Raw genomic sequence first — 54,856 nt, forward strand, 5'->3', positions numbered from 1 at the left:
GGAGGGCAGCCTGCCGCGGACCTCGCCCTCCGGGTCGCCGACCTTGACCTCCGCGTAGACCTTCGGGTCGACCAGGGTCTTGTCGGCCACGTCAAGGACCTTGGAGACGCCGAGGAACAGCGCGACGGCGAGTCCGATCCCCACCACCAGCGCCACGCCGCAGCCGATCAGACATCCCTTGCGCTGAGCCATCGCCCGTTTCCTCCGTGCCGTCGCGTTCCGGCGCGTTCCCGCCGTCGTGACGACCTTCGCAGCGGGCGGGCCGTCTCCGCTGTCCCCCAAAGTCTTCGGCCGCCGCGACGATCGTCGTTCGAGGCGGGATCCGCCCGTCCGTGTATACAGGGAGGGAAGGACGATCCGGACGAACCGAGAGGAACCCACTGTGAGTGAGACCATCGAGCCCCTGATCGTCGTCGGCGTGGACGGTTCGGCCCATTCGAAGGAGGCCCTCCGCTGGGCGGTGGGCCAGGCGAGGGCCACCGGGAGCCGGGTGCACGCCGTCATGAGCTGGCAGTGGAACACCAACCCGTTCGCGGTGGGCATCGCGGAGCAGGCGGAACTGGTGTCCGCCGAGGAGGGGGCGCGGCAGCGGCTGGCGGACACCGTCGCCGAGGCGGTCGGCGCCTCGCCCGGCGTCCCGGTCTTCCGCCGGGTCGAACAGGGCCCGCCGGCCCAGGTCCTGGTGGAGGCCTCCCGGGAGGCGGAGCTGACGGTGGTCGGCACGCGCGGGTACGGCGGGATCAAGGGCGCCCTGCTGGGCTCGGTGAGCCAGCAGGTCGTCCAGTACGCCGCGAGCACGGTGGTCGTCGTCCGCGACGGACAGGAGGCCCCGTAGGTCCGGTCGCCGGAGCGGTGCGTCGCCGGCCCGCGGGGATCGGGCTCCCGTACCGGTCAGAGGTCGGCGGGGTCGGTGTTGGCACCGCACAGGACGACGGCGACGCGTTCGCCCAGGGGCTTTTCCGCGGTGCGCAGGGCCGCGAGGGCGGTGGCGGCGCCGGCCTCGACCACGAGGCGGTGCTCCTCCCACAGGGCCCGGCGGGCGGCGGTGATGGCCTCGTCCGGGACCAGGACCGAGGTGGCGTTCCCGGCGCGGGCGGCGGCCAGGGCGTCGGCGGAGACCCGGGTGGCGCCGAGGGAGTCGGCGGCCACGGAGGCCACGGGGACGCCGACGGGGCGGCCCGCCTCCAGGGCGGCGTTCAGGGCGCGGCAGTGCTCCGGTTCGGCCGCGACCACCCGTACGCCGTGGGCGCGGGCGGCGGTGGCGACGCCCGCGAACAGACCGCCGCCGCCGACCGCGACGACGACGGTGTCCAGGCCGGGCAGGGCGGTCCGGATCTCCTCCAGCAGGGTGCCGGCGCCGGCGGCCACCAGGGGATGGTCGTAGGCGTGGCTGCTCAGGGCTCCGCTGTCGGCGGCGAACTCCCGGCAGGCGGCCAGCGCTTCGGCGTAGCGGTCCCCCACGAGCCGTACGTCGGCGCCGTAGCCGCGCAGGCGTTCCACCTTGACGCGGGGCGCGTTGGCGGGGAGGAAGACGGTGGCGGGGACGCCGTGCGCGCGGGCCGCCCAGGCACAGGCGAGGCCGGCGTTGCCGCCGGAGGCGATGGTGACGCCGGCGGCGGGCAGGGCGCCGGCCTCACCGTGGGCCGCGAGAAAGTTGTGGGCGCCGCGGGCCTTGAAGGAGCCGGTGTGCTGGAGGTGCTCCAGGGCGTACCAGACCCCTTCGGCGGCGGGCACGACGGCGGCGGGGCGGATCGTCCCCGCCACCCGGCGGGCGGCGGCGCGGACGGCGGCGTGGTCGAGCTGCTGTTCCATGGTCGGACTGCCTTTCAGACGGCGGGCCGGGCGGCCTCGATGAGCTGGCGCAGGGCGCCGTAGTACACCTCGTGGTCGGTCAGCGGGGGCAGTACGTCGGCCAGCCCGCCGGCCAGCACCGGGAACTCGGCCGGATCCAGCGCGGCGAGCGCGGCGCGGGAGGCGGCGGTGACGGCGCCCGGGTCCCGGTGGTCGACGAAGGCGGCGCTGCCCAGGGTGAGCAGGTACATGCGGCGGTAGACGGTCATGGCCTCGGCGGCGCTCATCCCGGCGGCGACGCTGTCGGCGAGGGCCGGTTCGACGAGGCGGGCCAGCAGCTGGCGGCCGAGCCAGGGCCGGCCGCCGCGCAGCACGAGGAGTCCGGGGTGGGCGGTGAGCAGCCGGTAGAGCGCGCCGAACCGCCGCTCGGTGGCCTCGGCCCAGTCCGTGCCGGCGGGGATCTCGGGGAGCTGGGCGGCGAGGTGTTCGGTGCACAGGTCGAGCAGACCGGCGAGATCGACGCAGCGGCGCTGGACGGTGGCGTGGGAGACGCCGAGCCGGTCGGCGAGGGCGCGGAAGCTCAGGGCTCCGGGACCTTCCTCGTCGAGGACGCGCAGGGCGGTGAGGGCGATGGCCTCCGGTGTCGCCCGGTCCAGGGCGGTGGATCTCCTCGGCATGAGATACAGCGTATCAGCCAGTGGCACATACGCCGTATCTCCCGGCCGGCGTGCCTCGGCCGCACTCTCGACTACACCCATATTGCTGGTCATTGACGCGGAAACATCGACTTATGTTGACAGCGGGTAGTCGCACCGCTGCACTAGGCGCACGAACGCCCCCGCCGGTACGCCACCACGTCAAGGAGACCCCGTGCCGCCTCGCCTGCGCGCCTCGCTCCCCTGCCTGACCGCGGCCGCCCTGCTCGCCCTCGCGCTCTGCCCCGCCCCGGCGGCGGCCGAGCCGACGGCGACCCGGGACACCCCGCTCGCCCTCACCCCGCCCATGGGGTGGAACAACTGGGCGCACTACATGTGCGACGTCGACGAGGCCACGGTGGTCGCCAACGCGGACGCGCTGGTCTCCAGCGGACTCGCCGCCAAGGGCTACGACACGGTGACCGTCGACGACTGCTGGATGGAGAAGAGCCGCGACGCGCAGGGGAACCTGGTCGCCGACACCGCGAAGTTCCCGCACGGCATGGCCTGGCTCGGCGGGCACCTGCACGGCAAGGGGCTGAAGTTCGGCATCTACGAGGACGCCGGATCACTCACCTGCGAGCGCTACCCCGGCAGCGGCGCCCCCGAGGGCGGCGGCGCGGACCACTACGCCCGCGACGCCCTGCTGTTCGCGTCGTGGGACGTGGACTACGTGAAGATGGACGGCTGCAACCTGTGGGTGCCGCCCGGCAGGACCAAGGAGGAGGCCTACCGCGACGCATACAACTCCGTGGCCCGCGCGCTGCGCGACAGCGGCCGCCCGATGGTGCTCTCGGCCTCCGCGCCCGCCTACTTCCAGCAGGGCGAATGGGGCGGCTCGGACTGGCACAAGGTGCTCGACTGGGTCGGCGAGACCGGCCAGCTGTGGCGCGAGGGCCGCGACATCAAGGTCTACAAGCCGTCCGCCCCCGACACCTCGCGGTGGAGCTCCGTACTCGGCAACTACGGCTACAACCGGTGGCTCGGCCGGTACGCGGGCCCCGGCAACTGGAACGACCCCGACTTCCTGATCGCCGGCGCCCCGGGGCTGACCGACGCGGAGAGCCGCAGCCAGGTCGGGCTGTGGGCGATGATGGCGGCCCCCTTCATCCTCTCCTCCGAGGTCTCCGGACTGACCCCGGGCGGCCTGGCGGCCCTCGGCAACACCCGCCTGATCGCCCTCGACCAGGACCCGATGGGCCGGCAGGGCTCGGTCGTCTCCTCGAACGCCACCTTCGACGTCCTGGTCCGGCCGCTGGCGAACGGCGACCGCGCCGTGGCCGTGCTCAACCGCTCCGGCGCCGCCCGGGACGTCTCGGTACCGCTGGCCGACGTCGGGCTGCGGGCCTGCACGGTGGACGCCGAGGACCTGTGGAGCGGGCGGACCGCCGCGGTCTCCGACGCGCTGACCGGGCGGCTCGCCGCACACGACACGGCGGTCTGGCGGCTCACCCCGCACGGCTGCGCCGAGCCCGTGCCCACCGGTCAGCTCAACGGCCTCGGGGCCGCGTGCGCCGACGGGGCCAACACCAGCGGCGTCGGCGCCGTCGTGCTGGCCGGCTGCACCGCCGGAGGCGACCAGCGCTGGACCCTGGGCGGCGGCGGACGGGTGCGGCTGGACGGGAAGTGCCTGGCGGCGGGCGGGAGCGCGGCCGTGGAGCTGACCGACTGCGCCCCGGGACGCCAGGCAGGGCAGAGCTGGCGCCACCGGCGCGACGGGGCCCTGGTCGAGGAGACGAGCGGTCAGTGCCTGACCGCCCCGGCCGCGCCCTCGACCCCGGACGCCCCGGCCGAGCGGCTGCGGCTGGCCCCCTGCGGTGACCACCGGGCCGACCAGGCCTGGTCGCTGCCGGTCTGACGGGGCCCCGATGACGAAGCCGCCGCCCCGCGCCCGGCGCGGTGTACGCCCGGCGCTGCCGGTGCTGGCCCTCGTACTGCTGGCCCTCGCCGGCACGGGAGCCGCACCCGGGGCGGCGGTGCGCGGGGCGGCGGTACCGAGGGCCGCCCGGCCGGGGGCCGCCCTGCCGGGGGCGGCGGTGCCCGGGGCGGTGACGCCCGCGGAGGTGACGCCCGCGGAGGTGACGCCCGCGGAGGTGACGCCCGGAGCCGCCGGGCGCGGAGCCGCCGTGACGGGCGGGGTCGCGGTGCGGCGGGCGGTCGGCGGCGGCCCGGATGCCCGGACCTCGGCGCCAGGCCCCGGCGCGACTCCCCGGACCTTCGACGCCGCGCCCGCGCGGGCCGCCCTGGCGCGGCTCCTGCCGCGCCACGCGGGGCAGTTCACGCTCGTGCCCGACCCCGCGGCCGGCGCCGACACCTTCACCGTCTCCGGCCGCGCGGGCGCCGTCACCGTGCGCGGTTCCACCGGCGCGACGCTGCTCACCGGTGTCGGCTGGTACCTGCGGCACGTCGCCGGGGTGGACATCGGCCTGCCGGGCGACAGCCTCGGGATGCTGCCGGCGACGCTGCCCGCGGTGCCCGAGCCGGTCACCCGCAGCGCGCTCGTCCCGCACCGGTACGCGCTCAACGACACCGACGACGGGTACGCGGGCGCGTACCGCTCCTTCGAGGAGCGCCGGCGGCAGATCGACGTGCTCGCCCTGCACGGGGTCAACGAGGTGTTCGTGCAGGTCGGCGCCGAGTACCCGTACTACAAGGCGCTCCAGGGCTTCGGGTACCCGGCGCGGGAGCTGCGCGAGTGGATCCCCGGCCCCGCGCACCAGAGCTGGTGGCTGCTGCAGAACCTGAGCGGCTTCGGCGGGCCGGTCACCGAACGCCTGATGCGCGAGCGGGCCGCGCTGGGCGGGCGCGTCGCCGAGCAGCTGCGCGGACTCGGCATGACCCCGGTGCTGCCGGGCTGGTTCGGCACGGTGCCGCCGGAGTTCGCCGCCCGCAATCCGGGGGCGGTCACCGTGGCACAGGGCGACTGGGCGGGGTTCGCCCGGCCCGACTGGCTGGACCCGGCCTCACCGGTGTCCGGGCGGCTCGCGGCCGCGTACTACGCGGAGCAGCGGGCCGTCTTCGGGGACAGCACGATGTACCGGATGAGCCCGCTGCACGAGGGCGGACGGACGGGCCGGGTGGACGTGAAGGCCGCCGCGCGGGCCGTCCAGGGCGCCCTGCACGCCGCGCACCCGGGGGCCCTGTGGGCGGTGCTGGGCTGGCAGGACGACCCCACGCCGGAGCTGCTCGCCGGGGTGGACACCTCGAAGCTGCTGATCCTCGACGGACTGTCCGACCGGTACAACCGCCTGGACCGGGAGACCCGTTGGGGCGGTGTCCCGTACGCGATGGGCAGCATCCACAACTTCGGCGGGCACACGACGGTGGGCGCCAACACCTCGGTGTGGATCGACCGGTTCGCGGCCTGGCGCGCCAAGGGGAACAGCGCGCTGGCGGGGACCGCGTACCTGCCCGAGGCGGCCGGGACCGATCCGGCGGCCTTCGGCCTGTTCACCGACCTCGCCTGGGAGCCGGGGCCGATCGACCAGCGGGCCTGGTTCGGCGCCTTCGCCGCACGCCGCTACGGAGCGCCCGATCCGGAGGCCGCGGCAGCCTGGGATGAGCTGCGCCGGGGCCCGTACAGCACCTCCTCGGGGCTGTGGTCGGAGTCCCAGGACAGCCTGTTCACCGCGCGGCCGGGGCTGACGGCGGCCGGCGCCGGGCACTGGAGCCCCAGGTCCATGCGCTACCCGGCGGGTTCGGTGCGCCGCGCCCTGGACCACCTGCTGCGGGTTGCCCCGCGGCTGCGCTCCTCCAGCGCGTACCGGTTCGACCTGGTGGACACCGCCCGGCAGGCCCTGGCCGACCACTCGCGGGTGCTGCTGCCGCGGATCAGGGCGGCCTACGGGGCGGGGAACGCCGCGCTGCTGCGCACGCTCGCCACCCAATGGGCCTGGAGGGAGGCGCAGTTGGACGCGCTCACCGGATCCGACCCGAACTTCCTGCTGGGCCGCTGGCTGGACGCGGCCCGCTCCTGGGGCACGACGGAGGCCGAGAAGGACCACTACGAGTACGACGCGCGCTCGATCCTGACCGTGTGGGGGCGCCGCGGCACCAGCGAGGGGGGCTTCCTGCACGACTACGCGAACCGCGAATGGAGCGGTCTGGTCGGGGAGTTCTACGCCGGGCGGTGGGAGCTGTACTTCGGCACGCTGGAGAAGGCGCTGGCCCGGCGGACCGCACCCCCGGAGATCGACTGGCACGCGTACGAGGAGGAGTGGGCGCGGCGCACCACCCGTCCGCCGGCCACGCCCCGCGGCGATCCGTACGCCCTGGCCGCCGCGGTGGCCGCCACCCTCCCGGCGGCGACCGCGGGCTGACCTACCGCGCGGGACTTACCGCACAGGATCCGGATGCGCTCGCGACACGCCGTAGCACTCACCCTCCCGGGGGATTCGCCTTACCCGGACGGGGGAGATCGGATCCGAGGACTCCCTCCCCGCGGAGGCGCTGGGTTGACTGGCCCGGACGTGCCGAGGGGCGGCCGCCGCGGTGCTGCGGCGGCCGCCCCTTTCCGACGCCCACGGGCCAGAGGCCGACAGGAGTGCAGCGAGATGTCCGAGACCGAGCGGGAGCGGCCCCCCGGGCCCCCGGCCACCGCACCGGGTGCGGCGGATGATGCGGGCACCGCGGACGCGTCGGACGCATCCGGTACGGCGGGTGCGTCCGGTACGGCGGGCGCGGCCACCGCGTCCGGTACGGCGACGGACCCGTCCGGCCGGGCGGCGGCGCCGGTGGCGTCGGCCCTGGAGCTGCTGACCTTCCTGGTGCGCGGGACCGACGCCCCCACGGACGCCCGGTTACCCGGGCCCGCCGCCCCCACCGACCCGGACCGGCTCACCGACGGCGTGGTGGAGCTGCGCAAACGCGGCGAACTGGCCACCCGGCCGACCGGGTCGGACGCCGGGGACCGTCTGGCGGAGATGGCCCGCCGGGCCGCGGAACGGGCCGGCCGGCCCCGTGCCTGAGCGCCCCGCCGGACCCGCCCCCGTACGGGACCGAGCCGACGGCCCGGTGGCTCCGAATCGTCCACGCGGCGGGCGGGGGTCGCCACGGCCCCTCCTCTCACGGAGGATCGGTGCGTGAACGACATGACACGGTCCCGGACCGAGGAGGATCTGGCCGTCGCCCTCGGCCGGGTCGCCGGGGGCGACGAGGCGGCCTTCGTCGCGGTGTACGAGGCGGTGAGCCCGGCCGTGCTCGGCGTGACGAGCGCCGTGCTGCGCGACCGGGCACAGGCGGAGGAGGTGACCCAGGAGGTGTTCGTCGAGGTGTGGCGCACCGCCGGGCGGTACCGCCGCGAGCGGGGCGGCGTACGGACCTGGGTGCTGACGATGGCGCACCGGCGGGCGGTGGACCGGGTGCGCTCCGCGCAGGCCTCGGCCGACCGGGAACGGCGGGCGGCGCGGCTGGAGGCGGCGCTGCCGGAGTTCGACGAGGTGACCGAGGCCGCGCTGGAGCACGAGGAACGCGCGCGGGTGCGGCGCTGTCTGGAGGGGCTGACCGCCCTCCAGCGGCAGTCGGTGGTCCTGGCCTACTACGGGGGGCGGACCTGCCGCGAGCTGTCCGAGACCCTGTCGGTACCGCTGGGTACCGTGAAGACGCGGCTGCGGGACGGTCTCCTGCGGCTGCGCGACTGTCTCGGGGTGAGCGGCTGATGAGCACGGAGAACCCGCACGGGGCGACGGCGGCCTACGCGCTGGACGCACTGCCGGAGCCGGAGCGCGCCGCCTTCGAGGCCCATCTGGAGACCTGCCCGGACTGCGCCCGGGAGGTACGGGAGTTCGCGGCGACGGCCGCCCTGCTGGGCGCGGCGGCCGCGGTGGAGCCGCCGCCCGCGCTCCGCGAGGCCGTGTTGCGGCGGATCCGGGAGCTCCCCGCCGGCGCGGAACCGGAGCCCGGGGCGGCCCGGCACCGGGCTCCGCGGCGCCGGGGGTGGGCCAGGTGGGCCCTGGCCGCCTGCGTGGCGGTGGCGGCCGGGCTGGGCGGGGTCGCGGCCTGGCAGTACCAACGGGCGGACGCCGCGCGGCAGCAGGCACGGGCGGCCGAGGCCCGGGAGGCCGCGCTGGCCGGGGTGCTGTCCGCCCCCGACGCCCGGCTGGCGTCCGGCCGGATCGCGGACGGCGGCACGGGGACGGTGGTGCTCTCCCGCGAGCGGGACCGGGCGGTGTTCGTGCCCTCCGGGATGGCGGCGCCCCCGGCGGGGCGTGTCTACCAGCTGTGGTTCGCCGGTCCGGACGGCGGCATGCGCCCGGCGGGCCTGATGGATCCCGGGCGGCCCGACGCCCCGGCCCTCCTGGCCGGCCCGGTGCACGGAGCCACCGGGATCGGCGTCACCGTGGAGCCCGAGGGCGGTTCCGCCGCCCCGACGACGAACCCCCTGGTCCTGCTGGCCCTGCCCGGCACCCGGACCGTGTAGGCCGTCTCCACCGGATCTTGCCGGCGGCGCGGGCCGGGCAAGGTCCGGACGAGACGGCATGGCCGGCTCCGGCCGCTCCGACGTCCGGTGCGCAACCGTGGAAGGGTGGAGGGGTACCGGATCCGCGCGGCGGCACGTGCTCGCCGGGAGCGTGCGGACCGGACCATGCGCGGGGCGATGTGCGCACGGGCGGAGGTGAACGCCGATGGCACCCGTGGAGCGGACGCGCGGCGCCCGCCGGCTGTGGCCGGCCGGGGCCGTCGCCGGGCTGGTGTCGGCGTTCGCCGGGCTGACGGTCGCGGGGCTCGCGGCGGTGGCCGTCCGGCCCGAGGCGGCCCCGCTCACCGCGGTCGGCGGGGCCGTGGTGGACCGTACGCCCGCGGCGGTCAAGGAATGGGCGATCCGTACCTTCGGCACCGCCGACAAACCGGTGCTGACGCTCGGGATCACGTTGGTGCTGGCGGTCCTCGCCGCCGCGACGGGCGTCCTCGCCGTACACCGGCTCCGGACGGGCCTGGTGCTCGCCGGTGCGGTGGGCGTGCTCGGGGCGGTGGCGGCGCTCGGCCGGCCCGAGGCCACCTGGCGGGACGCCCTGCCGTCGCTGGCGGGCGGGGCGGTCGCGGCCGGAGCGCTGTACCTGCTGGTCACCACCCTGCGACGGCCCCGCCCCGCGCCGGGGCGGCCCGGTGGCACCTGGCCCATGGACCGGCGGGGCTTCGGCCGGATCGTGGCGGCCACGGTCACGGCCTCCGCGGTGGCCGGACTCGCCGGGCGCCGTCTCGGGGCCCACGGCTCGGCACGGGCCACCGCCTCCCGGGCGGATCTCGCCCTGCCGCCGCCGGCCGTCCCCGCGCCGCCCGTACCCGCCGGGGCGGACCTGCGGATCCCCGGTCTCTCCCCCTTCCTCACCCCCGCCGGGGACTTCTACCGCGTGGACACCGCCCTGGTCGTCCCGCGCGTGGACGCCGCCGGCTGGCGGCTCACGCTGCGCGGGGACGGGGTCGCCAAGCCGCTGAGCCTGGACCTGCCGGCCCTGCTCGCCCGGCCGCTCGTCGAACACGACGTGACCCTGACCTGCGTCTCGAACGAGGTCGGCGGCCCGTACGCGGGCAACGCCCGATGGCTGGGCGTCCGCCTGGCCGACCTGCTGCGCGAGGCGGGGGTCCGCCCGCCCTCCGAGGGCGGCCCCGCCGACCAGCTGGTGGCCCGCTCGGTCGACGGGATGACCATCGGAACGCCCGTGGAGACCGTCATGGACGGCCGGGACGCGCTGCTCGCCGTCGGGATGAACGGCGCGCCGCTCCCCTTCGCGCACGGTTTCCCGGTCCGGATGGTCGTACCGGGCCTGTACGGGTACGTGTCGGCCTGCAAGTGGCTGACCGAGCTGCGCCTGACCACCTTCGCCGCCTTCGACGCGTACTGGGTCCGGCGTTCCTGGGCGCAGCGGGCCGCCGTCAAGACGCAGTCGCGGATCGACACCCCGCGTCCCTTCGGCCGGGTGTCACCCGGGCGGGTGATGGTGGCCGGGGTGGCGTGGGCGCAGCACCGGGGCATCTCCCGGGTGGAGGTGCGGGTCGACGACGGCCCGTGGCTCCCGGCCCGGCTGGCGGCGGCCGACGGCGTCGACACCTGGCGGCAGTGGGTGTGGCCCTGGGACGCCGTTCCCGGCGGGCACACGCTCCAGGTCCGGGCCACGGACGGCTCGGGACGGACCCAGACGGGCACGCGCTCCGGGACCCTCCCGGACGGGGCGACGGGCTGGCACACGGTCACCGTGGACGTCCGCTCGCTGTGATCGGGGGCGGGCCGGGGACGGTGGCGGGTCCGCTCCGGCGCCCGTGCCGACACGACGCGGACCCGCGCCCGCGGGCCCGCGGGCGCCGTACATTGAGGGCCCCGTCAGGACGTCACCCGCCTGCCGTCCCGCCCTCCCGCACGTCAGGAGCCGACGCCGTGGAGCTGACCAGTACCGCGTTCCTCGTCACGCTGATCGCGGTCACGGCGCTGGCCGTGCTCCTGGCGCTGCTGCTGTGGAACCGGGTCCCGGGGCCCGCTCCGGTGCGGTGGACGGCACGGGTGCTGATGATCGGGCTGTGCCAGCTGACGGCGATCTGCGTGGTCGCCGCGTGGATCAACGGCAGCTTCGGGCTGTACGCCTCCTGGGACGACCTGCTGGGCACCGGGAACGGTGAGGACGCCTCCGCGATGACGGGGCCGCCGGTCGGCCGGGCCAAGTTCACGCAGGGCGGCGACGGCACGCTCAGCACGTACGTCCGGGGCAGTCACTCGAAGCTCGCCGGGCAGGTGATCGTGTGGACTCCCCCGGCGTACGACGCCCCGGGGGCGGACCGGACCCGGTTCCCGGTGGTGATGCTGCTGCACGGCTACCCGGGTACGCCGCGTTCCTGGATGGACCTGGGGTCCATGCCCGGGGCGCTGGAGCGGCTGGTCCGGCTCGGCGAGGCGCGCCCGTTCATCCTGGTGATGCCGGAGATCTATCCGGGCGGGGTGAACACCGACTGCAGCGACACCCCGCAGCGCAAGATCGCGACCTGGCTCGCCCGGGACGTGCCGGACCTGGTCGCGAAGAACTTCCGTACGCTGCCCGAGCCGAAGGGGTGGGGGCTGATGGGCGTCTCGACCGGGGCGTTCTGCGCGGCGAAGCTGCCGTTGCAGTACCCGAAGGTGTTCCGGGCGGGCGCGGCCCTGGACCCCGATCCGCTGACCGGGGACGCGGGGGTGCTGGCCGATCCCGGGCTGCGCGAACGCAACAGCCCGGCGTGGCTGCTGGCGCACACGAAGGGGGCGGACGTCGGGCTGTTCCTGGCCACCTCCGCCCAGGACAAGGAGAGCCCGCCGCGGCAGCTGGCGGAGTTCGCCCGCGCGGCGCGGGGCACCGGGGTGCGGGTGAAGACGCTGGTCCGCCCGGCCGGCGGGCACAACTTCCAGACGTGGAGCGGGATGTACCCCGACGCGCTGGGGTGGCTCAGCACCGAACTCTCCGCGCCCGCGCCCGTCTCGTAGGGCGGCACGGGACCCCGCCCGCCCGGGTCAGGCCAGGCGGACCGGGAGCGCCTCGACGCTGTTGCCGATGAAGCTGCGCTGGCGCGGAAGCCCGGCCTCGGGCACCGCCAGGTCGAGGCCGGGGAAGCGGGTGAAGAGGCGTTCCAGGGCGATGGTCGCCTCCAGCCGGGCGAGGGGCGCGCCGACGCAGTAGTGCGCGCCGTGGCCGAAGGAGAGGTTGCGGGCGGCGGTGGGCCGGGTCAGGTCGAAGCGGTCGGCGTCCGGGCCGTGGAAGGCCCGGTCGCGGCCGGCCGCCGTGTAGCCGGCGAGTACGGGGGTGCCTTGCGCGATGACGGTGCCGGCGACGGTGAGGTCGCGGGTGGGGTACCGGAAGGGGAACCAGCTGACCGGCCCGTCCCAGCGCAGGGTTTCGTCCACCACGTCCGACCAGCTCGCCTTGCCGTCCATGACCAGGGCCAGCTGGTCGCGGTGGGTGCACAGGGCGCGGACGGCGTTGCTGATGAGGTTGAGGGCGGTCTCGTGGCCCGCGACGAGCATCAGCCGCATGGTGCCGATGAGTTCGGCCTCGCTGAGCCGGTCTCCGTCCTCGTCGCGCGCGGCGATCAGGGCGCTGGTGAGGTCCTCGCCGGGGGCGGCGCGGCGGGCGGCGGCGATGGTGGCGATCAGCTCCACCAGCTCGCGCACGGCGGCCATCACCTCGGCCGGGGCGATGTCGGTGGAGATGATGACGGTGTTCGAGAGGTGGTGCAGGCGGCCCCGGTGCTCGGGGTCCACGCCGAGCAGTTCGCATATGACGCTCATCGGCAGCGGCAGCGCGAAGTGCGTGCGCAGGTCGGCGACCCCGTCGGCGGATCCGGCGGCGGCCGCGGCGAGGTCGTCGAGGAGGCCGTCGGCCAGTTCCTCGACGCGCGGGCGCAGCCGCTCCACCTGACGGGCCGTGAAGGCGTTGCCGACGAGGGAGCGCAGGCGCCGGTGGTCGGCGTCGTCGGCGGTGTGCATGCCCTGGGCGTTGGCGAAGACCCGCAGGGGCCAGTCGGCGGGGATGCTGCCGTCGTGGAGGGCGGGGAAGTGGCGTGCGTCCTTGGCCACGTCGGGGTGGGCGAGGAACTCCTTGAGCGCCTCGTGTCCCAGGACGACGGCGCCGGGCACCCCGCCCGGGAGGACGACCTCCGCCACGGCGCCCTCGGCGCGCAGCCGGGCGTTGAGCGCGTGCGGGCAGCCGCCGGCGGGGTCGATGACGTGCCGGGGGGAGGTGTGCGACGACAAGGCGGTCTCCTGGTCAGATGGGCGACTACCGGCCAACAGTGCGGCCTGAAGGGCCCGTTGTTCAAGCGGTGTGCCTGGTTCGTCCGGGATGGGAACCGGCGCGACGCGCCGACGGGGTCCCGCACTCCGCGATCTCCGGGACGCCGTCCCGCGCGGGCCGCGCGTGGCGGCGCCGGCCGGCGACCCGCCCCGGGAATTCCGCTGTACGCATGCCGCGTACAGCGTCCGCAGGCGGCTAGGGTGGGGGCATGTCCCCATCAGAGCAGCAGTCCCCCGCCCCCGTCCCCTCCGTCTGGGCCCGGCCGCGGCGCCAGAAGGAGCAGGCCTCCCTCAGCCAGGAGCAGATCGTCGCGGCGGCGGTGCGGCTGCTCGACGCCGAGGGCATCGAGGCGCTGAGCATGCGCAAGCTCGGCGCCGAGATGGGCACGGCCGCCACGTCCCTCTACCGGCACGTGGCCAACAAGGACGAGCTGATCGAGCTGGTCGTGGACGAGGTCTACGGCGAGCTGGAGCTCCCCGAGGCCGGCGGCCCGGACGGGTGGCGCGCCTCCCTCTCGCACAGCGGGCACAGCCTGCGCGACATGGTCCTGCGCCACCCCTGGGTGGCCTCGGTCCTCGGCCAGGTGGGACTGGCCCACCTGGGACCGAACCTGATGCGGATGTCCGAGGGGATGCTGCGGCTGGCCCGGACGGCCGGTTTCCCGCCCGGCGAGGCCGACCTCGCCATGAAGGCGGTCATCTCCTACGTCATCGGCGCCACGACCAGCGAGGCCTCCTACCTCTCGCTGCTCGCCCGCAGCGGCATGAGCGAGGCCGACTGGCTGCGGTCCCTGGCCCCGGCGGGCCGCCAGGCCCTCGACGAGCACCCGCTGACGCAGGACCACTACGCCACCCAGCGGGAACAGGACCCGGCGCGGCTGCGCGAGGAGAACTTCGACTACGGGCTCCAGCGGGTCCTCGACGGCCTGGCGACCCGGATCGACCGCGGCTGACCGGGCGCCGCGGACGACCGGGCGCCGGATCCGCGGCCGGTCCGCGCCCGACCCGGCCCTACGGGAAGGTCAGTTCGCGGCCCTCGCCGAGCGGGGCGAAGAACCGCTCCACCGAGGCCGGCCGCACCTGGACCAGGGCCGCAGGAGACCAGCGGGGACGGCGGTCCTTGTCGATCACCTGCGCGCGGATGCCCTCCACCAGGTCCGGCACGGACAGGGCGGCACTGGAAACCCGGTACTCCTGCTCCAGGACCCGCTCCAGGGAGTCCAGCGCCCGGGCCCGGCGCAGCGCGGCGAGGGTGGCCTTGAGGGCGGTGGGGGACTTGGCGTGCAGGGTCTGGGAGGCCTCACGGGCCGCCGGCAGGCCGGTGCCGAGCAGCCGGGAGTGGATCTCCTCGACGGTGTCGGCCGCGTAGCACCGGTCGATCCACTCCCGGTCGGCGGCGAGTCCGCCCGAGCAGGGGGCGGGGAGCGCGTAGCGGGCCACCACCTTGTCGGCGGGGGCGCCGTCGGTGCCCTCCGTGAGGTCCCGGACGAGCTCCGGCAGGAAGTCCGAGGGCACGTAGTGGTCGGCGAGCCCGCACAGCAGGGCGTCGGCCGCGCCGACCGCGGCGCCGGTCAGGGCGAGGTGGGTGCCGAGTTCGCCTGGGGCCCGCGAGAGCAGGTAGGTCCCGCCGACGTCGGGGACGAAGCCGATGCCGGTCTCGGGCATGGCCACGCGGGAGCGTTCGGTGACGAGGCGGACGCTGCCGTGGGCCGAGAGCCCGACGCCACCGCCCATCACGATGCCGTCCATGAAGGCGACGTAGGGCTTGGGGTAACGGGCGATGCGGGCGTTGAGCCGGTACTCGTCGCGCCAGAAGTCGAGGGAGCCCGTGGTCCCCGCCTTGGCGTCCGCGTGGATGGCCCGGATGTCACCGCCCGCGCACAGGCCGCGCTCCCCGGCGCCGCGGATCATGACGTGGTCCACTGCGGGGTCCTGCTCCCAGGCCGTGAGGGCCTCCGCGATCCTCAGCACCATGGGGTGGGTGAGGGCGTTGAGGGCCTTGGGGCGGTTGAGGGTGACCACCCCCGCGCGGCCCTGGGTCTCGATGACAACGGTGTCGTCTTGGATCATCACACCGGTCAGTATGTCGTCTCGACGGCACAGAGAAGATCATTTCCGATGATCTCGATGATCTTTCGGGATGTGCGGCGATCTGGGGGGTGTGCGGCCGGTTCGGGCCACCCCGCCCATGACGGGTGGGCTGCGGGCGCGTACCCGGAAGCGCGCCCGAGGGCGTCGGTGAAGGCGCTCGCCGAGCACCGGCCGGGGCGGGTGCGCGACCGCCGTCGGGGGCGCGCCGTCGGCCGGCGGCCGCAGCGTCCGGTGCGGTCCCGGCTGGGTGCGCCACTGCGGGAGGGTCACACCCGGCCCGGCGCGGAACATCCGGCCCGGGGTCGGCTCCCCCGCCACGCTCCCGCCCGGTGGCACGCCGGACGTGCCGGGCACGCCGGACGCACCGGGCCGCGCACCGGCTGTTTTCGGCCCGGCGCCTCTTCCGCGTCACCCGGCGGTCCAACGGAAGCGGGGCCCCTCCGCCGGGGGTGATCCCCGGTCGGTGACGTCCCTCGATCCAGTGAATACGGACCGGTCTTCCCCCGTTCCTCCGTCCGGCGTGGAGTCCGTGACCGCCGGACGACCGCCGTCGCGCTCCCCGGGCCCGCGGCCGCCGGCCGCCACCCGGTCAGATCATCAGTCTTCCTTGCAAGTTTGCCTGTCGTTCCCTACGGTCGGGGTATGACATCGGGACGGGAGCCGCGCGACGGGGTGCACGACATCGCCGAGGAGCTCCAGCTGGCCGTGGGCATGCTGGTGCGCCAGGTGCGGGCGACGACGGGAGGGGGCATCAGCCTGTCGCAGATGTCCGTCCTCAAACGGCTCGACCGGCTCGGCGCGGCCACCGCGGCCGATCTCGCGCGGGCCGAGAAGATCCGCCCGCAGTCCGTCATCGCCACCGTGAACTCCCTGCGGGCCGAGGGGTACGTCACCCGGACCCCGCACCCCACCGACGGGCGCCGGCTGCTCGTCTCGCTGACCGACCGGGGACGCGCCCTGGTGCGCGAGCGCCGCGAGGCCGGGCACGACCGGATCGCCGAGCTGGTGGCGGGGCGGCTGACCGCCGATGAGCGGCGGCTGCTGGCCGAGGCCGTGCCGCTGCTGCGCCGCCTGGCGGAGGACTGATCGCCCCTCCCCCCGACGGAGCTCCGCCGACCACCCCTGCCCGTACCCCTGCCCGTACCCCTGCGAACAGCGACCGAGGAGTCCGAACATGACCGCCTCCCCCACCCCCTCCACCCTGACCCTGGACTCCGGCACCGCGCTGGTGCTGATCGACCTCCAGCGGGGCATCCTGGGCATGCCGACCGTCCGCCCCGGCGCCGAGATCCTCAAGAACGGCATCGCGCTCGCCGAGGCCTTCCGCGCCCGCCGGCTGCCGGTGGTCCTGGTCAACGTCGCCTGGTCGCCCGACGGCGGCGACCTGCCCACCACCGACGTCGACACCCCCGGCCCGGCCACCGCCCCGCCGCCGGCGTTCTCCGAGATCCCGGACGAGCTGGCCGCGCTGGGCGACGTACGGGTCACCAAGCGCCACTGGGGCGCCTTCACCGGGACCGAGCTCGACCTCCAGCTGCGCCGCCGAGGGATCCACCGGATCGTGCTGGCGGGCATCTCCACCAGCATCGGCGTCGAGTCCACCGCCCGTACCGCCTGGGAGCACAGCTACGGGCTGGTCTTCGCGGAGGACGCCACCACCGACCTGGACGCGGCGTCGCACGCCCACTCCTTCGGCAAGATCTTCCCCCGCCTGGGCCGGGTCAGCTCCACCGGCGAGATCTTCACGGCACTGGACGCTCTGGGCTGAGCCCGGCCGCCGGCCAGGGCACCTCCAGCCAGACGCACTTGCCGAGCGCTCCGGGCCGCGAACCCCAGGCCCGGGCCAGACGTTCCACGATCAGCAGCCCGTGGCCGCCCGGCCGGGCCGGGTCCGACGGGACCCCGTGCCCACCGGGCTCCGGCGGTGCCGGATTGGTGTCGGTCACCTCGATGCGCAGCCGCTCGTCCGTACGGTCCAGCACGAGCGCACCTGGCCCTCCGCCGTGCAGGCAGGCGTTGGCCACCACCTCCGAGACCAGCAGGAGGACGTCCTCCGCCGCCTCCCGTACGGCCTCGCCCTCGGCCGGCAGCCACTGCCAGGCGGTCAGCGCCCGGCGGGTGAACTCGCGGCTGCGGCTCACGGGGTCCGGGAGCCCGTCGAGGACCAGGAGCCAGTTCCGGTCCGCCGACCCGCGCTGCCCCATGGCCCCTCGCTCCCTCTCGCTAGGAATGGTCCGGCCGCAACGCCCGCGCCACGTCCGCGTGGACCGGGAAGACGCCGTCGGCGCCGGTGATGCGGAACATCCGGGCGACCGGCCCGCTCAGCCCGGCCAGTTCCAGCCTGCCCCCGGCCTCCTGGACCGAGAGCCGGGCGTGCAGCAGGGCGTTCAGTCCGGTGGAGTCGCAGAAGTCCAGCCGTGCCATGTCGACGACCAGCCGGCCGCCCGGCGCGACCGCCGCCTCCAGGGCCTCGCGCAGGGGCGCGGCCGTGTCGTGGTCGAGCTCACCGGTGAGCGTGAGGACCGTCACCCCGTCCACCGCGCTCACCGCGACGGCGAACCGCCCGTCCTCCGTTTCCGGCACCATCCGGCATCACCTTCCGTCCTGCTGGACCTGCGCCTGCCCGGGTCCGGCCGATCCATGCACGGCTGCGGACGACCGCTGCCCCGGCGCCCCCGGGCGGATACCCGGGCAAGGGCATCGTGACACGGCCGGCGTCGACCGCGGACACCATTCGACCGGGAATGCGCCCGCACGGCGCCGGGTTTCGCTCACCGGCCTTTCCGCCCTCTCCCCCGCGGGTCGAACCAGGGTCCGAGGTCCCGCATATCTCGGGCCTTCCACCACCTTTGACCAGGTACTTGGCCTCTTCCATTCCACCGTTCGGCCTGATATCCGGCGCGCCGCGAAAAAGGGGTAGGCCGACCGTACGCCTTTATCCGCGCACGGGCGGCGGGGTTTTCCCGACGGGGGAACTCGGGCCGTGCCTGCCCAGAGAAAGCGAAGCTCGGATTGCAGATACCAGGGGATCATCGAGGGAAGCCCCTGTCCGCCGATCGCGGTGTTCGACGGACAGGGGGCTTCCGGACCGGCTCACACCAGTTCGGGCTGCGCCTCGCGCCGCGGCTGCGGAAGGTGCACCGAGGCGGCCTCGCGCTCCCAGAGCCTGGTGGTCCGTACGTAGCCGTAGATCACCGAGGCCATCGACAGGATGATCAGCGGCCCGAAGAGCCAGGGAAGCCCGGCCATCTCCACCGGCAGGTAGCGGTACGAAGCCAGGAGCGCGGCGAAGACCGCGGCGCCGTAGACCACCAGCCGGGTCGCCGACCGGTCCCAGCCGTGGTCGATCGCGCGCAGCGCCGCCTCGATGGTGAGCGTGAAGACCACGCCGGCCACGATGTCCGCACCGTAGTGGTAGCCGAAGCCCAGGGTCGCGCCGAGAGTGGCGATCAGCCAGAACGTGCCGGCCCAGCGCAGCGCCCGGGGGCCCCTGCGGGAGTGGATGAAGATCGCGGTGGCCCACGCCGTGTGCAGACTGGGCATGCAGTTGCGCGGGGTGATCTCGTCGAAGGGCATCGGGACCGGGGTGCCGAGCGGCGGCGGCGTGTTCGGCCACAGGTCGGCGAGCGCCCAGTGCCCCCCGTCGGCGCCGTAGGCGAGGATCGGTCCGACCACCGGGAAGATCATGTAGATGCCCGGGCCGAGCAGGCCTATGACCAGGAACGTGCGCACCAGGTGGTGGCCGGGGAAGCGGCGCTCGGCGGCCACGTTGCGCAGCTGGTACAGCGCGACGCCGACCGCGGCCACCGCGAGCTGGATGTAGACCCATTCGAGGACGTGGTGGCCCACCGAGCCGGTGGCCTCCACGATCCGGCCCGCCAGCCACGACGGGTTGCCCAGTGCGTGATCGGCGGTCGCCACGTACTGGTCGAGCACCATCGGGCGGGTCTTGGACGTGATCAGCAGCCAGGTGTAGCCGGTCTTGCGGCCGGCCACCAGCAGCAGGGCCAGTCCGACGCCCTTCAGCAGCAGGGCCCGCTCCCGGCCGGTGCGGCGCGTGACGGCGATGACGGCGCAGCCCAGGGTCACCCACAAGGCGCCGTTGCCGACCATCATCTGGGCGCCGACCATGCTGCGCACGATCCAGAAGACGAGGTCGATGCCGACCGCGGCGCCGAGCGCGATGAACCGCTGCCGCCAGGTGAGCACCACCATCATCAACGCCATGCTGACGTAGAGGACCGTCCCCGATCTGGGGGCGAAGATCACCTCTTGCGCCTGGCTGGTGATCGGTCCCGGCTCGCCGTAGTGGCGCGCGGCGATCTCCAGGGCGATGAGGAATCCCAGGGCCACCACACCGACCGCGGCCCACAGCATGACGCGCGGTCGACGCCATGCGGCGACCCTGGGGCCGCCGCCCGTTCGCGAAAATGCTCGCGCAATCCTAGATATCAATTTTCAACCGATTTATATGTTTTCCAACGCCGTCGTTGTGAGCTCGAACATGTTAACGGAAAGGGTGGCTTTCACTGATGCCGTGCTGGACGTCAAGTGAACGCTGCGGGGCCACCCAGCTCGGCACCCAGGTCCCGGCGGCGTCGAGGGCGGGGCGCGTGGCGGCGAGGTGGGCGCGGAGGGCGGCCAGCGCCGGGTGGGGGTTGTCGCGGTGCCAGAGGAGCGAGTGCGGGTAGACGGGTGTCGGGTCGGTCACCGGGACGCGGCGCAGGCCGTGGCCGGCGGGCCAGACGACGCGCGTGTGCTCGCCCATGAAGGTGGCCAGGGCCGGGGTGTCGGCGACCGTGTCGAGGAGTGCGTCGGAGCCGAAGTTGGGGCCGGTCGCCTCGATGGTGAGGCCGAACCCGGCGGCGAGGTCGTCGTAATAGGCGCCCCACTCGGTACCGGGGACGATTCCGGGCATCCAGATCCGGTGCCCGGCGAGCTCCGCGAGGGCCACCGACCGGGCGCCCGCCAGGGCGTGGGCCGGGCCGGTGAGCAGCTGGAGCGGCTCGTCGAGCACCCGTACGGACTCGACGTCCTCGGGGAGGGGCCGGCCGGGCACCCCGACGGCGCGGAAGGAGGCGTCGATGACACCCGAGCGGAGGGCGGCGACGGCCGTCTCGATGTCGAACAGCATCACCACGTCGAGCTCGACGTCGGGGTGCGCGCGGTGGAAGTCGCGCATCATGCCCGATGGCGCGACCCGCGAGGCGATCACGTCGACGCGCAGCGGACGCCGGCCGGGGCGCACGGACGCGACCGCGCGCTCGGCGACGCGCAGCAGCTCGCGCGCGTGGGGCAGGAACGCCTGCCCGTCGATGGTGAGCTCCGCACCGCGCGCGGTGCGGGTGAACAGTCGTACGCCGAGGTCGCGCTCCAGCGCGGCGATGCGCTTGGAGACCGCCTGCTGCGTGACCGCCAGCCCGGCGGCGGCCTCCTGGAACCGCCCCGCCTCGGCGGCGGCGACGAAGGTCCGGATGGTGTCGAGGTCCATGCAGAGACCCTAAGCCCACAACCAATGGTTGTGGGGAGGTGGCCCTGTGGTTGTTTGACCCCGTGTGCAGCCCTGGCCTTTGATGCTTCCGATCGCGGATCGGTTGTACGGGTGGAGCGGGGGAGGAGTCGGGCATGGGCGGCGGGCACCGGCTGGGACGGCGGTTCGGTTGGCTCTGGGGGGCGTACGGAACGAGCGCGCTCGGCACCTGGCTCGCCTTCGGCGCGTTCCCGCTGATCGCGGTCCGGGAGCTGCACGCCGGTCCGGCGGAGGTCGCCGCGCTCTCCTCGGTGGGGGCCGCGGTGGGCGCGGCGGTGGCGGTGCCGCTCGGCCCGTGGGTGGAGTTCCGCCGCAAGCGGCCGGTGCTGATCGCGATGGACCTGGCGCGGTGCGCGGCGCTGCTCACGATCCCCGCCGCCTTCGCGCTCGGCGTGCTCACCCTCCTTCAGCTCCTGCTGGTCTCGGCCGTCGTCGCGGCGGCCGACATCGGCTTCCGCGCCGCCTCCGGCGCGTACCTGAAGACACTGCTGCCGGCCGAGGACCTGCTCGTCGCCAACGCCCGGTTCGAGTCCACGGCCTGGACGACCACGATCATCGGACCGCCGCTGGGCGGCGCGGCGATCGGGCTCCTCGGACCGGTGGCGACGGTGGTGGCCGACGCGGTCAGCTACCTGCTCTCGGCCCTGGGCATCCGCGCGATGGGCGGGCACGAGCCCCGGCCGGGGCTCCGGGGGGAGGCCGGGCGCATGCGGGCCGGGGACCTGCTCGACGGCTGGCGGTTCATCCTCTCCGACGCGACGCTCCGGCCGCTGTTCTACAACACCGCCCTGTTCAACGGCCTCGTGATGGCCACCCAGCCGCTCCTGGCCGTCCTGATGCTCGGCCCGCTCGGGTTCGCACCGTGGCAGTACGGCCTCGCCTTCGCGGCGCCCTCGATCGGCGGCCTGCTCGGTTCGCGGCTGGCCCGACCGCTCGTCACCCGGTTCGGGCAGCGCCGGGTCCTGGCGGTGTCCGGGACCCTGCGCGCGCTCTGGCCCGTGGGGCTGGCCTTCGTGGGGCCGGGCACCGCGGGGCTGCTGCTGGTGATCGGCGTCGAACTCGGTCTCATCTTCTGCTGCGGGGTCTTCAACCCCGTCCAGGCCACCTGCCGCCTCCAGCGCACCGCGCCCGACCGGGTCGCCCGCACGCTGTCCGCCTGGGCGGTGACGACCAAGGCCTCGACCGCGCTCCTGACGGCCGTCTGGGGCGTACTGGGCACCCTGCTCGGGCCGCGCACCGCCATCGGCCTGGCCGGGGCGGTCCTGCTGGCGACCCCCCTGCTGCTCCCCCGCCGCACGACGGGCCTTCCCCCCGAGCCGGAGCCGGCACCGCGACGGATGCTCTCGTAGGGCCGACCAGCGCCGGTGTCCCGTACCGGTCGAGCGCTGGATGATCGTCCGGTGATGCCGCGCCCGTGGACGCTGTTGGCTTCGGCCGGCCGGCCAAAGGCGCCCTCGCGCACCGGTTGACCGCCGCCCCGTTCACGGCCGGCCGGGGCGGCACGTACGACGACTGACGGCAAGGACGCACCATGGCGACGCTGGACCGGATGGACCTGCGGCTGCGATAGACGGGCTTCGCCCGGACCGTGGCCATCGGGGACGGTCCGGAGCGCCGTCGTCTCGGGAACGACCTGGCCGTGGTGGCCGGCGCCGCACGGGAGGCCTTCCGCTCGGACGAGACCATCACCGGGCGGCAACTGCACGCGCGGACCTGAGCCCGAGCCCGCCGTCACGGCGTCCGGACCAGCATGGCGGCGAGCACCAGGCACAGGAGGGCGACGTACCCCGAGGCGTGGAGACGGTCCGCGATCCGCGGGGGCCTGCGGCGAAGGAGGACGACGACCGGGAGGGCCCCGAGGAGGAGCAGGGCGGCGGCTCCGAAATCGACGGAACCGACGGCCGACACCGGCGCCGCGCCGTCCGTCCCGTGGGCGACCGCGAGGAAGACCGCGCACGCCGGGGCACTGATACAGGCGGTGAGGGGGTTGGCCAGCGCCGCGGCGGTGCCCATCGGGAGTCCCGAACGCCGCAGCAGCGGTACGGTCATGACGCTCCCTCCGACACCGAGGAAGGAGGCGGCGGCGCCGATGGGGACCCCGAGCGCGGCCGGGACCGCGAACGCCCCGGACCCGCGGGCGGCACCAACAGCGGCACCGGCACCGGAGGCGGGTCGCAGGAACCCCGGGCGCGCGAGCACGTCGGCGACGGTCATCGCCAGATAGGCCACGAACCCCCAGTGGATCAGCCAGCCCGGCGCGGAGCCCGCGACGACCGCACCGCCGGTCCCCCCGACGCCGAGCAGGACCATCAGGGGGCCGGTACCCCGCAGACGGCGCAGAACCGGCCGGGGCGTGGCCGCGCTGGCCACCACCGCGTTGACGACCATGACCAGCGACGAGGTCGCCACCGCGACGGCCGCCGCGGCCGGTCCCGCGGCGGCGTCCGCCCAGACGATGACGGGGACCGTGACGAAGCCTCCCCCGAAGCCGAACACCACGGTGGTCAGACCGGTCAGGATCCCGACGACGACAAGAACGACAGCACTCATGGACCCCAGTCCAGTCGAGAAGCCGCCCGCCGACGATCGACCGCCGATCAAATTCTTTCGAGTTTCGGCCATACCCTTCCCGTCATGCGCAACGTGTCCCTCGCGCGACTCGACCACCTCCCCGCCGAGGTGCTGCCGATCGCGACCGACTACCCGGCGGACTCCCTCCTCACCTGGCACGAACACCGCCGGGCGCAGCTCCTGTACGCCGCGACCGGCACGATGCTCGTGGAGACCGACGACGGGGCGTGGACCGTTCCGGGCGAACGGGCGGTGCTCATCCCGCCCCGGATCCGCCACCGGGTGCGGATGCTGGACGTGCGGACCTCAAGCCTCTACATCGAGCCGTCGGCCGTTCCGTGGTGGCCCACCGCCTGCCGGGTCGTGGAGGTCCCGCCGCTGCTGCGGGAACTGCTGCTCGCCGCCGCCGACCTGGACGCGGACTACGCCACGGACGACCGCGACAGCGCGGTGATCGCTTTGATCCTCCTGGAGACGGCCGCGCTCTCCGAGGTCCCGCTGCATGTCGCCCTCCCGCACGAGGCGCCGTTCTCCCGGCTCTGCCGCGACTATCTCGCCGGCCCCGACCTGGCGGTGAGCAACACCGACTGGGCGCGCGCCGCGGCCATGAGCGAACGCGTGTTCACCCGACGCTTCCGGCACCTGACGGGGACGAGCCCCGCGGCCTGGAGGTCCCGGGCCCGGCTGCTGGCCTCGATCCCCCTCCTGCGCCACAAGACCGTCACCGAAGTCGCGACCCTGCTCGGATACGCCTCCCCCGCGGCCTTCTCCTACGCGTTCATGCGCGCTTTCGGCATACCGCCGTCGTCCATGAGCCGCCGCTGACCCGGCACCGTCGCCGCTCGGTGCGGCGACGGGGGGAGGGTCAGACGCGGTCGAGGAGGGAGTCGAAGACGGCGGGCAGGCGCTTCCAGCCGTCCCGGCCCGCCGCGTACTCCGCGTCCGTGAGCAGGCAGGACTCCAGGAGCCGTTCCAGTCCGTCGCGGTCCAGGCCGGGCGAGGTGAAGACGAGGTGCTGGCAGCAGTCGCCGTGCTCGGGGTGCCAGTCCAGGGCCGCGGCGGCCCGGCGCATCGGCGGGACCATCTCCCAGGCCGCGTCGGGCAGTGACGCCAGCCAGGGGCCCGCGTTCTCCACGCACAGCGCGCCGCCCGCGGCGTCCCACGCGAGGAGGGTGTCGGGGCGGTCGGCGAGCCAGACCTTGCCACGGCTGCGCACGGCCGCACCGCACAGCTCTTCCAGCGCTTCGTACAGGCGCTCGGGATGGAAGGGCCTGCGGCGGTGCCAGACGAGCGTGGTGACACCGGCGTCGTCGGCGTCCTGGGGCAGCAGCGCGCACGCGGGGTGCTGCGCCGCCGCTGCGGCCTCGACGTCGAAGCCCGCGAGGGCCGCTGCGGCGAGCCCGCCCGAATCGGCCGCCACCCGGCGGGCGGTGGGGTGCAACTGGGCGAGGAGCGCGCGGTCCTCGTCGTCGGCTTCCTCGCCGCCGACGACGGCGAGGACGGGCGCGTACTCCAACTGGCGGGCCCAGGTGTCCCCGACGGTCCGCCGGTCGGCCGGCGCCGCCCCCAGGCCGGCTTCGGCGAGATCGTCGCCGTTGGCGAGGCACGGCAGCACGAGCGCGGGGTCCACGGCGGTGATCACACCGGTGAGCACCAGGTCCTCTCCACCGTGCGCGGCGACGACCTCGGCCATCGCCTTCGGCTCGACCGAGTCCCACGGCTCGACCACGGCGAGCCGGGCCGTGCCCGCGCGGGCCAGTCGCGCGAGTTCGGGTACGAGGTCCTCGCGCAGCGCGCAGCAAGCGCAGTCGTTGACCAGCGGCGTCCCGTCCTCGGAGAGGAGTCCGGTGGCGTCGCGGACCGATCGGCGCACCGGTCAGGTCGTGGTGAAGGGCGACACTGCCGGGGACGGCCCGCAGGAGTCGGCCCACGACCTCCCTGCGGGCGTCGGCGTGGATCCCGGCGACGATCACGACGGGCAGTGCGGAGCCCTGCGCCATCAGCGGGCCCCGTAGCGGCGCTCGAAGCGTTCGACGCGGCCGGCGGTGTCCATGACGCGGGCGGTGCCGGTGTAGAAGGGGTGGCTCGCGGAGGAGATCTCCACGTCGACCACGGGGTAGGTCCGACCGTCCTCCCATTCGACCGTCTTCCGGCTGGTCATGGTGGAGCGGGTGAGGAACGAGGTGCCGCTGGCGCTGTCCGGAAGACGACGGGGCCGTAGGCGGGGGTGGATGCCGGGCTTCTCCGGCGGTGCCGGTCGGCGGGTCACCGTCGACGTACGGTGACCCGCCGGTCCCCCGCGTGCCCCCGGGTCCGGGTCCGGGTCCGGGTCAGCTGATGCTGAGCGCCGTGTCGTCGATCACGAACGAGGTCCGCAGGCTGGGGTCCTCGGTACCGCTGAACCTGACCGTGACCGTCTGGCCCGCGAAGGAGGACAGGTCGAAGGTCTTCAGCGCGTAGCCGGTGTTCTTGTCGAGGTTGGAGTACCCGGCCAGGGTGGTGGAGTTGGCCGTCACCGTCAGCTTGTCGTAGGCCGTGGCGGTGGTCGTCTCCGCGGTGTCGACGTGCAGGTAGAAGCTGAGGGTGGCGTGGCAGCGGACCGGGATGGTCACCGACTGCGAGAGCGAGTCGGTGTGGGTGGAGCCGTAGCCGTCCAGCCAGGCCTTCCAGGAGCCGGAGTGCGCCGCCTCACCGCTGCCGTTGTCGACCACGCCGGTGCTGGCGGTCCAGGGGGCGGTGCCGGACTCGAAGCCCTGGTTGCCGAGGAGCTGGGTCACGGCGCAGCCGCCGTCGACCGTGGCGACGGTCCAGGTGAAAGAGGTACTGCCGCTCGCGTTGGTGGTGTCCTTGGCCGTGACCGTGACGCCGTAGGCGCCCGCGGTGGTCGGCGTACCGCTGATCAGGCCGGTGGAGGCGTTGACGGACAGGCCGGGCGGGAGCCCGGTGGCGCTGTAGGTGAGGGTCTGCCCGCCGGCCGAGTCGGTGGCCTGGATCTGCAGCGAGGTGGCCGTGTCGACGACACTGGTGCGGCTGCCGGGGTTGGCCACGGTGACGGTGTTGCCGCCGGTGGAGCCGCCGGCGAAGGCGGCGGTGCCCTTGGGCGTGCCGAGTCCGGTCGGGCCGTCGTAGCCGGCCTTGGCGGTGCAGAGGTAGCCGCCGGAGCAGGAGCCGTTGGCGCCGCTGGTCACGTCGTTGAGCGACGCGGTGTGGGCGTACGGGTACGACGACGGGTAGGTGCCGGCGGCCGGGGTGCCCGCCAGGGCGTAGACGGAGGCGATGATCGGCGCCGAGGCGCTGGTGCCGCCGTACACGTTCCAGCCGCCGGCCTGGTAGCTGTCGTACACCGCGAGCCCGGTGGCGGGGTCTGCGACGGCGGAGACGTCGGCGACGGTGCGCTTGGCGCAGCCGCCGTCGGTCTGCCAGGACGGCTTGGCGGTGAAGCCGGAGCAGCCCGAACCGGCGCCGTCGCCGCCGGAGCTCGTGCCCCAGACGCTCTCGGACCAGCCTCGGGGGGTACCGCTCGCGCGGCTGAGGGAGGTGCCGCCGACGGCGGTGACGTACTGGGAGGCCGCCGGGTACTCGACTCCGTAGCCGCTGTCGCCGGAGCTGACGGTGATGGCGACGCCCGGGTGGTTGAAGTACGAGGCGTCGGAGGCGGGGTCGGTGGAGTCCTCGCCACCGCCGTAGCTGTTGGACACGTACTTGGCGCCCATGGTCACGGCGCGGTTCACGGCGGCGCCGAGGTCCTCCATGGAGGGCTGGTTCGCCTCGACGAGCAGGATGTGGCACTGCGGGCAGACGGCGCTGACCATGTCCACGTCGAGGGAGATCTCACCGGCCCAGCCGGCGTCGGCGGTGGGGTAGCTGGTGCCGCCGTTCTGGTCGGCCTTGCGGAAGCAGCCGTTGGCCGTGGTGCAGGGGGGCAGTCCGTACTGGGAGCGGTAGGCCGCCAGGTCCGACTCGGCGTTCGGGTCGTCGTACGCGTCGATGATGGCGACCGTCGCGCCGGCTCCGGCCGAGGCCGACAGGGCGTACGCGCCCTGCAGGTCGGTGGGACCGTAGCCGGACGGCAGGATGCCGGGTGCGAGGCCGATGCGCTGCTGCACGTCGGTGCGCGCCAGCGCGTGGCAGGCCATCCAGCCGGCCCGGGCGGGCTCCGAGCAGAGCCGCTGGGCGTGCGCGGCGGCGGTGCCGGCCGAGGGGCCGGCGGCGGCCGAGGCCACGGACGGGGCGGCGAAGGCGAGCATTCCGCCGGAGATCAGGGCAACCGTCGAGAGTAAGGCGGTCGTGCCGCGCCGGCTCAGCCGTGCGGCGCGCCGGGACAGGGCGTTGCGCAATGAACTGCCCTCCATGGGGGGGTTGATGTGCCGCGCCGGGGGATCTCTGCATTGACAGGTCCATGACATCCATGCGCACGTCAGGGCATGCCGGAGCGGAGGGTCGACGCGGGATGCGGGTGGCACGTGTTCAACGGTGCGGACTGTCACCACGTGCAGTGGTGGCCACCGCTGAAGGTATTGAAGTGCCGGGCCAAGGGACTACCCGCCGAATGCAAAGGCTTGCTTTCGGTCAGTGATGGTCGCGTATACCGTGTCCTGCCATGGAGTTGGACGACGGCGCCGTCAACGACCTGGTGTCCCTGGGACTCTCCCGGTACGAGGCCCGGGTGTATCTCGCCCTGGTCAGGCGGGAGTCGTACACCGCCGCGGAGGCGGCCCGCGCCGCGGACGTCCCCCGCCAGCGCGTCTACGACGTACTCGACGCCCTCGTCCGCCGGCGCCTCGCCGTCCTGCGCCCCGGCCGGGTCGCGGCCTTCTCCGCGGTGGCCCCCGAACTGGCGCTGGCCCGGCTGATGGCCCTCCAGCGGGAGTCCCTGGAACGGCTGAACGAGGTGTCGGCCGCGCTCACCACGGCGCTGCTCCCGGTCTGGGCCGACGGCCGGACGCACACCGATCCGCTCGACTACATCGAGGTGCTGCGCGACCCCCGGGCGATCGCCGAGCGGTTCGACAGCATCCAGGAGCAGGCCTCCCGGGAGCTCCTCAGCTTCTGCAAGCCGCCGTTCGTCGCCCCCGCGGCCAACAACGAGGGCATCAGGGCCGTCCGCCGACTGCGTCAGGCCGGGGGCTCGGCCCGCGCGATCTACACCCACGACGCCCTCGGCGACGCGGAAGTGCTGGAAAACGTACGCCGGTTCGCCGCGGCGGGCGAGGAGTCCCGCTTCGCCCCGGGCCTCCCGCTCAAGCTCGTCGTCGCCGATGCCTCGCTGGTGCTGTGCGACATGCCCGATCCGGTGGCCGGCAGCCGCGCCACGACAGCCCTGTACATCGAGCACCCCGCACTGGCCGCGTGCCTGAGGCTGGCCTTCCTGGCGGTATGGGACCAGGCCCGGAGCGCCCCCGGGGCGGACAGCGGCTGACCATCAGGGCTGGAGTGCGAAGGGCTGGAGCGCGACGCCCGTGTAGTTCTCCGCGAGTTCGGCGGCGGCATGGTGAGACCGGGCGATGCGTTCCAGTTGGGCGATCTGGAGGCGCGTGTCGAAGGACGAGTGCTCGGTCGGGGTGTGCAGGGTACTGGTCATGAAGTACGAGAACTGCTCGGCCCGCCAGACGCGGCGCAGACAGGTGTCCGAGTAGGAGTCGAGGAGCGAGGCGTCTCCGTCTCCGTAGTGCGCGGCGAGGGCGGCGGCCAGGACGGTGACGTCGGAGGCGGCGAGGTTGAGGCCCTTGGCGCCGGTCGGGGGGACGATGTGTGCCGCGTCACCGGCGAGCAGGACACGGCCCCAGCGCATCGGCTCCGTGACGGAACTCCGCATCGGGAGGACCGACTTCGCGGTGACGGGGCCGCGGGTGAGGCGCCATCCGGCATCGGCGCCGAGCCTCAGATCGAGTTCGTCCCAGATCTTCTCCTCCGGCCAGGCGGCTGGATCCTCGCCGTTGGGGACCTGCAGGTAGAGCCGGCTGACGTGCGGGGACCGCATGCTCGCTAGGGCGAAGCCGCGCTCGGAGTGGGCGTAGATCAGCTCGTCGTAGACGGGCGGGGCGTCGGCGAGGATGCCCAGCCACGAGTACGGGTAGGTCCGCTCGTGGACGCGCATGACGCCGGCGGGAACGGCTCGGCGGACCACGCCGTGGTAGCCGTCACAGCCGATGACGTAGTCGCAGTCGAGGAGGCGTTCCTCGCCCTGGTGCCCGTACCGGACGACGGGACGGTCGGTGTCGGCTCCCTCGACCGCGTGGACCGGCGCGTCGAAGTGGAGCGGCGGTCCGTCCTCCAGCTGGAGCGCCACGAGGTCCTTGACGACCTCGGTCTGCGCGTAGACCCACACGCGGCGGCCGCCGGTCAGGGACGGGAAGTCGATGCGGTGGCGACGGCCGTCGAAGCGGAGTTCGATGCCGTCGTGCGGGATGCCCTCGCGGTCGAGCCGGTCGGCGGCGCCGGCTTCCCGGAGGGTGTCGACGGTGCTCTGTTCCAGGATGCCGGCGCGCTGGCGCTGTTCGACGTAGGCGCGGTCGCGGCTCTCCAGGACCACGCAGTCGACTCCGGCCCGGTGCAGCAGGCGGGCGAGGAGGAGGCCGGAGGGGCCGGCACCGACGATGGCGACCTGGGTGTGGCGGGGGTGGGTCATCTGGGGTCACTCCTCGGTGTGGGCGTCGTCGAGGACGCGCCGGGCTGTGGCGAAGGCGGAGTTGGCGGCGGGGACGCCGCAGTAGACGGCCGTCTGCAGCAGCACTTCGCCGATCTCGTCGGCGGTCAGTCCGTTGGTGAGGGCGGCCCGGACGTGCAGGGCCAGCTCCTCGTGGTGGCCGCGGGCGACGAGGGCGGTGAGGGTGACGCAGCTGCGGGTGCGGCGGTCTAGCCCCGGGCGGGTCCAGATCTCGCCCCACGCGTAGCGGGTGATGAGGTCCTGGAACGGGTCGGTGAAGGGGGTGCTGAGGGCGGTGGCCCGATCGACGTGGGCATCGCCGAGCACGGCCCGCCGGACCCGCTCCCCCGCCGTCCGGGCGGACGTGTGACCGAGGTGGGCGAGCAGCGCCACGGTCACGGCGTCGGGCCGGTCGATGCCGGCGAGGTGGGCGGCGCCGGCGATCTCGGTGAGCCCCGCTCCGGGGATGCCGTCGGCGAGTTCGCGTGCGTGGGCGGGCGGGGTGGCGAGGTCGGCACGGCCGGCGACGACCAGGGTGGGTGCGGTGATCCCGGGCAGGTCGGCGCGCAGGTCGTGGACGGCGAGCGCATCGCAGCAGGAGGCGTAGGCCTCGGGGTCGGCGGAGGCGAGGTCGGCGAGGAGCGCCTTGCCGGCGAGGGTTCCGGTGGTGTGCGCCGGGTCGGCGAACCAGCGGGCCGCGGATGCCTCTGCGAGGGGTCCGGTGCCCTCCGCGCGGACCCGGGCGGCGCGCTGCCGCCATGCCTCCGGGTCGCCGAAGCGGGCGGAGGAGCAGACCACGGCCAGTGACGAGACGCGCTCGGGCCGGTGTACGGCGATATGGGTGCCGATCGCGCCGCCGAGCGAGATGCCCGCGTAGTGGAAGCGCTGCCAGCCGTGGTGGTCGGCGAGGCCGAGCACGAGGTCGGCCAGGTCGGCGACGGTGGCGGCGCCGATGGCCGGCGAGGAGCCGTGGCCGGGCAGGTCGAAGCGCAGGACGCGGTGGTGGCGGGCGAGGGCGGCCAGCTGCGGTTCCCAGACGGCCAGCGAGGTGCCGAGCGACGGGCCGAGGATCAGCGGGGCCCCGTGGACCGGTCCGTCGAGCCTGTGGTGGAGCAGGGTCATGGGTGTTCCCGGACGGGGTCGGAGAGCGCGCGGTCGACGAGTTGCGGGGCGCAGCCCAGATAGCGGGTGGGGTCGGCGAGGTCGCGCCAGTACGGTTCGGGGAGGTCGGCCAGCTCCGGCAGGTCGCGCAGCCGGCCGATGAGCGAGGTGTCGTGGCGGGCCCGGGCCGAGGCCCGGGTGACGAGCGACCGGGCCCGTGAGCTGCCGAGGTGGGGTGCGAGGGCGAGGGCGAGGCGTTCGGAGACGATCAGGTCGCCGGTGCGCGCGAGGTTGGCACGCATCCGTGCGGGGTGGGGGCGCAGGCCGGCCGCCAGGTCGGCGGCGCACCGTGCGGCGCCGCCGGTGATGCGCAGGGCTTCGCGGAGGGGCTGCCACTCGGCGTGCCAGGCGCCTGCGGGGCGTTCGTCCTCGGCTGCGAGCGATCCGAACAGTACGGAGGCGAGGGCGGGGACCTGGCGGGCCGCCGCGGCGATGAGGGTCGCGGAGACGGGATTGTCCTTGTGGGGCATGGCGGACGATCCGCCACCGGCCGCCTCGCTCACCTCACCGGTCTCCGTGCGCGCCATGGCGAGCACGTCGGCGGCGAGTTTGCCGAGGGCCCCGGTGGTGAAGGCGAGGGCTCCGGCGAGGTCGGCGACCGGGGTACGGGCGGTGTGCCAGGGCAGGACCGGCTCGGCGAGTCCGGTCTCCTCGGCGTAGCCGGCGAGGAGTGCCAGTGCGGTGACGGGGGTGGTTTCCTCGGCGATCACGGCGAGGGTGCCGGCCGCGCCGCCGAGCTGGGCCGGCAGGCCGGCCCGTACGGCGGTGAGCCGGTCCACGGCGTCCCGGACGAGGCGGTACCAGACCGCTGCCTTGAGCCCGAACGTGGTGGGCACCGCGTGCTGGGTGAGGGTACGGCCCGCCATCGGCGTGTCGCGGTGCGTCCCGGCCAGGGCGGCGAGCCGCCCGGCGGTGCGGTCCAGGTCGGTCAAGGTGTGGCCGAGGGTCCGGCGAGCGACCAGCATGGCGGCGGTGTCGAGGATGTCCTGGCTGGTGGCGCCCCGGTGCACGTACGCGGCGGCCGAGGGGCCGACCGCGGCGCGCAGTACGCCGACCAGCGGGATGACCGGGTTTCCACCCGAGCGGGCCCTCGCGGCAAGGTCCCTGAGGTCGTACCGGGAGGCGTCGGCCGCCGCGTCGACCGCCGCGGCGGCGGACGCCGGAGCGAGGCCGAGACGGGCCCGGGCCCTGGTGAGCGCGGCCTCGGCGTCCAGCATCGCCTGGAGGAAGGCGAGGTCGCCGGTGGCCCGTTCCGCCGCGGAGGCCGCTCGTACGGGGGCGAGCAGCCCCATGTCGGCGCCCTCGTACGGGACGGCGATGCCTGCGTCGTGCGGCCCGGCCGAGGCCGGTCCGGCGGGAGCCTGCCCGGTGGAGGACGGTCCGGGCGGAGCCTGCCCGGCGGGCGACGGTTCAGAGGAGCTCAAGGAACACCGTCTCTTCCCCGCCCTGGAGCCGGATGTCGAACCGGTGGATCCCGTCGGCCTCCCGCGTGGCGAGCAGCGTGGCACGGCGCTCGGCCGGCAGGGAGCCGAGCACCGGGTCGGCCGCGAGACCTCCGGCCTGCTCGGGCAGGTAGATCCGGGTGTGGAGGTGGTGCAGCAGGCCGCGGGCGAACACCACGACCGCCAGGTACGGGACGGCGCCCGGCGCGTGTGCCCCGGGGGCCAGGGTGCGGGCGGTCCAGTGGCCGTCCGCGTCGGTGGCGATGCGGCCGTATCCGGTGAAGCGGACTCCGTCGCGGCCGACGACCCTGCCGGTGGCCGGGTCGTGCCGGAGCGATCCGGGTGCTCCGGCGGTCGAGCCCGCAGGGTCGGCCTGCCAGATCTCGACGATCGCGTCGGGCACGGGCTCCCCGGCGCCGTCGCGTACGTACCCGTGGAGGGTGATGGCATCGGGGTGTCCTGCCGGGGCGATGTCGCCACCGCCCGCGAACGGCAGGGCGTAGCCGTAGAAGGGGCCGACCGTCTGGGAGGGGGTGGGTGGGAGCAGGGGGTTCATCAGTCGCGTCCTTCCTCGAACCAGGTGGACGCCGGACCGTCGAGGACGATGTCCCAGCGGTAGCCGAGCGATCGTTGCGGGACGGACAGGTCGTGGTCGTAGGTGGCGACGAGCCGGTCACGCGCCGACTGTTCGGTGACGGCCTGCAGGATCGGGTCGTGGGCGAAGAGCGGGTCGCCCGGGAAGTACATCTGGGTGACCAGCCGTTGTGTGAAGGCCTCGCCGAACAGGGAGAAGTGGATGTGGGCGGGGCGCCAGGCGTTGGTGTGGTTGCGCCAGGGGTAGGCGCCGGGCTTGATGGTGGTGAAGGAGTACGCGCCGTCCTGGTCGGTGAGGCAGCGGCCGACGCCGGTGAAGTGGGGGTCGAGCGGCGCCGGGTGCTGGTCCAGCCGGTGTGCGTACCTGCCGGAGGCGTTGGCCTGCCACAGCTCCACCAGCTGGCCGCGGACCGGGCGGCCCCGGCGGTCCAGCACCCGCCCGGTGACGGTGATCCGCTCGCCGAGCGGCTCGCCCCGGTGCCGGCGCGTGAGGTCGCGGTCCAGGTCGGTGACGTCGGTGACTCCGAAGACGGGACCGGTCAGTTCCACGGCCTCCGGGTCCTTCAGCGGGAGCGGGGGCTGCACGGGGTGCCGAAGGGCGCTGCTGCGGTACGGGGGGAAGTCGCGGGGCGGATGATCGGGGGACGTGCCGGCGGCCCGTGCGTGGGCGCGTGCGGTCTCGGCATCGATGTCCCGCTGGCTGAGGCCCTCCGGGAGGGGTGTGGTCATGGGGTGGCGGCTTTCGTCGGTCGGGAGCGTTCGGGGATGAGGGGCCGGCGTTCGGGGACGAGAGGTCAGCGTTCGAGGACGAGGGCCAGGCCTTGGCCGACGCCGATGCACAGGGCGGCGATTCCGGTGCCCGAGCCCCGGCGGGCGAGCTGGTGGGCGACGGTGCCCGCGAGGCGGGCGCCGGAGGCCCCGAGGGGATGGCCGAGGGCGATGGCGCCGCCGAACGGGTTCAGTACGCCGGGGTCGAGCTCCGGCCATTCGGCGACGCAGCCGAGGGCCTGGGCGGCGAACGCCTCGTTGAGTTCCATGACGGTCAGGTCGCCGAAGGTGCGGCCGGCCTTGTCCAGGGCCCGCCGTACGGCCTCGACCGGGCCGAGGCCGAACCACTGCGGTTCGATCGCGGTGACGGCGGACGCGCTGATGCGGGCGAGGGGTTCGCGGCCGCACTCCGCCAGTCCCCGCTCGTCGGTGAGCAGCAGGGCGGCGGCGCCGTCGTTGAGGGGTGAGGCGTTCCCCGCGGTGACGGTGCCGCCTTCGGGCCGGAACGCCGGTGCGAGCTTGGCCAGGGCCGTGTCGGAGGCGTCCTCACGGACGCACTCGTCGGCGGTGACGCGGGTGCTCCCGCCCTTGCGGCCGGGCACGGCCAGGGGGACGATCTCGTCGTCGAACAGGCCTGCGGCGCGGGCGGCGCTCGCCTTGCGGTGCGAGGAGAGCGCGAAGGCGTCCTGCCGTTCCCGGGTGATGCCGTGCTTGTCCGCGACGAGTTCGGCGCACTCGCCGAGGTCGACGGTCCAGCGTGGCTCCATCGCGCGGTTGACCATGCGCCAGCCGATGGTGGTGGAGTACATCCCGGTGTGTCCCGCGGGGTGGGCGCGGTCGGGCTTCGGCAGGACCCAGGGGGCGCGGGTCATGGACTCCACGCCGCCGGCGACGGCGATGGACACGTCGCCGACGGCGATCGCCCTGGCCGCCTGGATCACCGCTTCGAGGCCGCCCGCGCACAGCCGGTTCACGGTGACACCGGGGACCGTCACCGGCAGGCCGGCGAGGAGCGCGGCCATGCGGGCGACGTTGCGGTTCTCCTCGCCGGCGCCGTTGGCGTTCCCGAGGAACACGTCTCCGATGCGGGAGGGGTCCAGCCGCGGCGTCCGGGCCAGCAGTTCGCGCAGGGCGTGGGCTGCCAGGTCGTCGGGGCGGACGGAGGCGAGGGCGCCCCCGTACCGGCCGAAGGGGGTCCGGACGGCGTCGACGACGTAGACGGTGCGTGCCTTCATCGCAGTTCCTCGGGGACGTGGACGTCGGCGGCGGTCGCGGCGAGGATCCGTTCGACGGACACGTCCGGAGCGCGTTCGACGAGGACCAGGCCGCCGGCCGTGACGTCCAGGACGCCGAGGTCGGTGATGACGCGCTGGACGCACGCCCGGCCGGTGAGGGGGAGGTCGCACGTGGCCACGATCTTGGGGCTGCCGTCCCTGGTGGTGTGGGTCATCGTGACGATGACCCGGCGGGCTCCGTGGACGAGGTCCATGGCCCCGCCGATACCGGTGATCATCTTCCCGGGGACGGCCCAGTTGGCGAGGTCGCCGCGGGCGGAGACCTGCATGGCGCCGAGGACGGCGGTGTCGATGTGGCTGCCGCGGATCATGCCGAAGGACAGCGCCGAATCGAAGTACGACGCCCCGGGCAGGACGGTGACCGTCTCCTTGCCGGCGTTGATCAGGTCGGGGTCGACGTCCTCCTCGTAGGGATAGGGGCCGGTGCCCAGGATCCCGTTCTCGGAGTGCAGCACCACCTCGACCCCGGCGGGCATGTGGTCGGGGATCAGGGTCGGCAGGCCGATGCCGAGGTTGACGTACTCTCCGTCGCGAAGCTCGCGGGCGGCCCGCGCGGCCATTTCCTCTCGTGTCCACGCCATCAGCGGTGTGCCCCTCGTGTGGTGCGCTTCTCGATGCCCTTGGCGGCGGCCTCGTCCGGGCCGAGCGCGACGACGCGCTGGACGAAGACACCGGGGAGGTGCACGGCGTCCGGGTCGATCTCGCCCGGCTCGACGAGGCGCTCGACCTCGGCGATCGTCACCCTGCCCGCCTGTGCGGCGAGGGGGTTGAAGTTGCGGGCGGACTTGGCGAAGACGAGGTTGCCGTGCCGGTCGCCGACGGCGGCGCGTACCAGGGCCACGTCGGTGCGGATCGCGTGTTCGAGTACGTACTCGACTCCGTCGAAGACCCGTACCTCCTTGGCGGGCGAGGCCACCGCGACCCCGCCCCCACCGTCGTAGCGCCAGGGCAGTCCGCCGTCGGCGACCAGGGTGCCGACACCGGCGGGGGTGTAGAAGGCGGGGATTCCGGCACCGCCCGACCGCAGGCGTTCGGCGAGCGTGCCCTGGGGGATCATCTCCAGCTCCAGCTCGCCGGCGAGGTACTGGCGGGCGAACTCCTTGTTCGCGCCGACGTACGACCCCGTGACCCGGGCGATCCGGCCGGCCGACAGCAGCAGGGCGAGGCCTTCGCCGTTCGCACCGCAGTTGTTGGAGACGATGCGCAGCCCGCTCGTCCCCTGCTCGTACAGCGCCTGGATGAGGGCCTTCGGCACTCCGCTGAGCCCGAAACCGCCCACCGCGACGGACGCGCCGTCGGGTATGTCCGCCACCGCCTGGGCGGCGCCGGCCACGACCTTGTTCATGGTGTCCCCTCAGGCGCAGTGGCGGTGGACGGCCCGGACCACGCAGGCCAATGCCTTGTTCATGGTGTCCCCTCAGGCGTAGTGGCGGTAGACGGCCTGGGCCACGCAGGCCGGCTTGGCGCTGCCCTCGACCTCGATGGTGAACGTGAGGGGCATCTGCACGCCGTTGCCCTTGATCTCCTCCACGGGGCCGACGGCCCCGTGGAGCCGGACCCTCGCGCCGACGGGGACGGGGCTGGGGAAACGGACCTTGTCCAGGCCGTAGTTGACGCTCATGGAGATGCCGGTGATGTCCAGGAGCTCGCCGAACATCGGGATGACGAGGGAGAGGGTGAGGTAGCCGTGGGCGATCGGGCCGCCGAACGGGCCGGTCTTGGCCTTCTCCGGGTCGGTGTGGATCCACTGGTGGTCGTCGGTCGCGTCGGCGAAGGTGTTCACCCGTACCTGGGTGATCTCCCGCCATGCGGTGTGGCCGAGGTCGGCTCCGCTGAGGGCGGTGAGGGCGTCGAGGCCGTGGGCGGTGGTGGGCATCGTGAATCGGTCCGTTCGGCAGAGGGTGAGGAGAGGGTGAAAGGGGTGGGAACGGGCCCGGCCCGGGGCCTGCTCCCGGCGGGACACGGGCGACGCGCGAGGAGCCGGCGGGTCAGTCCGCGTAGCGGTCGCGCACGGCGGGTTTGAGGATCTTTCCGGAGGCCGTGCGGGGCAGGACGTCCGTGAGGACCACCGATTTGGGAATCTTGTACTTGGCGAGCCGGCCCTGGAGGTGGCCGAGCAGATCGTGCTCGTCCGCGCGGCTTCCGGGCCTGAGGACGACGACGGCGCGGCCGACCTCGCCCCAGACCGGGTCCGGCACGCCTACGACGGCACACTCCTCGACGGCGGGGTGGGTGAGGAGGACGCCTTCGACCTCGGCCGGGTAGACGTTCTCGCCGCCGGAGACGAACATGTCCTTCACCCGGTCCACGACGTAGGCGTAGCCGTCGGCATCGAGCCGGGCGACATCGCCCGTACGCAGCCAGTCGCCGTCGGTGAAGGCGGCCTCGGTGTCCTCGGGCCGGTCCCAGTAGCCGCTCATCACGTTCGGGCCTTGGACGAGCACCTCGCCCCGCTCCCCGGGAGCGGCGTCGGTCCCGTCGGGCAGGACGAGGCGCGTGTCGGTGAAGAAGTGGGGTACGCCGGCGGAACCGGCCTTGGCCGAGGTCTGCTCCCGGCCCAGGAACAGGACGCCCGGGGACGCCTCGGTCATGCCGTAGCCCTGACTGAAGGCCAGGTCGCGGTCGAGGTACGCGGCGATGGTGCGGGCCGGGACCGGCGCGCCGCCGCAGTTGAGGGTGCGCAGGCTGGACAGGTCGGTGGTCGCCCAGTGGGGCCGGGCGGCCATCGCGTCGTACATCGCGGGGACGCCGAACATGTAGGTGACACGTCGGCGTTCGACGGTTTCCAGGACCCGCTCGGCGTCGAAGGCGTCGAGCAGCACCACCTGGCCGCCCTTCAGGATGGTGGGCAGGCAGGTCATGTTGAGGCCGGCGGTGTGGAACAGCGGTGCCACGACCAGGGTGACCTCGTCGCCGGCGAGGTCGGTGTCGACGATCACGTTGACGCTGTTCCAGATGATGTTGCCGTGGGTGAGCACGGCACCCTTGGGCCGGCCCGTGGTCCCGGAGGTGTACATGATCATGCACGGGTCGCCGGGGGCGACGGCCTCGTCCAGGGGCTCGGGTCCGTTCGCGGCGAGCAGTTCCTCGTAGACGAGGCCCGCGGGGCCGGGCGCCGCGAGAGTGATCCGGTGCCGCACCACGTCGGCCTCGTCGGCGGCTGCCCGGGCGGCCTCGGTCTGCTCGGGCGCGTGGATGAGGACCGTGCTGCCGGAATCGGTCAGGTTGTACGCCAGTTCCGGCGCGGCGAACCGGGTGTTGAGCGGGACGAAGACCGCCCCGAGCACACCCGCGGCGAACAGTGTCTCCAGGAACGCCGGGTGGTTCGGGCCCAGGTAGGCGATCCGGTCGCCGCGCCGGACGCCGAGCGCGCGCAGGGCATGGGCGCACCGCAGGACGCGGTGGTGCAGTTCGCGGTAGGTCCGGGTGCGGTCCTGGTGGACGAGGGCGATCCGGTCGGGGGTCCTGCGGGCCCGGCGTGCCGGCCAGGAGCCGATGCCTTGGTTCAACACGGCGATCCCTTCAGTCGGTGAGCAGGCCGAGCAGGCGGGCGGCGTTCTCCTTGAGGATCTTCGGCCGGACCTCGGGCTTGATGTCGAGCGTTTTGAAGTCGGCGAGCCAGCGGTCGGGGGTGATGACCGGGTAGTCGGAGCCGAAGAGGACCTTGTCCTTGAGGAGGGTGTTGGCGTACCGCACGAGCTGGGGCGGGAAGTACTTCGGGGACCAGCCGGACAGGTCGATGTGGACGTGCGGCTTGTGGGTGGCCACCGCCAGGGCCTCGTCCTGCCAGGGGAACGAGGGGTGGGCGAGGATGATCCGCAGGTGCGGGAAGTCGACGGCGACGTCGTCGACGAGCATCGGATCGGAGTACTTCAGCCGGATGCCGCCGCCGCCCGGGACCCCGGCGCCGATGCCCGTCTGGCCGGTGTGGAACAGGGCCGGGACGCCGAGCTCCTCGATGGCCTCGTACAGGGGGTAGGCGAGGCGGTCGTTCGGGGCGAACGCCTGGAGGCTGGGGTGGAACTTGAACCCCCGCACGCCGTGCTCCTCCACCAGGCGCCGCGCCTCCAGCACTCCGGCGCGGCCCTTGTGCGGGTCGATGCCGGCGAACGGGATCAGCACGTCGGCGTGGGCGGCGCAGCTCTCCGCGATCTCTTCGTTGGAGATCCGCGGGTGCCCGGTGGCGTGTTCGGCGTCGACGGTGAACACGACCGCCGCCATGCTCCGTTCGCGGTAGTGGTCGGCCATCTCCTCGATGGTGGGCTGCCGGTGTCCGTGGGCCTTGAAGTATTTCTCGGAGGCGCCGAGGAGTTCGGGGCCGAGCGCGGTGCGGCCGTCCTTGGCGACCTCGGCGTGCGTGTGCATGTCGATGGCGGTCAGGCGGTCGAGGTCGAGCGCGGGTTCGTAGGCACGGTCTCCCATGTCATGCCTCCGGGGCCTGGGGCGCGGGGATGCCGTACGTCTCGGGTTCGGCTCCGACGCCACCGGGCCATTGCGCCGCGATCGCCTCGGCGCTCCAGCCTCCGTCGGCGAAGGCGGTCGCCTTCTCCTTGGGGTGCGCCCACAGGGCGAGCCGGTCGCCGCCTATGCCGATGGCCTGTCCGGTCACGTCCTTCGCGGCGTCGGAGGCGAGGAAGGTGATCAGCCCGGCGACGTCCTCGACGGTGCCGAGGCCCTCGTCCTTGCGCAGCCAATCCGGCAGCGGACCGCCGGTGCGCTCGGACTCCTCGATGACGGGGGCGAAGGCCGGGATGGTCCTGGTCATCTCGGTGGCGGCGACCGGGACGACCGCGTTGACGGTGATGCCGGAGCGGCCCAGCTCCATGGCCCAGGTGCGCGCCATGGCCACGATGCCGGCCTTGGCGGCGGCGTAGTTGGTCTGACCGAAGTTGCCACGCTGTCCGGCGGGCGAGGAGATCAGGACGAGACTGCCACCGGTGCCCTGCTCCCGCATCCGGACGGCGGCCGCCCGGGCACAGGTGAAGGTGCCGCGCAGGTGGACGCGGACGACGTCGTCGAAGTCGGCGTCGGTCATCTTCCACAGCACGCGGTCGCGCAGGATGCCGGCGTTGGTGACGAGCACGTCCAGGCGGCCGAATTCCCCTACCGCGGTGTCCACGAGCGCCTGGGCCGCCGCGCCGTCTCCGACGGCCGCGACGACTCCGGCCGCCGTGCCGCCCTCGGACCGGATCGTGGCGACGGCGGCGTCGACCGCGTCCCGGTCGACGTCGTTGACGATGACCGCGGCGCCGGCGGCGGCGAGGGCTCGGGCGTATCCGAGGCCGAGGCCGCGTCCGCTGCCGGTGACGACGGCGACCTTCCCGTGCAGATCCATGAGGGGTACCTCTCGTGAGGGGTGGGTGGGATGCCGGGAGCACCGGCGGACGGCCGGGCTCAACCGACAGGAATCCTGTCGAATGACAGTCTCGCCAACCAACAGGATTCCTGTCAATGCCTTAGGGTGTACCCGCCATCCACCCGGCACCACCACAGGAGGACGAACGTGAGCACCTCGCTGCTCTACCTGGTCAAACGAACGGAACTGGCGGTGCGGGCCCGTCTCGAAGAGCTGGTCAGGCCTGCGGGCATCACCGCCCTGCAGTACACCGCCCTCACCGTCCTGGACCGGCACGACGGGATCTCCGCCGCCCAGCTCGCCCGCGACTCGTTCGTCACCGCCCAGACCATGGCCGACATGGTCCGCGCCCTGGAGAGCCGCGGCCTGATCCGCCGCGAGCCGAACCCGGACAACCGCCGGGAGCGCCTCGTCCTGCTGACCGAGGCGGGCAAGGGGCTCCTGGACGAGTACGCCGGACCGGCCCGCGCGCTGGAGGAGCGCATGGTCGCCGACCTGACGCCGGAGGAGGTCGACGGGTTCCGGCAGGCACTGCAGCGCACGTGGCGCTCCCTGGCCTGACCGCGCGGGACGCCCGCCCGACGGGACGCCCGCCCGACGGGACGCCCGCCCGTCGGGCGGCCCTCAGCCGCCTCCGCCGGTCAGACTGCCGCGCCGCGGCACCGAGCTGAGCAGCAGCCGGGTGTACGGGTGCTCCGGCGCGTCGAGCACCCGGTCCGCGGGGCCCGACTCCATCACCCTGCCCGACTTCAGGACGAGCACCTCGTCCGCGATGTGGCGTACGACGGCCAGGTCGTGGGTCACGAACAGGAAGCCGATCCCCGCCTCGCGGCGGATCTCACGCAGCAGTTCGAGGATCTGGGCCTGGATGGACACGTCCAGCGCGGCGACCGCCTCGTCCAGCACCAGCACCCGGGGCTCCACCGCGAGGGCGCGCGCGATCGCCACGCGCTGGCGCTGCCCGCCGGACAGGTCGCGCGGCAAGGCCGCCGCCTCCCGGGTCCCGAGGCCGACCTGATCCAGGTGTCCGGCGACACGGACCCGGCGCGCGGCGGCGTCCAGGTCGGTGTGCAGCCGCAGCACCTCGTCCAGGCAGCCGCTCACCGTCACCCTCGGATCGAGCGACAGGTAGGGATCCTGGAAGACCATCTGGATCTCCCGCGCCCGGGCGATCCGTTCGGCGCGGCCGCGGGCGCGGGCGGAACGGTCCCGGCCGTCGAGCCGGACCGTACCGCCGTCCGCGCGCTCCAGGCCCACGAGCATCCGGACCGTCGTCGTCTTGCCGCTGCCGGACTCGCCGACGATCGCGAGCGAACCGCCGGGCGGCAGCGAGAACGACACCCCGTCGACCGCCGTGTGCTCCCCGTACCGCTTGTGCAGCCCCTCGACCACCAGTCCCTCCGTCACAGCGTGATTCCTTCCTCGGCGCGCAGGCACGCGGCCAGGCCCTCGCCGTGCGGTGCGAGTACGGGCGTCTCCTCGGCGCAGCGCGGCACCGCGTGCGGGCAGCGGGCTGCGAACGCGCAGCCGGGCGGGGCCTCGGACAGCGATACCGGCCGGCCCCGGATGGGCCGGGGCGGGGGCGAGCCCGCTTCGATGCGCGGAGTGGAGGCGAGGAGCCCCGCCGTGTACGGGTGGCGCGGCCGGTCGAAGAGCTCGTCGGTGGATCGGGTCTCGACGATCCGGCCGGCGTACATCACGTACACCCGGTCGCAGATCGCCGAGGCCAGCTCCAAGTCGTGCGTGACGAAGAGCATCCCGGTGCCGCGCTCGGCCCGCAGCCCGGCCAGGAGCGCGATCACCTCGGCCTGGGTGGTGACGTCCAGCGCGGTGGTCGGTTCGTCGGCGAGGAGCAGGGCCGGCTCGGCGGCGAGGGCAGCGGCGATGACGACCCGCTGGAGCATTCCGCCGGAGAACTGGTGCGGGAAGCGGCGCAGGGCGCCGCGCGGATCGCGGATACCGACGGCGTCGAGGAGTTCCTCGGCCCGCGCGGCGGTCCGGTCGGCGGGGGTGCCGCAGGCCTGCAGCCCTTCGGCGAGGAAGTCGCCCACTCTGCGCAGCGGGTTGACGGAGGCACGCGGGTCCTGGAAGACCATGGCGACCTCGCGGGTCCGCAGCCCGGCCAGCTCCCGCGGGCGCATGCTCAGCACGTCCCGCCCGGAGACCCGGACCCGACCGCCGACCCGGGCGCCCCGGGGCAGCAGTCCCAGGACGCTGCGGCAGGCGACCGACTTGCCCGAGCCGGACTCGCCGACCAGGCCGACGGTCTCCCCGGGCCGCACGGTCAGGCTCACCCCGTCCAGGATGGGCCGGGCGGCCCGGTCGTCCGGGAGCCGTACTCCGAGCCCGTCGATCTCCAGGACGGGCGTGGTCGATGGCGTGGTCATGGCGTTCACCTCTCCCGCCTCGCGATCCGGTCGGCGAGCCCCTCGCCGACGATTCCGAACGCCACGACCGCGAGCACGACGCACGCGGACGGCGCGAGCGCCGGGAGCATCGCCCCCTGCATGACGGCCCCCTGGCCATCGTTGATCATGGCGCCCCAGTCGGCGGCCGGCGGCTGGACTCCGAAGCCGAGGAAGGACAGGGCCGCGAGGTCCATCAGCGCGTACCCGAAGTTCATCGCGGACTGGGCGAGAACGGTGGGCGCGATGTTCGGCAGCAGGTGACGGACGCAGACCGTCCAGTCGGACCAGCCCTGCACCACGTACGCCTCGATGTACGGCCGTTGTTTCTCCTGCCGGGCGATGCCTCGCACGAGCCGGCCCACGTACGGGGTGTAGGCGACGGACATGGCGATGACGGGTGCGGTCATGCCGGAACCGAGGACGGAGACGAGCAGGATCGCGAGCAGCAGTCCCGGGATCGCGAAGACGAGGTCCATCGAGCGGGACAGGAGGGTGTCCGCCCAGCCGCCCCGCCAGGCCGCCACCACACCGAGCAGCAGACCGAGCAGGGTGGAGACGCCGACGACGAGCAGCGGCCCCAGGAGCCCGGTGCGGGCGCCGTGGATCAGCCGGGACAGGATGTCCCGCCCCGACTGGTCGGTGCCGAGCAGGTGGTCGCCGGTGGTGCCGGCGAGGGTCGCGGTGAGGTCGAGCGCCTCGGGGTCGTACGGAGCGAGGACGGGTGCGAGCACGGCGACCAGGACGAGCGCGGCGAGCACCGCGACCGAGACCGCGAACAGTGGCCCCTGGCCGAAGATGCGCAGTCCGCGCAGGCCCGGCCTGCGGTACGGCGCCGTGGTGAGGGTGGAGGTCATGGAGAGCCTTCCCCGGAGGAGAGACGGGGGTCGATGAGCGGGGAGACCAGGTCGACCGCGAGGTTGACGAGGACGAAGGCCGCCACGCTGAGCAGGGTGACGGCCTGGACCACGGCGAAGTCCTGCGCGGTGACCGACTGCACGAGCAGCGAGCCGAGCCCCGGCACGTCGAAGGCGGTCTCCACGATCGAGGTGCTGATGAGCAGGCCGGCGAGCATGGTGCCGCCGACGGTGACGATGGGTCCCAGCGCGTTGCGCAGCACGTGCCGGCGCACCACGGTCCGCCCCGGGACGCCCCGGGCGCGCGCCACCTCGACGTGCTCGCGGCCGAGTTCGTCGAGCATCGCGGAGCGCGTGACCCGGGCCAGCAGGCCCGCGAACGTCAGGGCGAGGGCGAAGGCCGGCAGGGTGAGCTGGTGGAGCCGGGCGCCGAAGCCCTCCGCGGCGCCGCCACCGGGGCCGGGGAACCAGCCGAGCCGGACCGAGAAGACCGAGACGAGCACGATCGCGCTGACGAAGGACGGGGTGGCGGTGACCACTCCCGTGCCGATCAGTACGGTCCGGTCGAGGAGCCCGGGGCGCAGCGCCGCGAGGATGCCGAGGCTCACCCCCAGGACGACGACGAGCAGGGCCGCGTAGCCGACGAGGAGGGCGGTGCCGGGCAACCGGGAGCCGAGGAGCGAGGTGACGTCCTGGTGGTACTGGGCCGAGCGGCCGAGGTCGCCGCTCAGGACGCCGCCGAGCCACTTGCCGTACTGCACCACGACGGGGTCGTCGAGGTGGTGCTCCGCACGCAGGGCGGCCACGGCCTCGGGGGTGGCCGGGCGGCCGTGCAGCAGGAAGGTCACCGGGTCACCGGGGGCCAGGTGGATCGCGCCGAACACCACGACCGAGGTCACGAACAGCACGGCCAGCAGGCCCAGGAGCCGTCCGACGAGGAAGCGGGTCATTTCTGTGCGGCCCCGATCTTCGCGGCCCACGGGTAGTAGAGCTGGCTGATGCCGGTGGGGGCGCCGGTGATCCGCTTGCCGAGGAAGACCGAGTACGGTGCCTCGTACACGGGGATGACGGGCATCTCGCGCAGGGCGATTTCCTGGAGCTTCGCGGTGAGGTCGGCGCGCTTGGCCGGGTCCGGCTCGGAGTTGGCCCGGTCGAAGGCGATGTCGAATCCGGCGTCGGACCAGTAGCCGTAGTTCCCGAAGTCGCCGGTGCGCAGGTACTGGTAGAACTCCAGCGGGTCCGGTGTGTTGTCGTAGCCGTTGGTGATGACGAGGTCGAGCCCGTCACGGGCCTTCGGATCGACGAAGATGCTGCTGTACGCCTCGGGGGAGACCGACTTCAGCTTGACGTCGAGGCCGATCTGGCGTCCGGCCGCCTGCACCGCGTTGGCGACCACACTGATCTCGGGGGCGAGTGTGCTGGTCACGAGGGTGACCGTGCGACCGGTGGCACCGGCCTCCTTGACCAGCTTCCTCGCGCCTTCGACGTCATGGGCGAGGTCAGGCAGCGTGTCGTACAGGGTGGCGGCCTTCTCCGGGACGAGCGCCCAGGCACCGCGCGCCGCGGGGGCCTTGGCGGGGACGCCGACGCCGCCGGCCGCCGCGTTGATGATGTTCTTCCGGTCCAGTGCCATGGACAGGGCCTTGCGGACCTTGAGGTTGCCGAGCGGGCCTTCGAAGTCGAGGACGGCCAGGTTCGCGGCCGCGGTGTTGGGGCCGAAGAGGAGCGCTCCGTTGCCGCCTGCCCGCAGCTGGGCGAGGGAGGAGGACGGCACCAGGTAGCCGCCGTCGGCGGTACCGGACAGGAAGGCGTTGGAGCGGGCGGCCGCGTCCTCGATGAAGGTGAACTTCACGGACCGCGACTTCGGAGCGAGCGCCTTGTCCCAGTACGCCGGGTGCTCGCGCAGGGTGATGCTGTCGCCCTGCACCCACTTGTCCAGGGCGAAGGGTCCGGTGCAGTTCAGGGCGCCCTTCGGGGTGCCGTAGTCCGGACCTTCCTTGGCGAGGGAGGCCGCGCTCACGACGGTGCCGGGAGAGGCGGCCATGAGTTCGTGGAAGAGGACGTCGGCCTTGGTGAGGCGGATCGTCACCTCCAGCGGGCCGGTCGCCTCGATGGTGTGGACGTTCTTGAAGGACGAGGCCCACGGGGAGCCGGTGGCGGGGTCCATCTGGCGCTTGAGGGAGGCGACGACGTCCTCGGCGGCCATCGTGGTGCCGTCGTGGAACTTCACGCCCGGCCGCAGGGTGTACACGAGTGTGAGCGGGTCGGGCTGCTCCCACTTGACCGCGAGACCGGGCTCGATCTTCAGGTCGGGGGTGACGCGGAGCAGCTGCTCGCAGACGTTGGCGAGCACGGTGTTCGGCGGGTAGTCGTACGCGAGGGCGTAGTCGAGGGTGTACGGCTCGGCGTACAGCGACCACGTGAAGGAGTCCAGGGGACCCTGGGCGGGCGGTGAGGTCGGGGTGACCTGGAAGGCGGCACCGCCGGTGGCGCCGGTCTGGGGCCGGCTGGCGCCGGAGCAGGCGGTGAGGGAGGCCGCGAGCACGGCGGTACAGGCGAATGCGATGAATCTGGGGATACGCATGCAGTCCACCCCTTTACGGGTGTTGTGACGGGCACGGGGGGATGGAGCGAGTATTGATGCGGGAACGTTCCCGCACAAGACTTCGACCAGGTTTGCGGGAACGGTTTTGCAGAGGTCGGGAGGATGGCAGCATCGCTCCCATGACCGAAGATTCCGGGCACGGCGGGAAGCCCTCACCGCAGGACGGACAGCCCTCACCGCGACGAGGGCGGCCCTCGCCGCCCACCCCGCGCGTCCGTCTCGTCGACGTGGCCCGCGAGGCGGGCCTGTCCAAGACGACCGTCTCGGCTGCGCTCAACGGCACCGGCCGGCTCTCCCCCGAGGTACGGGAGCGGGCCCGCGAGACCGCGCGCGTCATGGGGTACCGGCCCAACGCCACCGCACGCCAGCTGCGCGCGGGACGGGCCCGGCTGATCGGATACGTGGTCGGCGAACTGGCCGACGCCCCCTGGTCCTTCCTGGAGTCGCCGTACTTCGCCCGGCTCACCGGGGCCGCCGCCGCCTCCGCCCTAGGACACGGCTACGCGATGGTGCTGCTGCCCGCCGGCTCCCTGCAGAGCGAGTGGTCCGCGCTGCCCCTCGACGCCGTGATCGTCGCCGACCCCGTCGCCGACGACCGGATCGTCGAGGACCTGCTCGCCGCCCGCATCCCGGTCTTCAGCGACCGGTCCGTGGAAGGCCGGCCGGAGGCCCACTGGGTGGACGTCGACGCGGTCGCCGCCGTCCGACGCACCCTGGACCACTTCCTGGCCCAGGGCGCCCGGCGGCCCGTACTGGTCGTCCCGGACAACACCACCCGCTTCCACCGCGAGGTGTTCGCCGCGCACCGCGACTGGTGTACGGCGCACGGGCTGCCGGAGCTGGCCGTACGGGCCACGGAGCCCGGCAACGGGCCGGTGGTCCAGGCCGTCGAGACCGCGCTGACGGCCGGGCGGGAACGCCCCGATGCCCTCTTCGTGGTCGCCGAGGCCAGCCCGCCCCTCGTCCTGGGCGCGGCCCGACGGCACGGCTACGACGTTCCGGGCGACCTGCTCCTCGCCTGCGTCAGCGAGGACGAGGCGGCCGTGCACACCGAACCACCGGTCACCACGCTCAGCCTGCGCCCCGAGGCCGTCGCCGAAGCCGGGATCGAATTGCTGGTGAGCGTGCTGGAGCACGGGCAGAAGGAGACCGGCGGGGTTCTCGTGCCGGTCCGCCTCGACGTCCGCGCCTCCTCGGTACGGCATCCTCAGCCTCCGAACACGAGCTCGCCGCCCACATAGGTCCGCTCCACGCGCGCGTCGGCGATCTCCTCCGGGGGTGCGGCCAGGATGTCCCGGTCGAGCACCACGAGGTCGGCCAGATGGCCGGGGAGGAGGCTGCCGGCGTCGTCGAGCCCGCTCACGTGCGCGGAACCGGCGGTGTAGGCGGCGATCGCCGAGAGGAGGTCGATGCGCTGCTCCGGCAGGAACACCCGCTCGTCGTCGGTCCCCGGCTCCCGCCGGTTCACGGCGACGTGGATGCCCGCGAGCGGGTCCGGGCTGGAGACCGGCCAGTCGCTGCCCGCCGCCAGGGTGGCCCCCGACCGCAGCAGACCGCCGAACGGGTACTGCCAGGCGGCACGCTCCGGGCCCAGGAACGGGATGGTCAGCGCGTCCATCTGCGGCTCGTGCGCCGCCCACAACGGCTGGATGTTCGCGATGGCGCCCAGCGCCGCGAACCGCGGCAGGTCGTCGGGGTGGACGACCTGGAGGTGGGCCAGGTGGTGGCGGTTGCCGCGCCGCCCGTTGGCCGCCACGGCGGCCTCGACCGCGTCGAGCGCCTCGCGCACCGCCCGGTCGCCGAGGGCGTGGAAGTGGACCTGGAAGTCCAGCGCGTCCAGCGCGGTCACATGGGCGCGCAGGGCCTCCGGCTCGACGAAGCTCAGCCCGCTGTTGGCCGTGGCACAGCCGCAGCCGTCCAGGTACGGGGCGGTCAGCGCGGCCGTGAAGTTCTCCGCGATCCCGTCCTGCATGATCTTCACCGACCCGGCCCGGAACCGGCCGTACGTCAACTCCTTGCGGCGCTCGACCAGTTCGGGGATCTGCTCGGCACCGCGCTCACGGTCCCACCACAGCGCGCCCGACACGCGGGCGGTCAGCGAACCGTCCCGCGCCGCGGTCAGATAGGCCTCCGACGGATCCCCCATCCCGTTGAAGGTGCCGAGCAGCGCGTCCTGCCAGCCGGTGATGCCGAGCGAGTGCAGCAGCTCCTGCGCCCGCAGCAGACCCGCGAGCCGGTCCTCCGGCGTACTCGCCGGCACCAGCCGCGAGACCAGGGCCGTCGCGCCCTCCTGGAGCATCCCGCTCGGAAAGCCGTCCGCCTCCCGCTCGATCCGCCCGTCGGCCGGATCCGGGGTGGCGGCGGTCAGCCCCGCCCGTTCGAGGGCCCGGGTGTTGGCCCAGGCCCCGTGGTGGTCGCGGTTCGACAGCAGCACCGGCCGGTCCGGCACCACCGAGTCCAGCAGCTGACGGGTCGGCAGCCCGCCCGCGAAGCTCTCCAGCGACCAGCCGCCGCCCGTGATCCACTCCCGGTCCGGGTGCGCCTGCGCGTAGGACCGGATCCGCTCCAGGTAGGCGGCGACGTCGACGATCTCGGTCAGATCGCACTCCGCCAGCTCACTGCCCCCGCCCACCGCATGGACGTGAGCGTCCTGGAAGCCGGGCATCAGGAGCCTGCCCGCGAGGTCGACCACCTCCGTACGGGGCCCGATCAGCTCCCGCACCGCGTCATGGCCGACGGCGGTGATCCGCTCCCCCTTGACCGCGAGCGAACTCGCCCGGGTGCGGGCCGGATCCATGGTGAGGACGGGACCTCCGGTGAAGACCAGATCGGCGTGCGGCATGCGGCGGCTCCCTTGCCTGCGGATGCGCTGGACAGACTGCGTACGGATGCACTGGACGGCTTGCGTACGAATGCGCGGGACGGGTGTCGGGCGCCATCGAAGCTCGCGAGCCGTTTACACGTCAATGGTGTTGACGTAAGGTCCCGGCCATGTCCGAACGCGTGGTACCCGAGGGCAGGCGCCGGCGCAGCCGCCCGACCAAACACGGCGCGGTCCTGTCCGAACGCCTCATCGTCGACACCGCACTGCGCCTCGTCGAACAGCACGGTGCGAAGGCCCTCTCGGTCCGCAGGCTCGGGGCCGCGCTCGGCGCCGACCCCACCGCCCTCTACCGCTACTTCCGAAACACCGACGCCCTGCTCCTCGCCCTCGCCGACGAGCTCATCGGCCGCGCCCAGCAGGGGTGGACGGCCACGGGCGACTGGCGGGAGGACCTGCGCTCGATGGGCCGGCGCATCCACGCCTCGTACCTCGCCCAGCCCCAGGCCGCGCTGCTCGCCGCCCACCGCACCACCGGTCGCCGGCACGAGACCCGGGCCGTCGAGACCATCCTCGGCATCCTCCGCGACGGCGGCTTCCCCGATGCCCTGGCGGTGCGGATCTACCACGCGTTCGTCGACCAGTCGCTCGCCTTCGCCGCCCAGGACGCCGCGGCGGCGGCCCTGCCGCCCTCGGCGGCGGCGGCCGACGCCGAGGTCTGGCACGCCGCGTACAGCCACCTCCCCGCCGACACCCACCCGAACATCGCGGCGGCGTACCCCCTCCTGGCCGTCGACATGCGCGACAGCGGCTACCCCTTCGCCCTGGAACTGATGCTCATCGCCGTCGCAGCGCTGCACCCGGACGCGGACGCGGGGCGGTAACGGTCCCCGTGATCCACCCGAGCACGCTTACGTCAACACCATTGACGTTGTCGCTTCCCGCCGGGTCTCATGGGCGGCACCTCGGAGGGAGCCCCCGTGCCCGGGCTCCTCCGCCACCCGAAGGAAGCCGCCATGGACCCCCTGCTCTCGCTGCGGGACGCCGATCCGACCCCGTTCTGGCTCGACGATCCGCGCCGCCCCCGGGCCGCCCCCGCCCTCGTCGGCGGCACCACCTGCGACCTGCTGGTCGTCGGCGGCGGCTACACCGGCCTGTGGACCGCCCTCGCCGCCAAGGAGCGCGACCCCTCCGCCGATGTCGTCCTGGTCGAGGGCGACGAAGTCGGCGGCGCCGCCTCCGGCCGCAACGGCGGCTTCTGCGAGTCGAGCCTCACCCACGGTCTCGCCAACGGCCTCGCCCGCTGGCCCGACGAGATAGGCGTCCTCGAACGGCTCGGCCGCGCGAACCTCCAGGCCATGGAGGACACCCTGGCCCGCCACTCCATCGACTGCGACTGGGAGCGCACCGGCTCCCTGGTCGTCGCCACCGAACCCCACCAGGTCGACTGGCTCGCCGAGGAGGCCGAGACGGCCGCCCGGTACGGCGCCACCACCACCGTCCTCGACGCCGACGCGGTCCGCGCCGAGATCGACTCCCCCACCTTCCTCGGCGCCGTCTGGAACAAGAGCGACACCGCCATGGTCAACCCGGCACGGCTCGCCTGGGGCCTCAAGCGCGCCTGCCTCGACCTCGGCGTCCGCATCCACGAGCACACCCCGGCCCTCTCCCTCGACGAGCACGGCGCCGTCGTCTCCGTCCGCACCCCCTACGGCCGGGCCACCGCCGGGCGGGTGGCGCTCGCCACCAACGCGTACCCCTCCCTGGTCCGCCGCCACCGCCCTTACACCGTCCCCGTGTACGACTACGCCCTCATGACCGAACCGCTCGACGAGCAACGGCTCGCCTCGGTCGGCTGGCACAACCGGCAGGGCTGGGCGGACCCCGCCAACGCCTTCCACTACGTGCGGATCTCCGCCGACAACCGGATCCTGTGGGGCGGCTACGACGTCGTGCACCAGCGCCGCGTCCGCGCCGAGCACGACCGGCGCCCCGAGACGTACGCGACGCTCGCGCGCCAGTTCTTCCACACCTTCCCGCAGCTGGAGGGCACCCGCTTCAGCCACGCGTGGGGCGGCGCCATCGACACCAGCACCCGCTTCTGCGTCTTCTTCGACACCAGCCACCGCGGCAAGGTCGCCTACGCCGCCGGCTTCACCGGGCTCGGCGTCGGCGCCACCCGGTTCGGCGCCGAGGTCATGCTGGATCTCCTGGCCGGCGGGCGCACCGAGCGGACCGCCCTCGATCTCGTACGCCGCAAGCCGCTGCCCTTCCCGCCCGAGCCCGTCCGCTCCCTCGGTATCGGCATCACCCAGCGCTCCCTCGCCCGCGCCGACCGCAACGAGGGCCGCCGCGACCTGTGGCTGCGGTCCCTCGACCGCCTCGGCCTCGGCTTCGGCAGCTGACCCCCGCATCTCCGGCTCCACTGGACCGCGATCGGGTTCCCCGACCATGCGTCGGCGTCAGGACGCTCCGAAAACCCGCCGGTTGACCGGCCTCAAAGCATCTGCGACCGGCCCCCGGGAACGATCAAGGGGCCGTTTCGGATTGCTCTGAAACGGCCCCTGACCCGCGACTTCGAAAAGTCGGGACGACAGGATTTGAACCTGCGACCCCTTGACCCCCAGATGGCTGCGCCAGGGCCGCAATCAGAACATGTGCCGCTATTTGAGGGCGGGTAACGTGCGCGAACACACGTATGGTGCACCAGCGTGCGGCGATGCTGGTCCCCATGTGGTCCCCAACCCGGCGTCACCTCCAGGCGCTACTCGCAAGACCCAGTCGGGCCCTGCGCGCCCCGGTCCACAGGAACACTCCCAGGCGAAACCGGGCCCGCCTCTCTCAATGTGACCCTCACCGCTCTCTTGGGTGATCTGCAGCCGTGCTGCGGCGGGAGTGCGCAGGGCCGAGCCGGCCGTCGGCACGAGGGCCTTCCCGTCACTCGATCGGTGGGTGCCCCGTCCTGCTCAGACAGGCCACGAACCCTCACTGGTGCTGCCATCCCGCCTCCCCATGCCGGCCGAAGCCGTCATCAGCACAACGAGCAACCCGGCAAAGGACCGCGGCCTCGCGGGAAGAGCACGCATGAGCCGGCGCAGCCCCGCGTCAGGCCCCGGCCGCTCTGGCTCCCGCGATCACCTCTGGCCGCAGCAGGGCGGTGAGCCGCTCGGCCGGCAGCAGACCTCGCTCCAGGACGAGCTCGGCCACGCCCCGGCCGGTGGCAAGGGCCTCTTTGGCGATGTCGGTGGCGGCGGTGTATCCGATGTGCGGGTTCAGGGCGGTCACCAGGCCGATGGAGTTCTCAACGGTGGCCCGCAGCTTCTCGGTGTTGGCGGTGATGCCGGCCACGCAGCGCTCGGCGAGGGTGAGGCAGGCCGCGCGCAGGTGGGTGACCGACTTCGACAGCGAGTGCAGGATGACCGGCTCGAAGGCGTTGAGCTGGAGCTGTCCGGCTTCGGCGGCCATGGTGATGGTGATGTCGTTGCCGATCACCTCGAAGGCGACCTGGTTGACGACCTCCGGGATCACCGGGTTGACCTTGCCGGGCATGATGCTCGAGCCCGCCTGCACCGGCGGCAGGTTGATCTCGCCGAGTCCGGCGCGCGGCCCGGAAGACAGCAGGCGCAGGTCGTTGCAGGTCTTGGACAGTTTGACGGCGATGCGCTTGAGGACGCCGGACATCTGGACGAAGGCGCCGCAGTCCTGGGTGGCTTCGACCAGGTCGGCCGCGGTGACCAGGGGCAGCCCGGTGATGTCGGCGAGGTGGCGGCGGGCCGACTCGGCGTACCCGGCAGGGGCGTTGAGGCCGGTGCCGATGGCGGTGGCGCCGAGGTTGATCTCGTGGATGAGTCCGAGGGCCTCTGCGAGCCGGCTGCGGTCCTCGTCGAGCATGACGGCGAAGGCGGAGAACTCCTGCCCGAGGGTCATCGGTACGGCGTCCTGCAGCTGGGTGCGGCCCATCTTCAGCACGTCGTGGAACTCGGCGGCCCGGCGGGCGAAGGCGGCCTGCAGGACGGCCATGGCTTCGAGCAGGCCGCGCACCGCCGAGGCGGTCGCGATCCGAACGGCGGTCGGGTAGACGTCGTTGGTGGACTGGCCGAGGTTGACGTCCTCGTTGGGGTGCAGGTGCCGGTACTCGCCCCTGGCGTGGCCCAGCAGCTCCAGCGCCCGATTGGCGATGACCTCGTTGGCGTTCATGTTGGTCGAGGTGCCGGCGCCGCCCTGGATGACGTCGACGACGAACTGGTCGTGGAGCTTGCCGCCGCGTATCTCCCGGCAGGCGGCGACGATCACGGCTGCCTTCGCGGGCTCCAGCAGGCCGAGTTCCTCGTTGGCGAGGGCTGCGGCCTCCTTGACGGCGGCGAGGGCGTCGATCAGGTGCGGGTAGGCGGAGATGGGCGTCCCGGTGATGGGGAAGTTCTCGGTGGCGCGCAGGGTGTGGACGCCCCAGTAGGCGTCGGCGGGGACGTCGCGGTCTCCGAGCAGGTCGTGTTCGCTACGGGTGGCGGCGGTCATGGGTGTGCGGCCCTCTTCCTGAGGTGGGTGGGTCAAGGTGGTGAAAGGGCATGGAGTCAGGCGGTGGCGGGGACGCTGGGCGGGTTCAGCGCCGCCACCGGCTGGATGCCGCCGACGGGCCGGCCGCCGCCGGTCATCGGCTCGCCCTCGAACCCGGCGAGCAGCCGCGGCTCGACTCCCGCCCGGGCGAGGGCTGCGGCCGTCACCGGGATGCGCGCCCGGTCCGCCCCGTCGGCGATCTTCACTGCGACGGCGCGGCCGTCGGGCAGCGCGGCCACCTGGACGCCCTCGAAGCCGTCCTTGGCCAGCAGCCCGGGCACCGCGCGCATCAGCTGGGCCGCGTCTCGCCCTGTGCCGGAGGCCATCTCCGGGTGGACGCGCAGCGCGTCCGCCACCCGGCGCCCGGCGGTGTCCGGACCGGCCGTGGCGATGCGGGCGGCGGCGCGGGCCAGGCCGTGCAGGGACACTGCGAACAGCGGGGCTCCGCAGCCGTCGACGGTGACGTTCGCGATGTGCTGGCCGGTGAGTTCCTCGACGACCTCGGCGATCGCCCTCTGAAGCGGGTGGCCCGGGTCGAGGTAGCTCTCCAGGGGCCAGCCGGCCAGCTTGCACAGGTACAGCATCGCCGCGTGCTTGCCGGAGCAGTTCTGGGCGAGCCGGGAAGGCCCGCGGCCCTCGCGCACCCAGGCATCCCGGACCGCCGGGGCGTACGGCATGTCGGGGACGTTGCGCAGGTCGTCCTCGGTGAGGCCGGCCAGTTCGAGGATCAGCCGGGTACCTGCGAGGTGGTGCTCCTCGCCGGAGTGGCTGCCCATCGAGAGGGAGAGCAGGGCGCCGTCGAGCGGCAGCCCGGCCCGCACCATGGCGAGGGCCTGGACCGGCTTGAGGGCTGAGCGCGGGTAGCAGGCGGCCTCGATGTCTCCGACGCTCAACCGGACGTCGCCATGACCGCCGAGGACGACGACG

At 73.8% G+C, this 54,856-nt stretch carries 51 protein-coding genes and 1 pseudogene (2 of these 52 only partly in view); 19 read left to right on the forward strand and 33 right to left on the reverse strand.

Annotation, left to right across the window (positions count from 1 at the left end):
* Positions 1-192, reverse strand: the 5' portion of a protein-coding gene (locus ACZ5D2_RS08025; RefSeq protein ID WP_371675604.1) for a hypothetical protein. It extends 165 nt beyond the left edge of the window; only the first 192 of its 357 coding nucleotides appear in the window; its start codon is at positions 190-192; the stop codon falls past the left edge of the window.
* Positions 193-382: 190 nt separating this feature from the next.
* Between ACZ5D2_RS08025 and ACZ5D2_RS08030 the strand changes: the two genes are divergently transcribed.
* Entirely contained in the window at positions 383-835 is a 453-nt protein-coding gene (locus ACZ5D2_RS08030; protein ID WP_371675605.1) for a universal stress protein, read from the forward strand.
* A 56-nt stretch (positions 836-891) separates the two neighbouring features.
* Here ACZ5D2_RS08030 and ACZ5D2_RS08035 read toward each other — a convergent pair whose 3' ends face one another.
* On the reverse strand, positions 892-1,812 hold the full coding sequence (locus ACZ5D2_RS08035) for a serine/threonine dehydratase (protein WP_468928047.1): 921 nt from the start codon (positions 1,810-1,812) through the stop codon (positions 892-894).
* Positions 1,813-1,826: 14 nt separating this feature from the next.
* Positions 1,827-2,468: a TetR/AcrR family transcriptional regulator gene (locus ACZ5D2_RS08040; RefSeq protein ID WP_266845812.1), complete on the reverse strand. Its 642-nt coding sequence runs from the start codon at positions 2,466-2,468 to the stop codon at positions 1,827-1,829.
* A 193-nt stretch (positions 2,469-2,661) separates the two neighbouring features.
* Between ACZ5D2_RS08040 and ACZ5D2_RS08045 the strand changes: the two genes are divergently transcribed.
* The 7 genes from ACZ5D2_RS08045 to ACZ5D2_RS08075 all read left to right on the forward strand — a co-directional run bounded on the left by ACZ5D2_RS08045 (position 2,662) and on the right by ACZ5D2_RS08075 (position 11,928).
* Positions 2,662-4,344 (forward strand): ricin-type beta-trefoil lectin domain protein, encoded by a 1,683-nt coding sequence (locus ACZ5D2_RS08045; RefSeq protein ID WP_468928050.1) that lies wholly within the window; start codon positions 2,662-2,664, stop codon positions 4,342-4,344.
* Positions 4,345-4,354: 10 nt separating this feature from the next.
* Positions 4,355-6,805 carry an alpha-N-acetylglucosaminidase gene (locus tag ACZ5D2_RS08050; RefSeq protein WP_468928053.1) on the forward strand — a complete coding sequence of 817 codons (2,451 nt, stop codon included), beginning with the start codon at positions 4,355-4,357 and terminating at the stop codon, positions 6,803-6,805.
* A 234-nt stretch (positions 6,806-7,039) separates the two neighbouring features.
* On the forward strand, positions 7,040-7,453 hold the full coding sequence (locus ACZ5D2_RS08055; protein ID WP_468928056.1) for a hypothetical protein: 414 nt from the start codon (positions 7,040-7,042) through the stop codon (positions 7,451-7,453).
* Positions 7,454-7,576: 123 nt separating this feature from the next.
* Positions 7,577-8,143: an ECF RNA polymerase sigma factor SigK gene (gene sigK, locus ACZ5D2_RS08060; RefSeq protein ID WP_371681102.1), complete on the forward strand. Its 567-nt coding sequence runs from the start codon at positions 7,577-7,579 to the stop codon at positions 8,141-8,143.
* Positions 8,143-8,904 (forward strand): anti-sigma factor, encoded by a 762-nt coding sequence (locus ACZ5D2_RS08065; RefSeq protein WP_468928058.1) that lies wholly within the window; start codon positions 8,143-8,145, stop codon positions 8,902-8,904. The genes sigK and ACZ5D2_RS08065 overlap by 1 nt, the downstream gene beginning before the upstream one ends.
* Before the next feature lie 205 nt (positions 8,905-9,109).
* Entirely contained in the window at positions 9,110-10,699 is a 1,590-nt protein-coding gene (locus tag ACZ5D2_RS08070) for a molybdopterin-dependent oxidoreductase (RefSeq protein WP_371675611.1), read from the forward strand.
* A 158-nt stretch (positions 10,700-10,857) separates the two neighbouring features.
* Positions 10,858-11,928 (forward strand): alpha/beta hydrolase, encoded by a 1,071-nt coding sequence (locus ACZ5D2_RS08075; RefSeq protein ID WP_371675612.1) that lies wholly within the window; start codon positions 10,858-10,860, stop codon positions 11,926-11,928.
* Between the two features lie 27 nt (positions 11,929-11,955).
* On the opposite strand, the gene ACZ5D2_RS08080 is transcribed toward ACZ5D2_RS08075, so the two are convergent.
* Complete coding sequence (locus tag ACZ5D2_RS08080; protein ID WP_468928063.1) at positions 11,956-13,194, reverse strand: cytochrome P450 family protein; 1,239 nt, start codon at positions 13,192-13,194, stop codon at positions 11,956-11,958.
* A 248-nt stretch (positions 13,195-13,442) separates the two neighbouring features.
* Between ACZ5D2_RS08080 and ACZ5D2_RS08085 the strand changes: the two genes are divergently transcribed.
* Positions 13,443-14,186, forward strand: coding sequence for a TetR/AcrR family transcriptional regulator (locus ACZ5D2_RS08085; protein ID WP_371675614.1), 744 nt, complete (start codon positions 13,443-13,445; stop codon positions 14,184-14,186).
* A 58-nt stretch (positions 14,187-14,244) separates the two neighbouring features.
* Here ACZ5D2_RS08085 and ACZ5D2_RS08090 read toward each other — a convergent pair whose 3' ends face one another.
* On the reverse strand, positions 14,245-15,303 hold the full coding sequence (locus ACZ5D2_RS08090; RefSeq protein ID WP_371675615.1) for an enoyl-CoA hydratase/isomerase family protein: 1,059 nt from the start codon (positions 15,301-15,303) through the stop codon (positions 14,245-14,247).
* A 663-nt stretch (positions 15,304-15,966) separates the two neighbouring features.
* Here ACZ5D2_RS08090 and ACZ5D2_RS08095 point away from each other — a divergent pair.
* Complete coding sequence (locus tag ACZ5D2_RS08095) at positions 15,967-16,410, forward strand: MarR family winged helix-turn-helix transcriptional regulator (RefSeq protein WP_468928065.1); 444 nt, start codon at positions 15,967-15,969, stop codon at positions 16,408-16,410.
* An 88-nt stretch (positions 16,411-16,498) separates the two neighbouring features.
* The gene (locus ACZ5D2_RS08100) at positions 16,499-17,092 is read left to right on the forward strand and encodes a hydrolase (protein ID WP_468928068.1); all 594 of its coding nucleotides are present in this window, start codon (positions 16,499-16,501) and stop codon (positions 17,090-17,092) included.
* Here ACZ5D2_RS08100 and ACZ5D2_RS08105 read toward each other — a convergent pair.
* The 4 genes from ACZ5D2_RS08105 to ACZ5D2_RS08120 all read right to left on the reverse strand — a co-directional run bounded on the left by ACZ5D2_RS08105 (position 17,067) and on the right by ACZ5D2_RS08120 (position 20,815).
* Positions 17,067-17,528: an ATP-binding protein gene (locus tag ACZ5D2_RS08105; RefSeq protein WP_468928070.1), complete on the reverse strand. Its 462-nt coding sequence runs from the start codon at positions 17,526-17,528 to the stop codon at positions 17,067-17,069. The genes ACZ5D2_RS08100 and ACZ5D2_RS08105 overlap by 26 nt on opposite strands.
* 19 nt (positions 17,529-17,547) lie before the next feature.
* Positions 17,548-17,910 (reverse strand): STAS domain-containing protein, encoded by a 363-nt coding sequence (locus ACZ5D2_RS08110; protein WP_468928073.1) that lies wholly within the window; start codon positions 17,908-17,910, stop codon positions 17,548-17,550.
* Between the two features lie 507 nt (positions 17,911-18,417).
* A complete protein-coding gene (locus ACZ5D2_RS08115; protein ID WP_371675619.1) occupies positions 18,418-19,701 on the reverse strand; it encodes a phosphatase PAP2 family protein in 1,284 nt (427 codons plus the stop codon).
* Positions 19,702-19,831: 130 nt separating this feature from the next.
* Positions 19,832-20,815 (reverse strand): LysR family transcriptional regulator, encoded by a 984-nt coding sequence (locus ACZ5D2_RS08120; protein ID WP_371675620.1) that lies wholly within the window; start codon positions 20,813-20,815, stop codon positions 19,832-19,834.
* A gap of 134 nt (positions 20,816-20,949) precedes the next feature.
* Between ACZ5D2_RS08120 and ACZ5D2_RS08125 the strand changes: the two genes are divergently transcribed.
* Both ACZ5D2_RS08125 and ACZ5D2_RS08130 read left to right on the forward strand, forming a co-directional pair.
* Positions 20,950-22,203, forward strand: a complete 1,254-nt coding sequence (locus ACZ5D2_RS08125) for an MFS transporter (RefSeq protein ID WP_468928077.1) — start codon at positions 20,950-20,952, stop codon at positions 22,201-22,203.
* Between the two features lie 239 nt (positions 22,204-22,442).
* Entirely contained in the window at positions 22,443-22,571 is a 129-nt protein-coding gene (locus tag ACZ5D2_RS08130; protein WP_468928080.1) for a hypothetical protein, read from the forward strand.
* Between the two features lie 14 nt (positions 22,572-22,585).
* On the opposite strand, the gene ACZ5D2_RS08135 is transcribed toward ACZ5D2_RS08130, so the two are convergent.
* Positions 22,586-23,404, reverse strand: coding sequence for a TSUP family transporter (locus ACZ5D2_RS08135; protein WP_371675623.1), 819 nt, complete (start codon positions 23,402-23,404; stop codon positions 22,586-22,588).
* A gap of 84 nt (positions 23,405-23,488) precedes the next feature.
* Here ACZ5D2_RS08135 and ACZ5D2_RS08140 point away from each other — a divergent pair, with 84 nt between their 5' ends.
* Positions 23,489-24,250, forward strand: a complete 762-nt coding sequence (locus tag ACZ5D2_RS08140) for an AraC family transcriptional regulator (RefSeq protein WP_371675624.1) — start codon at positions 23,489-23,491, stop codon at positions 24,248-24,250.
* Positions 24,251-24,290: 40 nt separating this feature from the next.
* On the opposite strand, the pseudogene ACZ5D2_RS08145 reads toward ACZ5D2_RS08140, so the two are convergent.
* The 3 genes and pseudogenes from ACZ5D2_RS08145 to ACZ5D2_RS08155 all read right to left on the reverse strand — a co-directional run bounded on the left by ACZ5D2_RS08145 (position 24,291) and on the right by ACZ5D2_RS08155 (position 27,777).
* A pseudogene (locus tag ACZ5D2_RS08145) lies at positions 24,291-25,425 on the reverse strand (CobW family GTP-binding protein).
* Positions 25,425-25,694: a type B 50S ribosomal protein L31 gene (locus ACZ5D2_RS08150; protein WP_468928084.1), complete on the reverse strand. Its 270-nt coding sequence runs from the start codon at positions 25,692-25,694 to the stop codon at positions 25,425-25,427. The pseudogene ACZ5D2_RS08145 and the gene ACZ5D2_RS08150 overlap by 1 nt, the downstream one beginning before the upstream one ends.
* A 61-nt stretch (positions 25,695-25,755) precedes the next feature.
* Positions 25,756-27,777 (reverse strand): putative Ig domain-containing protein, encoded by a 2,022-nt coding sequence (locus tag ACZ5D2_RS08155; RefSeq protein ID WP_468928087.1) that lies wholly within the window; start codon positions 27,775-27,777, stop codon positions 25,756-25,758.
* Between the two features lie 248 nt (positions 27,778-28,025).
* Between ACZ5D2_RS08155 and ACZ5D2_RS08160 the strand changes: the two genes are divergently transcribed.
* A complete protein-coding gene (locus tag ACZ5D2_RS08160) occupies positions 28,026-28,844 on the forward strand; it encodes a TrmB family transcriptional regulator (RefSeq protein WP_371675627.1) in 819 nt (272 codons plus the stop codon).
* Positions 28,845-28,847: 3 nt separating this feature from the next.
* Here the strand turns inward: ACZ5D2_RS08160 and ACZ5D2_RS08165 are convergent, their stop codons facing one another.
* The 12 genes from ACZ5D2_RS08165 to ACZ5D2_RS08220 all read right to left on the reverse strand — a co-directional run bounded on the left by ACZ5D2_RS08165 (position 28,848) and on the right by ACZ5D2_RS08220 (position 40,666).
* Positions 28,848-30,053, reverse strand: coding sequence for a 4-hydroxybenzoate 3-monooxygenase (locus ACZ5D2_RS08165; RefSeq protein WP_468928091.1), 1,206 nt, complete (start codon positions 30,051-30,053; stop codon positions 28,848-28,850).
* A gap of 6 nt (positions 30,054-30,059) precedes the next feature.
* Complete coding sequence (gene pcaDC / locus ACZ5D2_RS08170; RefSeq protein WP_468928094.1) at positions 30,060-31,193, reverse strand: bifunctional 3-oxoadipate enol-lactonase/4-carboxymuconolactone decarboxylase PcaDC; 1,134 nt, start codon at positions 31,191-31,193, stop codon at positions 30,060-30,062.
* On the reverse strand, positions 31,190-32,524 hold the full coding sequence (pcaB, locus tag ACZ5D2_RS08175) for a 3-carboxy-cis,cis-muconate cycloisomerase (protein ID WP_468928284.1): 1,335 nt from the start codon (positions 32,522-32,524) through the stop codon (positions 31,190-31,192). Before pcaB ends, pcaDC begins: the two co-directional genes overlap by 4 nt.
* Before the next feature lie 118 nt (positions 32,525-32,642).
* The gene (gene pcaG, locus ACZ5D2_RS08180) at positions 32,643-33,230 is read right to left on the reverse strand and encodes a protocatechuate 3,4-dioxygenase subunit alpha (RefSeq protein ID WP_371675630.1); all 588 of its coding nucleotides are present in this window, start codon (positions 33,228-33,230) and stop codon (positions 32,643-32,645) included.
* Complete coding sequence (gene pcaH, locus ACZ5D2_RS08185) at positions 33,230-33,997, reverse strand: protocatechuate 3,4-dioxygenase subunit beta (protein WP_371675631.1); 768 nt, start codon at positions 33,995-33,997, stop codon at positions 33,230-33,232. Before pcaH ends, pcaG begins: the two co-directional genes overlap by 1 nt.
* A 65-nt stretch (positions 33,998-34,062) precedes the next feature.
* Positions 34,063-35,271: a thiolase family protein gene (locus ACZ5D2_RS08190; protein ID WP_468928098.1), complete on the reverse strand. Its 1,209-nt coding sequence runs from the start codon at positions 35,269-35,271 to the stop codon at positions 34,063-34,065.
* Positions 35,268-35,912 carry a CoA transferase subunit B gene (locus ACZ5D2_RS08195; RefSeq protein WP_371675633.1) on the reverse strand — a complete coding sequence of 215 codons (645 nt, stop codon included), beginning with the start codon at positions 35,910-35,912 and terminating at the stop codon, positions 35,268-35,270. The genes ACZ5D2_RS08190 and ACZ5D2_RS08195 overlap by 4 nt, the downstream gene beginning before the upstream one ends.
* Positions 35,912-36,676 carry a CoA transferase subunit A gene (locus ACZ5D2_RS08200; RefSeq protein WP_468928101.1) on the reverse strand — a complete coding sequence of 255 codons (765 nt, stop codon included), beginning with the start codon at positions 36,674-36,676 and terminating at the stop codon, positions 35,912-35,914. Before ACZ5D2_RS08200 ends, ACZ5D2_RS08195 begins: the two co-directional genes overlap by 1 nt.
* A gap of 72 nt (positions 36,677-36,748) precedes the next feature.
* The gene (locus ACZ5D2_RS08205) at positions 36,749-37,207 is read right to left on the reverse strand and encodes a MaoC family dehydratase (protein WP_371675635.1); all 459 of its coding nucleotides are present in this window, start codon (positions 37,205-37,207) and stop codon (positions 36,749-36,751) included.
* Positions 37,208-37,319: 112 nt separating this feature from the next.
* A complete protein-coding gene (locus tag ACZ5D2_RS08210) occupies positions 37,320-38,843 on the reverse strand; it encodes an acyl-CoA synthetase (protein WP_468928105.1) in 1,524 nt (507 codons plus the stop codon).
* A 10-nt stretch (positions 38,844-38,853) separates the two neighbouring features.
* On the reverse strand, positions 38,854-39,753 hold the full coding sequence (locus ACZ5D2_RS08215) for an amidohydrolase family protein (RefSeq protein ID WP_468928108.1): 900 nt from the start codon (positions 39,751-39,753) through the stop codon (positions 38,854-38,856).
* A 1-nt stretch (position 39,754) separates the two neighbouring features.
* Positions 39,755-40,666 (reverse strand): SDR family oxidoreductase, encoded by a 912-nt coding sequence (locus ACZ5D2_RS08220; protein ID WP_371675638.1) that lies wholly within the window; start codon positions 40,664-40,666, stop codon positions 39,755-39,757.
* A gap of 168 nt (positions 40,667-40,834) precedes the next feature.
* On the opposite strand from ACZ5D2_RS08220, the gene ACZ5D2_RS08225 reads away from it, so the two are divergent.
* On the forward strand, positions 40,835-41,248 hold the full coding sequence (locus tag ACZ5D2_RS08225; protein WP_371675639.1) for a MarR family winged helix-turn-helix transcriptional regulator: 414 nt from the start codon (positions 40,835-40,837) through the stop codon (positions 41,246-41,248).
* Between the two features lie 63 nt (positions 41,249-41,311).
* Here the strand turns inward: ACZ5D2_RS08225 and ACZ5D2_RS08230 are convergent, their stop codons facing one another.
* Genes ACZ5D2_RS08230 through ACZ5D2_RS08250 form a run of 5 tightly spaced genes read right to left on the reverse strand, consistent with a single transcriptional unit; the run spans position 41,312 to position 46,533 of the window.
* Positions 41,312-42,094 carry an ABC transporter ATP-binding protein gene (locus ACZ5D2_RS08230; RefSeq protein WP_371675640.1) on the reverse strand — a complete coding sequence of 261 codons (783 nt, stop codon included), beginning with the start codon at positions 42,092-42,094 and terminating at the stop codon, positions 41,312-41,314.
* Positions 42,091-43,074, reverse strand: coding sequence for an ABC transporter ATP-binding protein (locus tag ACZ5D2_RS08235; RefSeq protein WP_371675641.1), 984 nt, complete (start codon positions 43,072-43,074; stop codon positions 42,091-42,093). The genes ACZ5D2_RS08230 and ACZ5D2_RS08235 overlap by 4 nt, the downstream gene beginning before the upstream one ends.
* A gap of 5 nt (positions 43,075-43,079) precedes the next feature.
* Positions 43,080-43,949 (reverse strand): ABC transporter permease, encoded by an 870-nt coding sequence (locus ACZ5D2_RS08240; RefSeq protein ID WP_371675642.1) that lies wholly within the window; start codon positions 43,947-43,949, stop codon positions 43,080-43,082.
* Positions 43,946-44,899, reverse strand: coding sequence for an ABC transporter permease (locus ACZ5D2_RS08245; RefSeq protein WP_371675643.1), 954 nt, complete (start codon positions 44,897-44,899; stop codon positions 43,946-43,948). The genes ACZ5D2_RS08240 and ACZ5D2_RS08245 overlap by 4 nt, the downstream gene beginning before the upstream one ends.
* Positions 44,896-46,533, reverse strand: coding sequence for an ABC transporter substrate-binding protein (locus ACZ5D2_RS08250; RefSeq protein ID WP_371675644.1), 1,638 nt, complete (start codon positions 46,531-46,533; stop codon positions 44,896-44,898). Before ACZ5D2_RS08250 ends, ACZ5D2_RS08245 begins: the two co-directional genes overlap by 4 nt.
* Before the next feature lie 140 nt (positions 46,534-46,673).
* On the opposite strand from ACZ5D2_RS08250, the gene ACZ5D2_RS08255 reads away from it, so the two are divergent.
* The gene (locus tag ACZ5D2_RS08255; protein WP_371675645.1) at positions 46,674-47,795 is read left to right on the forward strand and encodes a LacI family DNA-binding transcriptional regulator; all 1,122 of its coding nucleotides are present in this window, start codon (positions 46,674-46,676) and stop codon (positions 47,793-47,795) included.
* Here the strand turns inward: ACZ5D2_RS08255 and ACZ5D2_RS08260 are convergent.
* Positions 47,762-49,396: an amidohydrolase gene (locus tag ACZ5D2_RS08260; RefSeq protein ID WP_371675646.1), complete on the reverse strand. Its 1,635-nt coding sequence runs from the start codon at positions 49,394-49,396 to the stop codon at positions 47,762-47,764. The genes ACZ5D2_RS08255 and ACZ5D2_RS08260 overlap by 34 nt on opposite strands.
* 149 nt (positions 49,397-49,545) lie before the next feature.
* On the opposite strand from ACZ5D2_RS08260, the gene ACZ5D2_RS08265 reads away from it, so the two are divergent.
* On the forward strand, positions 49,546-50,259 hold the full coding sequence (locus ACZ5D2_RS08265; protein WP_371675647.1) for a TetR/AcrR family transcriptional regulator: 714 nt from the start codon (positions 49,546-49,548) through the stop codon (positions 50,257-50,259).
* A 132-nt stretch (positions 50,260-50,391) separates the two neighbouring features.
* Positions 50,392-51,780 carry an NAD(P)/FAD-dependent oxidoreductase gene (locus ACZ5D2_RS08270; RefSeq protein WP_371681104.1) on the forward strand — a complete coding sequence of 463 codons (1,389 nt, stop codon included), beginning with the start codon at positions 50,392-50,394 and terminating at the stop codon, positions 51,778-51,780.
* A 700-nt stretch (positions 51,781-52,480) separates the two neighbouring features.
* On the opposite strand, the gene aspA is transcribed toward ACZ5D2_RS08270, so the two are convergent.
* Together aspA and ACZ5D2_RS08280 are read right to left on the reverse strand one after the other, a co-directional pair.
* Positions 52,481-53,890 carry an aspartate ammonia-lyase gene (gene aspA, locus ACZ5D2_RS08275; protein ID WP_371675648.1) on the reverse strand — a complete coding sequence of 470 codons (1,410 nt, stop codon included), beginning with the start codon at positions 53,888-53,890 and terminating at the stop codon, positions 52,481-52,483.
* Positions 53,891-53,946: 56 nt separating this feature from the next.
* On the reverse strand, positions 53,947-54,856 hold the 3' portion of the coding sequence (locus ACZ5D2_RS08280; protein ID WP_371675649.1) for an asparaginase. Its footprint extends 107 nt past the window's final position; the window shows 910 of its 1,017 coding nt (coding positions 108-1,017); its start codon lies beyond the right edge, outside the window; it ends in the stop codon at positions 53,947-53,949.

The sequence above is a fragment of the Streptomyces sp. NPDC031479 genome, assembly GCF_055581065.1.

Bases quoted from the DNA above. Each gene is read 5' to 3' on its own strand.
- ACZ5D2_RS08110 (WP_468928073.1), bottom strand. From the start codon at position 17,910: ATGGTGCCGGAAACGGAGGACGGGCGGTTCGCCGTCGCGGTGAGCGCG.
- ACZ5D2_RS08105 (WP_468928070.1), bottom strand. From the start codon at position 17,528: ATGGGGCAGCGCGGGTCGGCGGACCGGAACTGGCTCCTGGTCCTCGAC.
- ACZ5D2_RS08085 (WP_371675614.1), top strand. From the start codon at position 13,443: ATGTCCCCATCAGAGCAGCAGTCCCCCGCCCCCGTCCCCTCCGTCTGG.
- ACZ5D2_RS08255 (WP_371675645.1), top strand. From the start codon at position 46,674: ATGACCGAAGATTCCGGGCACGGCGGGAAGCCCTCACCGCAGGACGGA.
- ACZ5D2_RS08050 (WP_468928053.1), top strand. From the start codon at position 4,355: ATGACGAAGCCGCCGCCCCGCGCCCGGCGCGGTGTACGCCCGGCGCTG.
- ACZ5D2_RS08250 (WP_371675644.1), bottom strand. From the start codon at position 46,533: ATGCGTATCCCCAGATTCATCGCATTCGCCTGTACCGCCGTGCTCGCG.
- sigK (WP_371681102.1), top strand. From the start codon at position 7,577: ATGACACGGTCCCGGACCGAGGAGGATCTGGCCGTCGCCCTCGGCCGG.
- ACZ5D2_RS08135 (WP_371675623.1), bottom strand. From the start codon at position 23,404: ATGAGTGCTGTCGTTCTTGTCGTCGTCGGGATCCTGACCGGTCTGACC.
- ACZ5D2_RS08100 (WP_468928068.1), top strand. From the start codon at position 16,499: ATGACCGCCTCCCCCACCCCCTCCACCCTGACCCTGGACTCCGGCACC.
- ACZ5D2_RS08120 (WP_371675620.1), bottom strand. From the start codon at position 20,815: ATGGACCTCGACACCATCCGGACCTTCGTCGCCGCCGCCGAGGCGGGG.
- ACZ5D2_RS08200 (WP_468928101.1), bottom strand. From the start codon at position 36,676: ATGAACAAGGTCGTGGCCGGCGCCGCCCAGGCGGTGGCGGACATACCC.
- ACZ5D2_RS08215 (WP_468928108.1), bottom strand. From the start codon at position 39,753: ATGGGAGACCGTGCCTACGAACCCGCGCTCGACCTCGACCGCCTGACC.
- ACZ5D2_RS08165 (WP_468928091.1), bottom strand. From the start codon at position 30,053: ATGACCCACCCCCGCCACACCCAGGTCGCCATCGTCGGTGCCGGCCCC.
- ACZ5D2_RS08265 (WP_371675647.1), top strand. From the start codon at position 49,546: ATGTCCGAACGCGTGGTACCCGAGGGCAGGCGCCGGCGCAGCCGCCCG.
- ACZ5D2_RS08115 (WP_371675619.1), bottom strand. From the start codon at position 19,701: ATGCTGTGGGCCGCGGTCGGTGTGGTGGCCCTGGGATTCCTCATCGCC.
- ACZ5D2_RS08160 (WP_371675627.1), top strand. From the start codon at position 28,026: ATGGAGTTGGACGACGGCGCCGTCAACGACCTGGTGTCCCTGGGACTC.
- ACZ5D2_RS08240 (WP_371675642.1), bottom strand. From the start codon at position 43,949: ATGACCTCCACCCTCACCACGGCGCCGTACCGCAGGCCGGGCCTGCGC.
- ACZ5D2_RS08235 (WP_371675641.1), bottom strand. From the start codon at position 43,074: ATGACCACGCCATCGACCACGCCCGTCCTGGAGATCGACGGGCTCGGA.
- ACZ5D2_RS08065 (WP_468928058.1), top strand. From the start codon at position 8,143: ATGAGCACGGAGAACCCGCACGGGGCGACGGCGGCCTACGCGCTGGAC.
- ACZ5D2_RS08035 (WP_468928047.1), bottom strand. From the start codon at position 1,812: ATGGAACAGCAGCTCGACCACGCCGCCGTCCGCGCCGCCGCCCGCCGG.
- pcaG (WP_371675630.1), bottom strand. From the start codon at position 33,230: ATGAACCCCCTGCTCCCACCCACCCCCTCCCAGACGGTCGGCCCCTTC.
- pcaB (WP_468928284.1), bottom strand. From the start codon at position 32,524: ATGGGGCTGCTCGCCCCCGTACGAGCGGCCTCCGCGGCGGAACGGGCC.
- aspA (WP_371675648.1), bottom strand. From the start codon at position 53,890: ATGACCGCCGCCACCCGTAGCGAACACGACCTGCTCGGAGACCGCGAC.
- ACZ5D2_RS08055 (WP_468928056.1), top strand. From the start codon at position 7,040: ATGTCCGAGACCGAGCGGGAGCGGCCCCCCGGGCCCCCGGCCACCGCA.
- ACZ5D2_RS08195 (WP_371675633.1), bottom strand. From the start codon at position 35,912: ATGGCGTGGACACGAGAGGAAATGGCCGCGCGGGCCGCCCGCGAGCTT.
- ACZ5D2_RS08245 (WP_371675643.1), bottom strand. From the start codon at position 44,899: ATGACCCGCTTCCTCGTCGGACGGCTCCTGGGCCTGCTGGCCGTGCTG.
- ACZ5D2_RS08095 (WP_468928065.1), top strand. From the start codon at position 15,967: ATGACATCGGGACGGGAGCCGCGCGACGGGGTGCACGACATCGCCGAG.
- pcaDC (WP_468928094.1), bottom strand. From the start codon at position 31,193: ATGACCCTGCTCCACCACAGGCTCGACGGACCGGTCCACGGGGCCCCG.
- ACZ5D2_RS08140 (WP_371675624.1), top strand. From the start codon at position 23,489: ATGCGCAACGTGTCCCTCGCGCGACTCGACCACCTCCCCGCCGAGGTG.
- ACZ5D2_RS08190 (WP_468928098.1), bottom strand. From the start codon at position 35,271: ATGAAGGCACGCACCGTCTACGTCGTCGACGCCGTCCGGACCCCCTTC.
- ACZ5D2_RS08040 (WP_266845812.1), bottom strand. From the start codon at position 2,468: ATGCCGAGGAGATCCACCGCCCTGGACCGGGCGACACCGGAGGCCATC.
- pcaH (WP_371675631.1), bottom strand. From the start codon at position 33,997: ATGACCACACCCCTCCCGGAGGGCCTCAGCCAGCGGGACATCGATGCC.
- ACZ5D2_RS08270 (WP_371681104.1), top strand. From the start codon at position 50,392: ATGGACCCCCTGCTCTCGCTGCGGGACGCCGATCCGACCCCGTTCTGG.
- ACZ5D2_RS08070 (WP_371675611.1), top strand. From the start codon at position 9,110: ATGGCACCCGTGGAGCGGACGCGCGGCGCCCGCCGGCTGTGGCCGGCC.
- ACZ5D2_RS08125 (WP_468928077.1), top strand. From the start codon at position 20,950: ATGGGCGGCGGGCACCGGCTGGGACGGCGGTTCGGTTGGCTCTGGGGG.
- ACZ5D2_RS08155 (WP_468928087.1), bottom strand. From the start codon at position 27,777: ATGGAGGGCAGTTCATTGCGCAACGCCCTGTCCCGGCGCGCCGCACGG.
- ACZ5D2_RS08090 (WP_371675615.1), bottom strand. From the start codon at position 15,303: ATGATCCAAGACGACACCGTTGTCATCGAGACCCAGGGCCGCGCGGGG.
- ACZ5D2_RS08260 (WP_371675646.1), bottom strand. From the start codon at position 49,396: ATGCCGCACGCCGATCTGGTCTTCACCGGAGGTCCCGTCCTCACCATG.
- ACZ5D2_RS08220 (WP_371675638.1), bottom strand. From the start codon at position 40,666: ATGGATCTGCACGGGAAGGTCGCCGTCGTCACCGGCAGCGGACGCGGC.
- ACZ5D2_RS08205 (WP_371675635.1), bottom strand. From the start codon at position 37,207: ATGCCCACCACCGCCCACGGCCTCGACGCCCTCACCGCCCTCAGCGGA.